Origin of the sequence: Glutamicibacter sp. (assembly GCF_035257265.1) — a bacterium.
Classification (GTDB): domain Bacteria; phylum Actinomycetota; class Actinomycetes; order Actinomycetales; family Micrococcaceae; genus Glutamicibacter.
In genome coordinates, this window is sequence record NZ_DATEXC010000048.1 from 1 (window position 1) to 57201 (window position 57201).

Consider the following 57201-nt stretch of genomic DNA (forward strand, 5'->3'; position numbering starts at 1 on the left):
TATGATACTCTATGATGATGGGACACTAGAACTTCTTAGAGGTCCACTATCAGTAATAAGAAGTGGTTCTAATGTCCTTTTAGGAGTATACAGAACTAATAATACAGTAGGCAATCAAGCAGGTATGGAGTTCTTTCTACAAGATTCAGGAAGTGCTAAACAACAATACGGTTCTCTCATGTCTGAAATTGTTGTCAACACTAACGGTTCAGAGAAAGGAAAGACAGTTATCTCAAACATGGATTCAGGAACATTGAGAGCAACACAGACATTTTGGAATGATGGATATATTGATTTATTCAGAGCAAGCAGCACCAACTTCATAGAATGGGGTCATGGGTTCAAAGCACTTGATACTGGCAGCAATGAAACATACTATGGATACAATGTAATGGAATTGATTGATTCTACCAATGGTAGTGAAGATGGACAATTCGACTGGGATGTGATTAGAGCAGGAACTTTGCAGAGGGTCATGAAACTTGAAGCAGATGGAACCCTGAGACTAGGTTTGGATACAAACAACATGAGATATGTAGGAAGTTACATATCTACAAGAGCAGATCATGTCAACGTCATAAATACCGGTGCTGAAACTACAATAATAAATTTCACAGTAAAGGGTGGTATTATGGATGTAGATTCACACGTCATTGTAAAAGCACATGGTTATCTTACTCAAAACTCTGCAACCGCTACAAACTATGCACTCAGAATCAAAGTTGGTGGAACAACAGTATATCAGGATAACTTTGGTGGAAGTCATGCACAGTCAGCAACAGTAAAACCTTGGTATATGGAACTAAGATTCTATAGAAGTAATCAATCATCAACTACAGGAAGGATGGTGGGATTCCTTGCAATGCAAGATACTTCTGCTCCTACTACTGGACAGGGTTCTATTACTGATGATGAAACTCTAGTTAATGCTAACATACGAGCACAGGGTATCTCTTGGACATTTGCTAATGATACAGCAATTCTTGTAAGCATAGACATGGATCAGACACAGGCAGCATCAGAGTTTCAATTAGATGGTTATACTGCCGAATTTGCACCATAAGGGGGTGAATTGAAATAGCATTCACAAAAAATCAAATGTTGACATTCCTTGCAGCAAAGAGAGATGAACAGGTTCATGATGTTACAACTCCTTCAAAATCATCAATAAAGTATTATACTATAGGATGCATGCATCTTCTATTGGAAAATGACATTATCACAGTTGCACAGGTTGCAGCAGAATTTCCAGAGTTGGGTTAATTAAATGGCAACAGAAGAACCACCAAAGGTAGAGAAAACAGAGCAGGAAAAACTAATTGATGAACTGCAAGCAAAGATAACATTACAGGATAAAGAGATTCATCATTTTAGAATGTTATTGGTAAATATTATTGAATTCCTTGACGGAGAAGAAAACAAATTCAGCAATCTCAGAAACAATTCAAAACAACTGATTGCAGACTCTCCTATGAACAAACAAGCAAGAGGACCAATAGTGCAGCAGAATACTTAGTTGGTTATCTTTTCCTTAGAGTTTGACTTGCTTATGTGCAACAATTAGTAGAACCCCAGATTTTAGACGGTTCATACACACAAGGAAACGATATCTATGTTCCATGTCTGATAGCAGACGGAGATTACTTTAACGAAAATGGTATTGGTTTTCCATCATCATTATTAGAGCAATGGCATGAAACAGATGCATGGGTTGGTAGAGTCCACAATGCTCATCCATCAGGGAATCATCCATTAGCATATGAGGACCCACCTGCTGATGACCTTGCAGAGTCAGCACAGATTGATTACTATCTGAAGAAGAGTGCAGATTGGGCATTTGGAACTTATGTTAAAACACAACTCAAAACTCTAGCAAATGGTTCAAAGAGACTAATCGGGATAATGAGGATTGCAGATGAGGGAGCAAAACGTGCATGGAAGGAAGGCAAGTTTCCACAATTTGTATCATCATCTGTTTTCGTATTACAGAGAGACAAGAAGGGATTCATAACAGATGCATATCCCCTTGGTGTATCGTCTGTCAAGACTCCGGCATACCCACCACATATTGCAGGTGTTTCAAAACAATGCACAGGTGGAACAGAATGCATATCACAATTAGTCGAATCATCCAAAAAGCGTGATCACAATTGTGAATATTGTAGATACACTGTTCTGTCAAATTTCTCTCATAAGTATAGTTCTCATAGTTTCGGAAAAGTTCAAGAATCTTCAATGGTAGACGATAAACCTAATTCTCCACCTGAAGGTGAAGTTAAGGATGCTGTTACGGGACAGGTAGAAACTCTGTCTGCTGATGGCAAAACCAAACTCCCAAAAGGAGAAGAACAGGAAATAGACTGGAAAACGAAGTTTGAATCCTTAAACAAGGAACATTCTGAATTAAAATCAAAACATAAAATCACTGAGGAAACCAACAGCGACAACAATAAGAAAATAGAGAAACTGATGAGAAGAAATGTAGAAACAGCAGTTCGTGCAAAGGTTGACAAAGTTCCTATGTTTGTTTTTGATAACAAGGAAGAGAACAAAGAGGAAGCAATAAAGAAATTTGTGTCAAGATTTGGCAAACTGACTGAAGAAGAAATTCTACAAGACATTGACGACACATATCATCTTGCTCCAAAGATGATGGAAATATCACAAAAGGGAAAACGAGTTGGTGAATCAGGACTTATAACAAATGATGGTAAATTGACTTTAAATAAAGACGAACCAACAAACGAGTTCAGCATCTTTGATGCAACGGGGGTGTTCGGTGAATAATGCCGGCATCACAACACGTTCCCGGAGATCCTGAACTTATAGATGGTGTCTTACCTGTCTCAACACAGGAAGATGCAACAACCGCAGCAATTGCAGGTGGAGACGTTTGCAATATGGCAGAAGCATCAGATGCATGGTTAACTTGCTCAACATCAGGAGTAGGACCATTCCGAGTTGCTACCCCATATGGTAAAGCAGTCAACCTAGTAAAAGTAGAACTCTGGTTGAATCCGGTCTATGTTTATGTAAAGGCAGGAGCAACGATACCACCAAACAATGATGTAATCAGGTCAGCAGCAACAGCAGGACGAGTTGATGCCTTTGTGGATGGAACTTCAGCAGTCAATCTGCGTGTAGGTGCATACAAAGCAAAAGGCAACGTTACTCCAATCCAAGGTGACGGAGTTACCGCAACAACGTCTGCTAGTGCAGGAGATTTGATTCTCATTAGGACATATTCGAGATAGGAGTGATATAGCATGAGTCAAAGATTAGTCCCGTTACCTCCGAAATACACAGGAATGGAATCCTTATCAGAAACATACAAAGAAGATCCAAATTCAGTAGTATACATAAATCCAGTGTCAAAATTAATCACAAGAGGAGAAGAAAGAATGTCCGTTGGATACAAACCAACGTATGATGAACCAATTGTAAATTTCGAGACATATGGCAAACAACACGCATTAGTAGAATCAGGAAAACAAGGTGATTTCAAAGGTCTGGGTGGATTCACAAAAGAATGGTATCCAAAAGCAATGGAAGTAATTTCTGCATGGAAATCAGGTGGAAAACAAGGACTTTCAAAACTTGCAGAATCAGGTATGCTAACAGGTGCAGACTTTGCAACTGTAAAATCAGCATTGCTTGCTCTGAAAACGACTGAGACACCAATACGCAATCACATCATACTAGAACTTGTAACAAGAATGCAATCAGATAGACTTGACTTGAGAATAGATGACTTTGCAGGATTCGATGCAATCAACGAAGATATGGGAGTATGGACCATTCCACTGTCAGGAAAGGGTGGATTTACGAGTCAAACTTTCAGTCAAAAGAAATACGGATGGCATCTGCAATGGTCTGAAGATTTCACCATGCAATACTATGACGTAGATGTAATGGGATATCATGTCAGAGCATTGAGAGGTCAAATGGAAAAAGTAATGAATCAAAAATGTGCTGCTCTCTTTAACGCACTATCTGCAACTGCTCAAGGTTCATGGTCTGCATTTTCAGGTGGTCTGTCCACAAGAAATGCAAAGATTGATGTCAAGAACATTGCAACAGTAGTTGACAACACGCTAAGAGGAACTCCACAAGCAATACTTTCAAACAGAGCAGTATATGATGTCTATCAATCAAACACAACTGTCCAACCCGGTGGACTTGGTGCATTTGCCAATGTAAGATATACATTCGGTAATGGTATCATCACTGGAACTGGTGGATTTGAGTCTATCAGATGGGGAGTAGATGACCTGATAACGACTGACCGCTACACTGTGTTTGACCCAATAGGAATCGTATTCGTAGAAGGTCCACAAAGAACTGCACAATATGAGGACAGCAGAACCGGAATCAGAGGAACAATCTTCAAGAGATGGTTCACTGCAAAAATCATAGACACAGCAGTTTTCAACACTGGAAGCACAATTCTCTAAAAAGGTTTTTTAACACCTTTACTTTCTTTTATTTTTAATGGCGTATCGCTACGTTCCAGAGAAGGACGAACCTGAATATTCTGAAAGAATCAAAGACATTATCAAAGCACATGAAGATGTATCAATGGAATGGATACCAAATGAAAAAGATACAGAGACTCTAAAAGAAATAGCATATCTGAAATTCTCAAAGAAAAGTCCACAGACTGCAAAGCAAGAACTCTTATCAGTATACAGAGAGAAAGATGAATTTTCTAATGATGAATGGATGTTATGGAAGGTCAAATATTCTTGTCTTGATAAAGATGATAGACCGTTTGAAGCAGAAGTGTGGTTAGGCAAACGTCCAAGACTTGATACAGAACCTATCAAAGATGCAGAAGGCAACACAATAAACAAAACAATCAGAAGATGGAATATGGTCTACACTCAACCTTGGGATCCAAAGAAACTTGCAGAAATCATGAAAGAATACAAAAGCGGTTCAACAAAGTTTTATCTATCATCAATATCTGATGACTACTGGCAAAACTTTGGTGGAACATCTGTCATGATAAAAGACAGAAATCTATTCACCAAAGAATCGTATGATGCTCTAATGTCATATGATGAGGGATTAAAGACTAAGAATATACAGAAAGAAGCAATCAAAAAGATGACTTCTTAACCTATTAGTGTTTTTTTATAACGTTTTCTAATCGAATCTGTGGTAGAATTCACAGGTGACTTAGTTGCAGAAATAGTAATAGGGACAGGACTTATCACAGTAGCACTTGTCATCTGGAATGCATCAAGACGTATAACAACAATGGAAGTTACTCTAACAGGTCTAGCAAAAGAAATGCTAGAAATGAAAAACCAGATAAAAACTGAACATGAAGTAGATATCAAAAGAGTGGAACTTGAAGTCTCTAATGCAAAATCAGAAAGGGTGAAACAAATAGGTGATGCAAAACTCGATTTAAAAGATGACTTTACAGCAATGCAGAAACAGACTGATTCTGTAAGAGCAGATGTTAAAGATGCCAATACCCGTGTGACTGTTGTTTCTACAAAGGTTGATGCACATGATAAGGAACAGCAAAAACTTCATGATAGGATTAACGAAAATCTAAGGTTTCTAACTAACTGGAATCAACGAATTGAGGATAGAGTCAAAGAAGCAGAAAATAAAGCAGTAGCATTGGTAGACTCTGCAAAGAGAGATTTGATATCCATGTTTCATGAACGTGGAAGTAAATAAAAGAAATGAAGATACCGGTTAAAGATTTAGTCCTTGTATTCATTGCCAACGTTATAGGTGCAACTGTCTGGTTTATCGTTGGTGGTTATTTCTATTCCGATTTACATGTGATTGATTTATCACTATCTATTACAGGGTGGGGAAATTTATTAACTCATTATGCATTGCCAATAGGAATCTTTGTAACATTTTTCTTCTACATTGAATTATTCCTTTATAAGCGATTAATGGCATATAGATATCAATGAATAGCATCACACCTCCAAGGGTTGATGTTAGATTTGCTCTAATTCCAGTACTGATTCTTTCGTCGCTTATGATAGGATATCTTGTTTTCTATCCACAAGAAACACCGACATCTACAAACGCAACTACGACTACGACTACAACCACAACCACTCAACAGGAACAAGAAACTCAATTAGATAATCAAGAGTTTTCTGGACATATATCAGGAGTTATAAGTGGTCCTGAAGTTGTCAACATTACAGTCGAGAATAATACTAATTCAACTAAATGATTCTTTTCTTCATATTAGGAATGAATTAGACTATACAATGAGTATTCCACATCAAAATCTTCTCATAATAGCAATAGTGCTGATTATAGTAGGAGCAGTTTTGTATTACTGGGTTGATATTCCAGTTGGACCAACGACTGTCGGAACAATAATTATTGTTCTGGGAGTAATTGCTTTGGTAGTCTGGTTTATCTTAGTGCTGATAGCAGCAATAAAAAACGCTTAGTTCACTTTGGTTTCATCTGAAGCACTTGCTTCAATGAATAATCAAAGTGTGGTTAGGTTAGTTGCGGTTTCATCCACAACGCTTTTAGTTGCTGTGATGTTTTTTCCAAATTTCGCACTAGCACAAGAAGAACAAACAGTTACCGGAACTTATATGGCATTGGCATTAGCAGTCATATCGTTAATGAGTAACGTCTTTAACTTCTACATGGCAGAGAAGGCAAAACGTATTGGTCTAAATCCAAACTCAACTGATGAGAAAATCATGAATGCATTCTTAACATTTGGTGAAAAATTCAAGAACTCAGAAGAGAAGGTTTCAAACCTAACAGAATTCGTATACAGTGCATTACCAAAAGAAGCACAAGAAATAGTAGATAAACCTGCAATCCAAATTAGAAATGTAACAAAGGATGTAGTTGAAGCAGATGCAAAAGTTCAAAAGTTCCGAGAGTTATATGATGCTGTGGCAACAAAGGTGAATAAGTAAAATGGCAAACAAAGAAAAACCAAAGACGATGGATGATGTAGCAATGTCATTTGTAGATGAACCCGGAAAACCGGCAGCAACAGAGGAAACAAAAAAGACCAAAGAACAATCAATTCTCGGTGACAATCCAGAAGTTTTAGAAGATAATGGAAAACGAGTCATGGCAAGGAACAAAGAAACAAAAGAAACAATGTTCTTTGATTCTGATGGAAACGAAGTTGGTATTGATGTCATTGACAGACTTGATACAGGATATCCATTATCACCTGAATACAATGCAAATGGTGCAAAGAAAAAGGGAGAATTAAAGGTGCGATTCACAAAAGAGCAATTCAATGAAGAAAAGCGTGTGACGGAAACTGTAGAGTGTCCATATGAAGAATGTGAACTCATATCAGAACGACAGGACTATGAAGATGGTGATGCTCACACAATATCAATACCAAAGAAACATCATTCTCTGGTCAAATTAGTGAGGGGTCAAATTGGGTAAAAAGAAAACAGCAAAACCAAAAGGTAAGAGCAAAGGTAAAAACTACTAGATTGTAGTTACCTTATACACTCTCATAAAGAACGTAACAAGAGCAGAGTGAATATCCGTCCTCTCTGGTTCGGGAACATTTCTTGAACCGACCAGATACAAATGTTTTATTTTTTGAGTTGGCATTCCTGTTCTATTATTTTGACTTACAACACGTTCAATGTATTTTCTAATCTTGTATCGTCCACGTCCTGCATGCTGACCTGTTTTGTATATCTTACCTGATTTCTCTGATATCTTGGCATCCATCAATATATCATAACAGGAATACTTGTCTATAATATCAGGATGAGTAATATCTGTAAAATTCTCTTCAAACTTTACTGTGTATTGTTTTCTTGTTGCATTATTAGGTTCATATCCAAAATCAATATCTGCTTGTGCAATACCACATGTAACATCATTCCACACTGTTTTGAAGAATGTCTCTGCTAGAACTTCAGGGTCCTCATCTAAATCTGAAAGCGGAACTGTGCTAGTGACACCATATGTTGACATTAATAATCAGTCCTTGGTGACTTGTATGGCAGTGCATCAGGATTTAGGTTTTTAGTTCTATATGTATATGCGGTTGATGTGAAAGATGCATCAGTTGGTTGATTTGGTGTGACCATCTTCATATTTTCCATAATGGCAACACACATTGACTTTGCTCTATTGAAGAATTCCTGACTCTTATTATCAGGGTCCTGCCACCAAGACTTTATCCAACTTCCACAGAAATATTCAACTGCACGGTCACACTGGTCTGCTACAGATTCACTACCGGTCCAATCATTCTTACCTGTGAATAACACAAGCATCTGATATCCGTAATCAAGTCCTGCTTGAATCTCCGTATCATCAACATCTGAATTATCTGAAACACCTGAGAGTGCTCTTGCTAAAGACACAGTTCCAAATGGCGAAGGCATACTCTAAAGAAACCCTATATTCAGAAAATAACTAACTTGATTCTCAATACCATACACGCAAGAATCTATCATATAATATGGCATATGAAGTTTCAACTACCTTAGACTGGACTCGTCAAATCCAAACAAGTGAAGAGACAACTAAAGGAACTCCGGTTCAAAATTCTACATATAAAAACATCGGAATTGCTTCAAAGTTAACAGACAACATTCCAATGAGACATGAAGAAGTTACCTTATTAGGGACTGAAGATATCTATGACGACCAAAAACTAGAAGAGCATAACATGATTACTGTATCATGGTTATTAATCGATACAAGATTTTTGAGGTATTTTACTGAAGCAGCAGGTGGTGGTGCAGGTTCTATTGATAAGACCAACACAGTTCTCAGAAGTCAGAAAATTAACAACGTTGCCAATACCAAAATTTACTATGGTGCACTTCCAGACAGATGCACAATCAACTTAGACAAACGTGTATCATGTGTTGGTGTCATGAAATGTATGTCATCAACTGACTGGTTAACTCAAGCAGCAACAGATACCGCTATTGGTGCTTCAACTGTTTATGCACCTGCTTTAACTACGACTCCTTGGACTCACTTAACTTCAGGAACATCAGATCCATTCACATACAATGCGGTTGCACGAGACATCGAGAAAGGAACAATCGAACTCTCAAGAAACGCACTTGAAGTCATGCCTTTAGGTTCAGCACTTCCAAGAACACTGAGACCCGGTGGTAGACGTATAGCATTCAATTTCGACACATGGGTAAAAGATTCTGCACTAATCGGTGATGTAAAGAACATGACTGCAAGAACAATCACAATGCAATTATTCACAACTCCTGTCATCATTACTCTGAACAACTGTAAATTCAACTCCTACACGACTGATTCTGACTCAGGAGCAATGGATATCTACAAAGAGACACTGGTTGGAGTTGCAAAGTCGATATCAGTTACAGCATTGACAGTGGCATCCTAAACAAACCCACTCTTTTTATACTACATTTTTTAATTCCCTCTTAGTTAGTGTTTTATGGCAGCAGAAATAAAAGAGAAACTTAAAGAACATAGAAAAACAATTGCAGAGACCCAATCCAAGGCAAACATAGAAGAAGAGTTAGGACCCGGTGTTGAAATAGAACCAGTAGAACCTGAAAAAGTAGACCTTGAAAGTTTTCCAACTCTAGATTTTGCTGATGCACGTTCAATCAAAACAATTGTAGAACAGATAAAGAATCTTCCAAAACTAGAAGATGTTAATGAGCAATTAAAGAAGATTGACACATACGAGCAATATGCAAAGAAAGTATGGATAATGAAAAGAGCAGAAGATGAATCGTTTGATATCCCTGTCAGAATTGTAGAAAAAGTAGAGAAGAGACAGATAGGTGATGCTGTGCAAGAGAGATTAATATGGAAACGTGACAAAGAGGGAAAGATAGTATCAAAACCAAAAACATTCCATTATGCATCACTGCCAATGCAGGACCGTGATGAATTAATGTTCTTAGAGTCTGCGATGCAGGATGCACATTTTGCTGTGATAGAAGAAGGTGTCAGAATCAACCGTATGACAAACGACCCAACCACAACAGAACAGATGTTTCAAAAATACGCACAGGACAAAGTATGGCAATCAAAGAAGGTGAGATGGGAAAAATCAATTCAGGATTATTATTCAGCAGTATTCAAGGCATACTTTGGTGCATCTGATGATGATATCCGTTCAATAGGATTTGATGATGTCATAAACTATTCAGATATAGCATTGTATAAAGGGGGAGTAAAGTCCCCAAAATAAGACGGGTCCTTAGAGATTGGATTAAAGGCAAGACTATCATCGGTGCTTCTGTAAGGACCCGTTGGTATATCAAATTAGCAAGACTCTATATGTTCTACCATAAGGTTCCTTGGGAATTGGGTTATCCATTCTATGAAGAAATAGATGCAATAATGCCAGTGATAGACAAAACTGTTGCACAGATAAGAGAAGAAGAGAATAAGAAATCAGGTCCGAATCTAAATGCAAGTGCTGATTGGGAGAATATCAGAAGAGGTAATATCAAAAGAGACTCACTTGGTAGTGGCAGTTCATATTAATATAATCCGAGAATCTTATGCAACATAATGTTCGCACTATCAATGAAGATTACAGGTATGGATGAGAACATTAAACTTTTTAATAATATTTCTTTAGGATTACAGAATCATCAAATCGGTGAAATAATAAACTGGGTATGTGCACAAGTTGCAGCAGAAGCACAGAGCAAAGCACCTGTGGTCACAGGGACACTCAGGGACTCTATTACTCACTGGATGAATAATGAGTTGTCAGGTGAAGTTGGTGCAATGGTAGATTATGCTGCTGCTGTTGAGTTTGGATACACAAATAGAGCAGGAAAGAAAGTTCCGGGACGAAAATATTTTACCCCTGCTGCAATTCATGGACAGAAAATGTTACTTGATGAACTTCTAAAATATACAGTTGCACTTACAAAAGGAGGTCAACCAAAACCACCACATGCAGAACATGGTTCAAAGGGTGGTGCAAGAGCACACAAGTTTCTGTATAAGGTCCAGACCGGTGCAGGGACCCGTTATGTTTATGGAAAGAAAACTCAGACAAAAACATCTTTCAGACAACTGCTAAGACCCAGTGGAAGAAAACAAAAATATGGATTCCCAACAAGACGACCCGGTGCAAAACGATGACTTGGTTGGTTGGTTATTAGATAATCATCGACACAAATAATTTCATAATTGTCATCACCAAGTATCACTGTTAGATACGATGCTCAGAATGCTGAATCTGTAGTTGCTGCTAATACAAAAATAGTAAAATCACTTGATGCAATGAGGACAGGAGCAGGACAACTAACATCCTCAGTAAAACAGATGGAAACAGGATTCAGAGCAGATGCACTTGGTGGATTTACAACTTCTGTCACAAATGCTGATGCAAAGATTACAGGATTTCGTGCAAAATTATCACAGATAGGTTCTACATTCTCTCAGAATGCAACTTCATTCGGTGTTGCAACCGCTTCAATTTGGGGAGTCTACAATGCTTATGACTCATTAGAGAAGGTCCAAATCAGAGCACATGCTGCTGCTCAAAGAGTATCAACTTTAGAGACAACAATTGCAACATTGACTGAAAGACGTAGACAAGCAGTAGACAAAGGAAATCTTTCAGCAGAGCAAATGGCAATACTTGATGACAGGATTACCAATGCTCATAATAAATTATCAGTTGCTCAAGAACGAAATGCAGACTTACAGCAAGATGTCAACGAAGCATGGGCAGCATTTGCATCGCAGGTTGGTCCACAGGTTGTTGCAGCAGGATCATCAGTCGTTCAACTTGTAACAAATCTCAGGGGAAGTTTTGGTAATATCATTCCATCAATCAAAGGTTTTGTAACTTCTATTGGATCCACTGTTCTTGGAATGGGACAGACAACAGGTGCTTCTCTTTTGTTAAGACCTGCACTTGGTGGAATTGGACCGGCAGCAGAAGTGGGTGCGGTTGGTATCAGAGCACTATCAGGTGCTATGAAAGGTCTCTTAATAGGAACAGGTATTGGTGCACTTGTTGTTGGTATAGGATTCATCATTGAAGCATTGATGAATCTTAATCAAGCATCAGCAGATACAGCAACAGAGACTACAGATGCTTTTGGAGAAGCAGCAAAGGGTCCACAGTTATACACAACTTCAGTTCAGTCACATCTTGATGCAGCAGATGAGATAATCAAAAAACATGCAGAGACTACTAAAACTACACTAGGAACGATGAATGCTGATTATATAAAATCAGTGAAGGACCAACTAGAATTTGATAAACAACTTGCAGAAGTAAGTGTGAGAAAAGTAAAGGGATTTGCAGATGAAGCAACTGCAAAAAGAAAGACACTGGAAGCAGATAAAGAACATTTGAACGTTGTGCAACTTGTTCTAAAATATGGACTTGATTTTGATAAACAACTTGCTGATGCAATATCAAAAGAAAAAACATATCAAGGATCACTCAATGCAACAAATCAAGGATTAGAATTAATCAAATCAAAACTTCTTGCTGTTAATCCTGCATATCAAGAAGCAGTAGCAAAACAGCAATCAGCAGCACAAGCAGCAGATTTACTACAGAACCATTTAGGAGAACTTATTCCCGCATGGACCAAAACAGCAGAAGGAGCAAAGTCATATGTAGATAGTGTAATAGAGCAAAACAAGGCAACAATACTTGCAACAGGTAGTCTTGAATCAGCAAAAGGACCACTGGAAGAACATATCAAGGCAAATTTTGGTGCATCAGGTGCATTAAATCTACGCTCAGTAGCAGAAGCAGAACTGGATAAAAAACTAAAAGAACTGTTCCCAGATGAGGAAAAGGTAACAAAAGTAGAGAAAGATAGAGTAAAAACACTTGAGGAAGAAGCACAAGCACAAGCAGAAATAATTCTGAAGAGCACAATACAAAGGGAACAGATAAGTAAGATTGCTGAAGCAACACAGAAAGAAAATGCTGCATTAACACAGGTATTTGGTGCAAGAGCGGTAAAGACTGCTGCTGACCTTCAGGGAACAGAAGCAGGAAAACAACTCATAGACATAGCAACACAAACTGTTAATGCATATCAAACGGAAGAATTACAACTTGTCACTCTAGCAGCAAAATATGGTATTCATAATGATTTACTTTTAGATGCAATAACAACAGAAGGAGACCAGACTGATGCTCTGAAAGACCTCATAATTCAACAATTGGATTGGAGTGCAGCAATCACAGATGGAACTGTTAAAATGAAAGCAATGAAAGATGGATGGGTTGCAGGAGTTCAGGAACTTGCTGATTTCACTACAAATCTTGTTAAAAATAAAGCACAGTTAGAAATCACACATCAGGGATATCTTGACCTTGCCAAAGATTTGAAGATAGAGTTACCAAAAGGAATCACTCTTACAAATGAGAATCTAAGAGCATTAATAGAAGCAGAAGGTGATGCAGGAAAAGAGGGACAAATTATGGGACAACTTATGGATGAAGCATTCGGTAATACACGAGATTCATTACAAGAATTAATTGATGCTGCTACCAAAGGTGGTAAAGACTGGAAGAGTGCATGGAAAGATGTCAAAGACTTAATTCCAAAATCAGTTAGAGATGAATTCAAAGAATTCCTTCAGGACCAAGCAGAACTTCAAAAAACAGTTGATCGCAATACAACAGTCCTAGAAGGATATAGCAGAATATGGAGTGACCTTAGTGCTAATGAAAGAAAGGATATAACAAAACAATTAGCAGAGGATATTGGAAAACTTGGAGATGAACTCGATGATGTTTCTGATGCTGATGTAGATACAACACTGATTCAACCTTTACTGAAACTGAAAGAAGGTGGTCTAACAGCAGCAGAACTTGATGTCTGGAAAGGATTCTTTGATTTATTTGCAACACTCAAAGCAGAAGGTGGTGGAATAGATGAAAATGATGTCAAGATATTGCAAGACTATGTTAATACCCATACAGGTATGGGAGAACTTGCAAATAAGACAGAGGACACAACAACTGCATTTGAAGATTTAGATCCTGCCGTGCAGAAAATTGTGTTAAACAATGTTTTGGCAAGAACAATAAATCAAGTCACAATTGACCTTAACTTGCAGGGTAGAGCAGTCAGAGGACTTACAACTGACTTTGGAAATCTTGTGGATATAATGAAACAGATGATAGCATTAAGACCCGGTGGTGGTAAAAACAACGGATTCACAAATGTCAGTGGAGATATTCCATTTGACCCAACATTCCAGAGAACACCTGAATCAGAAGGAGATGGTCAAACAAAAAATGTTCCAAAGACAGTAACAGTTGTTTTCAAAGCAGATATCAAACAATATCTAACAGCAGTAGATACAGTAGTCAAACGTGCACAGTTTGTCGATGCACTAAGACCTATTGTGGACTTTTTGGGAGATCATCGTCAGTTCATGAAAGCAGCAAGTGATGTAGGCAAAGTAGTTCAAGGAATTGATAAGATGAGACCAATTGTTGATTTTCTAGGAGACCACAGACAATTTATGAAAGCAGGTTCAGATGTTGTTAAAGTGGTCCAAGCAATTGATAAACTCAGACCAATTGTAGATTTCCTAGGGGACCACCGGCAGTTTATGCGTGCAGCATCAGATGTGGAAAAGAAAGTAAAACAGATTGATGGAATGGTTGCAACTGTAACGATAAAAGCAAAACGTGTTGGTGACTTTTCTGCTCAGCATGGTATGCATGCAACTCTATCAGAAGATGCATTCATCTATGCTCACAAAAACGAGAGAGTGGATATATCACCACCCGGAGACACACGTGGTGGAACTACAAATCAATATGCAACTCATAATACAACAGTAGCAGGTGCAAAAACAGTGCATCTTGAAATGCCAATCTATTTGTTCCCCGGTGCATCAATGCTATCCAAATTGATTAAGGAAATTCCTCTTGAAGATACCGGAATGTATGCATCAGCATGAGTTCCGAACTAATGGCAGCAGCAGAGGAATACATGGATCCTGTCAAATACAAATTAATATTAAAAACTCCTGATGAATCTGAGACCACATATGAATTTGATTCCTTTGATACTGACAATGCACCGTTTGTTCTGCAAACAATAGATGTTAATCCTAGCAGTGCAAGCACAGGAGATTTTGCTTTTACAATAGATGACTCAAAAGACAAGGTAATCCGAGACACAATTGAATGTGGTCATGTTGCTATAATTCAAGCAGCAAAGAAACAGGAAAACTACAAAAACATTATGTGGGGAATAATTGATGATATCACAGAAGATTATCCTATTGCAAACAAACTCCTGTATTCATTTCGTGGTCTGGGATATGGAGTTGTTCTAAACTACACAATACTTAATTTTTTGAAAAGTGCTAACAAAGACGACATTGTTGGTAACACCGTTCTGAATGACCCTGCTTTCCGTATAGATAATCTTGCATTAGAAGCATTCACATCAACTGATATCCTACCTCTAGGAAACTCCCCCACTTTACAGGACCGGGGGGGATATTTACTTGATAGTCTTGCCAACACGATTAGAGTGACAATGCCTACTGTTAATGCACCACTGACAACAGCAGCAACTATCTTGGAGAATTTTGCAGCATCAAGTGGAACTGTTTTCCATGTAGATGCTGATAAAAAGGTGTATCTGAGACCACCATACAAGGTCCACTCCGGCATAATAATCAGACAGTGGGAAGTCTATGAAGGAACAAATCAACCTATCACAGAGAGACTCAATGACCCTGCTGAAACCACAGCATATTATTTCGGTGGATGGTCTGGAAGAAAATTCATGAAAGTAGACCAAGGATTTTTCAATCAAGTATTTCTTACGATAAACACTGACCAGATTATATCATCAGCATCAGGAACCGATACTCCAAATTTTACAAGTCTAGCGAAAAAAGATGTTGGACAACAATTCATACCCGGATCCACAAAACTTTTCAATGTTGCTCTCCTATTATCAAAAGCAGGCATAGGTAGGTCATCAGTAGATGATGCCTACGACCTCACAGGGGTTCAGGGTCTCATATGTGAAGATACCGGTGATAATCATCCATCTTCAAAAATAATTGCAACTTTTAATATTCCATATGACCAGATTACAGAAGCACCGGTCCCGATTTACAATATTGCACTAAGTTATAGAATGCCAACAATTGACCAGAACAAAAAACACTGGATTCTATTATTCAAACGTGGAGAAAATGAGGATAACACAATAAGATGGCATCATGACTCTGATTTTACAACTGCATCGACTGATGCACTACCAAGATATTCAGGAACAAAGAAACCGTTCACAGACCAACCAACTCCATACAATGAGAATTTTGAAAAAGGATGGGGTGTAAATTCAAAAGGTCCTGTTCACAGATTCTCATTCTTTGCTACAAACAAGACAACAATCAGTGCAGCAGATCCAATGTCTATCAAGTTGTTCACTCCAAACAGACCTGTTGAAATCAGAGTCAATGCACCTTGGATACATGATATCTCAACAGGATTCAAGTATGCTAACACCTTGTTGCAATACGGTGCAAAACTAAAAAGGATATATGAGAAGAAGCAACTCTCAATTCCAAATAAATTGTTTTATCCATTGCAACTTGCCAACATAGTATATCCACCCGCAGGAATAAATCAGAATTCAAATCTTGTTGCAGAGATTAACAGTGTTCATTATTCTGCAAATTCATTTGATGCAGAGAATCCATATGGTTCATACTTTGTGGAATTGACCTGTGTTGGATACATGAATCACTTCCAGAGTAAATTCGGAGAGTCAATAATTTGTCAATCCTAGATTACTTTAGAAAGAAATTGAATAGACCAAGACGTGTAGGTAGTCTAACACTAGAAGATGTATATGTTAAAGGTGTTGAAACAGGTGTGCTATGGGATTATAGAAAAGATTCAATCCCAGTCTGGAATTATATTAAAACTCTACAACAATTACGTGATGAAATTCTTTATTCCAAAAAGAGATATCCTGAAGTTCACAGACATCTCAAACTCATAAAAAGCAGAATGATTGCAGACTATGAATCAAAGATTAACAGGATATGGAATGACCAGAGGACCGGAACATATTTTGAAAAGGGAGACAAGTTTGAACCATATCAAATCGTAAGCAATCATAATCTTCCAATGTGGGATGGATTGACAGCATTCAATGAGTTTATCGCAGGTGAATCTTCTGACTTCTTTTTCTTTATGGGAGCAGGTATTGGAACAACCAAACCAACATTTGCAGACCCCGGACTTGAGGATGAAAAAGTCAGGACCGATATGAGGACATCAGGTGATATCAATGCTGATGGAATTGTCCTCAAAAGCACAGCAGCATTTCCAACATCAGTCCCAACAGAAGCATCAGGATTCTCAGAGTTTGGAGCATTTGATTCCGACAATGAACTAAGTTCTAGAATGGAATACCGTGTAACAATAACTCCTGCACTAGCACATGTTCAAAATGTCACATTCATGCAAGCATCTCATACTATAGTATTACAAGCGGTGTTAAATGTAGAATGAGTTACACATGGTTGACTGTCAGAGGTGGAAGTGCTAATCCTTCCAGTCTGAAATTCCAAGCACTGATGAACAAACAGAACATTGCAGAAAACGAATTATTCAAACCAGACCAGTTCACTCCAAAATCAATTTCTGCTAATACTGAAGATACGGTCCTAGTTCAAGACCCATTCTTCTTTACAAAACTAAAACCAAAGACGATACACTACAAAGCACCATTTGAACCAGACGGTAAATATCTAAGACTATGGATGAGATTCAATCATCTTGGAAAAACACTGAAAGACGAAGCATTCATGTTTGGTGGAAGCGGTGAAGTAGTAAATAATATCTACATATATGGCAGTCCAAAACTTTGTGAAGGTCCTGATGATGGTGTCAAAGGTGGTAGAGTAGTCACACAACTAAATTCTGACCCCGATGTTTTAGATTATTATTCATGCTCGAATCCTGATGAGCAGAATGTTGGAATAATGGACATCAGTGATTTTGGATTAAAAGGATATTCAATGTATGTTGATTTTATGTTAGAAGGAGCACCTGTTGCAGATAATGGACAGGATCCTACAATATGGTTTCATGTTGATGATGTAAATGGAGATTTTGGAACATGTCTTAGAATTGGGACCACAAGAGAACTGATTGTTGATACTAAAGTTAGTGGAACACATCATTGCAAAGCAGCAACAACTACCCCAATTCAATCAAACGTTTGGTATCGGGCATGTGTAAATTATCTTCTCAGTGGTGCTGTGACATCAATGAGAATAAATAATATTCCTCAAACACTTGTGAATTCTACCAATCAATCATTTCCAGATTCACATGAAAATTCTGTATTTGTAGGAGTAGGACAGGACCTCACAGGGAGATTTGTTGGTAGAATTGCTGATATCAGATGGTATCGTGACCTAGTTTTCTGGACTCAACACATGGATAACATATGGAATAATCACCGCAGCATATGTGCTACTCCCATAACCAGTTTCACTGTAGATGGTAATTGGATTGATTGCGGTAATGATTCTAGTTTATGGTCACAATCACTAACGAAATTCTCATGGTCTATGTGGATATTTCCTACATTTACAATAGGTGATATGTCTAGAGATATTCTCCGTCATGGTGGTGGCGGTGGTGCTAGATTCAGATGTGATTGCGAAATAACAACCGGTGATGTAAGATTCTACATCAGAAACAATGCTGATACTACTGATGCTACTGCAAGAGTAGCAGGATTGGTGCAAAATAAATGGCAACATCTTATTGGCAGTTATGATAACAGTTTAGGTTCAGCAAATGTAAGAGTATATCTTGATGGTAATATTGGTGCAACAACAGCAAATGATACAGAGTCAAAAAATCTTAGTGCTATACTAACATTAGGTGGATCTGCATCATCAAATGATTTTCTGGGTTATATGAAAGATTTCAGATGGTGGACCACAAGAGCAAAGAATACAACAGAAGCATTGAATGTCTATTATAATACAGGTGCATACACATTTGCACCTGATTACTGGTTAAAGATGATGGAAGGAAGCGGTAATCCCGTAGATACTATTACAAGAACGAAAGTTGGAACACTGACCGGTGGTGCAGATTGGACAATGGGTCCAAGTCCCAGACCAACTCAATTTGGTTCTCTTGCTGTAGCAGGATATTCAAGATTCAATGATACAATTGATACAGGTGGATATGATAGCACTGGATATGATAGCACAGGATTTGATACAGTATGAGTTTTAATCTAGGAACACAGTTTGAAGATGACGAAGATTATAGTCCTGCTCGTTGTAATGCAAAAGGCATTCTCAGAGATACAGGATCCAACATAATAGCAATAGCAAGTTCAAGACAGATAGGGTTAGCAATACCCACTGATACAAGTGGTGGACTGATAAAAAATGTCACATACTATGTAGACTATGATTCAAACTTTAACAGAATAAATTTTGAACCAATATTTCACACACATACTCATGATGGTAGTGGTGATAATGAGGGTGGTGGAAGATTCCTTGACATATTACTTGAAAACGCTAACGAAGCAGGACAGATTGAATCATTCAATCCATATAATCTAAGTATGTGGTGGGATGCTAAATCACTTGGTGCAAGTGGAGTTCTTGATATAGACCAATCATTTGTCACTACTAGATTTAAGACGGGAACCACAACAGGAAGTCATGCACATGGAACAATAGGGGGAATTGTTTTTGAATGGGGAGACCTGCTGAATTTTCAGTGGGGTGGATTCTGTAATCTTAATGCTAACATATTGACAAGAGTAGGAATCAATGTTGATACAGTAACTCAGACCCCTGATACAACAATTAGAAAGATGGGTATGGAAGGTTGTGATGGTCATGGAACAAACTGGGTTGTGATTAATGGTAACGGAACCAGTGGAAGTGAATTTGTTACAGCAACAACAGCACCCCTTACCGGTGATGGGACCGATGTGGAACAATACGCATTATTACACGAACCTGCAACAGCAGTCTACTTCATGGCAAACAGAATATTGAATGCTACATCAACTACAAATGTTGCATCTGATGGAACAACAGCACACTCACGAACAATACGTGCAGGTATAAAACTTCCCACGGGAACAACTGAAAAAATATTGCATGTAAAATACTTCAAACTTATCGGAAATACATCAGGTGACTTTATGGGTGCATGGGACTTTTGACCTATGACAGCGAAAATATATCATAAATCAGTCAGATACAGACTTCACAGAATAGAGATTAATAATTACAGACCTAGCACACCGGGAATAAATTTGACAACTGACAACTATGACCCTGAGAATAATGAGATAACGATGCACTATTCGTGCACAGATGATCCAACACTTCCACCAAATCAACGCAGAACAATAGACGATATTGAAGAGGAGATATCAAGAATGTCATCACGTATAGTAACAGAAAGTAAAATCAAATATCCAAATCCTTTCTATCTGGAAGTTCGTTCTATCTTGGATTTACCCGCATATGATGGTCAGTATGATAAACTGAGAAGTAAGGCAAAAGATGTTACGAGCAGGACAATAGAAAAATCTGCTTTCAAAGACATCAACCGCTATTATGAAAAGATGGGAATGAAGGGTCTGAGAAATCTGAATGTAGAAATGGGATTAGTGACGTATTAAATGGCATTAGGATCCACCGATATTAAACTACATCTAACCGGTGGGTCATCAAATAGTAATCCCGCTTTATCATTAGGGGGTAACGTATCAAGTGTAGTTATAACATCAGGTGTGATGAACAACCTCTTCCGTAGAATAACGGAATCAGAAGCATCAAGCGGGGTCACAATTTTCAGATGTGTTGCAGTCAAGAACCATAATGCAACTGACATCATGCGTAATGTCGTGTTTTACATGGTGCAAGATACAAAATCTAATGATGACTTGGCACTTTATTCAAAAGCACAAGCAGGAAAGAATACTGTTGAAACTGCTATTGTTGATGAATTCACAGCACCGACAGGTTCTAATATTAATTTTATAGGTTCGCTGTCAAGAAGTGGTGGAATTGCACTTGGCAATCTATCACCAAATGATTACATCAATCTATGGTTGCGTTATAGTGTTAATCCCGGTGCAGTGCAATTTCCAGATGACCAACTTAAAGTAAGATTTGAAGTCAATCCACCTGAGACATCAGAGATACCGGTTCCGACACCATCACCAGACCCAGATTCAACAGGGACTAACTTTCAGATGGTAGTATTGGGTGACTGTTCATGTGGTTCTAGTTTTGATACTAACTGGTCCAAGATAAAGGCAAGGAGTCCTGAATGGATTGTTTTCAATGGGGACCTTGCTTACAAGAGTGGTAGCACTTGTTTTATAGATAAAATTGGTTCAACATGGCGTGCTAAATCATCAATTTCATTTGGCAATCATGATGTAGATGAGGATGAAAGTCAACCATCAACTAAGAATGCATTGCTAACAGCATGGGGATATTCAAAGACATACAACAAAAAGATTTTCAATAATGTTGGAATGATAATGATGGAATCAGGAGAGAATCAATCAGTATCGGATTCTGTAGGTTCAGCACAATATAATTTCGTAAGAGATACACTAAAAGATTGGGACCAGAATCATCCTGAAATAGAATGGATTTTTGTCTTTAATCATTATCCTTTCTATGGACCGTCATCAAACCATAGCAATAATGGTGGTGGACGTGATAGATATGATCCACTGTTTGATACATATGGCGTAGATGCAGTATTCACGTCCCATAATCATAATCTCTGGACCACAAAATTATTGAAGTATAACTCAGGGTCTCCCAGTAATCCAACCACTGCTGGAACAGATCCCAATTATTCTTACTCAAAGAGTGCATCAAATCATGGAAAACTTTACTTTGGGTCAGGAGCAGGTGGTAAATCACACTATGGTATAGATTCCACTCCTTCTTATGTAGTATATAGCAACGATAGCGATTACGGATACGTATTCTTGGATTTCACAAATAGTGGAAAGAAGATAACTTTCAGAGTTTATACAAGTTCAGATGCATTGAAAAAGACGTTAACACTTACCCATACTGCGTGATAGTAAATGGCAAATCAACTCGATAAATTCGGAATAAAAATGATATACTCTACTAAGGTAGGTGCTAGAGAATGGTATATTCGAGATACAGTTGCAGATGTAATGAATGATTCTCGCACAGATGGGGACCTTCATGATGACCTTGCTGATGGTGGAAGTAATACAGATGGATTTACTGTAAAAGATAATGGTCAGGTCCGTTTGAAGGTAGTCCCAGAATCTACCATGAGAGACTACAGCAAACCGGGTCTGGACCAATCAACAGCAAAGGGTCAGGGATTCATGTCATCATCAAAAGAATGGGATATGAAAGGACTTGAGATGACTGCAAGAATCAAATGCACAGATTTTGATACTGACGATTCTCGGTTCATTATGAAAGGTCCAACTGGATCACACAAATCAAACACAGATGATTGTTCAGGTTCATCATATGGTGTTAGATTCTTTTTAGCACCATCAGGAAGTGATTCTGGAACTACAGAATGGTTCAAAGAACAATGGCATGTTCATTATCAAACAAGAGATAACAGTCAAAAGTCCACTGGTCTTGGCAGTATTCATAACAAATGGGTTGGATGCAAATACATCATATATCTTGTAAAAGATTCCAGTGGAGCATTCAATCATGTAAAAATGGAAGCATGGATGAATTCAAATAATGATGGTATAACTTGGAAAAAAGTTAATGAGACCACAGATACGGGTGGATGGAATGACGGTAACGGTGCTTTAGATTGTGGTGCAGATAGAGCAGATGAAATAATGACATGGGATGCACCGTCTATGATATGGAGATGGGATGGACCAACTATACTATTCAAAGACTTATCAATGAGAGAAATTGACCCATCAAAACTTGCATCTGATGTTGATTCAGGTGAGAATCAGGAAACACCATCAACAGGAACTATAAGCAGAGATTATGTGTTCAGATGGAATCTCATATCATTTCCTATAGACGAATGTTCTCTTGGACAGGATGTAACAACATTCACAAAAGTATATGATGTTACTGATGATGGAACTGAATCTAATCTACATAAAGAAAGGTATAGAGTAGGTGTTCTAGTTAATAGTAATAGTTCTAAGTTAGTAGGAAAGAAACCAAGAAGAATCACATTAAGACTATCTGCTGGGGGAAGTCCACCCGCAGGTGATATTACCTGTGTCATACGTGATGGAAATACTGATGAGGTTGTATCAACATTTACTTGGACCGGTGGAACACTCAATGCAACTGCACTAACAGGAACAAAGACAAATTATGTATTCCAAAATCTGACATCTAATTATGTGCTCAAAACAGGAGATAGAATCAATGTGGAATATAGCGGTAATACTGTGGATGTAATAAATGAAGTCAATGTATTTCGGAGCACAGATGACCCCTTTGACGGTGCTAATACATGTGCAGTCAAATTTGATGCAGGGGGAATTCCACCAACTACATACTCATCTCCTGATATATTCAGAGATTATGCATGGATAATAGAAGAAGCAGCAGGTGCAGGAACCTAAACTTTTGGTTTAACACGGTGTATCCTGCATAACCATCTATAGCATTCAGAACACACTCTCTTTGGTTTCACTGTTTTATACTCAAACGTTACCAATTTTTTAAAATTACGTTCACAACTCCAACATTGACCCACGTTAAGATATTCAATGTTCACATTATATATGTTTAGCATATCTAAATAAAACGGAGTTATGGTTTAGATTATCAATCCAAACTTTTATTTATGATGTGTTTGGTTACTGGGTCTTGTGTGGGCGTATAAATCTGTTGGAGGATTTACCTTGCTTGCTGCACTATTTTTATTCCTAGTCAGTGGTATTGGTAACACGAATGTGAATGTAACGTATGCAGACAAGAAAATGGAATGTGGAGATATGAACTGGAACGATAAAGGTCATGATGACAATAGTCCATCATCAAGCAAATTCAAAGATGCAGCATATGAAAAATCCTTGTGTGAATTGGCAAAGGGAATAGACCATGAAAAATATTCAAATCATGATGCAGTGAATTGGCATAAGTTCAAAGTGAGTCCGGCATATCTTAATGCAACCGACGAACAACAAGATTGTCTGAAAAAATCTCAAAAAGAAGGTAATGGGATGGACGGTCTTGGTGGATATGAAATCCTCTACTGTGCTGTGGATGAGGATTAATCCACTTTATTTTTTTATATTTTTTCCAATAGCACGTTTCTCAATGCAATTGAGTTTTCTTTTGGTTCAAACATAAAGTCTAGTGTCAGTTTTGAATTGTAGTTCTTTGCCATTATGTATATTCTACCATGTGCTGAATTGTTGAGTCTTATCCAGAAGTAAGAATTCTTTTCCAATAGTGCTTTGTCAAAGAAGTATTTCTCTGCATTGCTGTCAACTACATCTGCTTGTTTCTTTCCGTTAATGCTCATTGTCAGTCTTATCTTATTTGACCCCTCATCCTGACATGTGAATTCTGCTTTATTCCATTCATAGTCCTTGATTCCTTTGTCAAGACTTCCATTGCCTATTGAATCATGAATGTTATGACAGGTTTCTCGTTTGATATCCCATCCACTATGGTCAATTCCAACTCCTTCTCCACCTGCTCTATTTTCACAAGCAGAACCTTCCTGATGTCTGCTTCTTAACTTGAGTGAAATATTTGCAACTCCACCGCTACCTGCAACTAAGTGTGCAACTCCGTCACCATCAATATGAAGTTCTGGACTACCTGATGCTGCTGTATACAATCCCTTTCCATCAGGACCGACATTACCTTCTGATGATTTGACTATTCTTTTCTTACCATTATTCCAACCCCCATTGACGTTTGAATCGTAAAGAACGCCAGTTGGAGTGGGAGTTGGAGGTGGTAACTGACCATCCTTAGTGACCGTGATAAGGCATGAATCAGTGGAAATATTAGACTTGTCATCTTCTACAATTAATCTGAATATGTATCCTCTTGCTTTTTCACCTGCTGCTAGATTTGGAGTGTGGAAATGTAGCATCAATGGGTCTGCGGGATCCTTTGTTATGTGAGATTCTACTTCAGGGTCATACTGCCATTCCACATCAACTATCTTTCCATCATCTTTTGCACTTCCATCAATCTCAACCATCACACCTTCTCCTACAGTTGCATCCTCTCCTGCATCAATGACCGGTGCTTTGTCTGGTCCCGGTCCCGGTGGTGTTGAATCACCTTGAACTGTATACTTGCCTACCATTGATTTCATTTCGTCTGGTTGCTGTATCAGAATATCAACTGTGTGTCCCGGAATTTTTTTGAATAATTTTGTTAGAGTCTTTGACTTGAAGTCTGCTAATTGTTTTCCAGTTTCTTCAACATATACTTGAACTTTCTTACTTGCCATTTACTAATTCACCCATTTGTCCTTGACTTGATCCGAGTTGCTAATAAACCATGCAGAAACTTGTCTCTGTGCAGGGTCATCAATCTTCAAATCCATGATTGTAATTCCATTGGTTCCTGTGATACATTTGATACAGGTATTTCCATTCCATTTATCACCACTGAAAGTATACATTGAAGAACCTGTATCATGAGTTCCTGTTCCATAGACTCCATAAACTATGGGTCCTATCATGAATCTTTGATAATTGTGGTTATGTCCTTGCAATACATTCTCAACTCCATTTGCTAGGAACAATGGATTGTAGCATGCATATTGACCATTACCTGAATGCTTTGAAGGTGCAGTTACAAATGGTTGGTGCACTATTGGAATGTTATACCATGCATCACTAGAATCTAATTGGTCCTTTGTCTTTGCAAATTGTGCTGATGAGCAATCAAATGGTGCATCATTGTCTGCATCTATCAGATAGAATGATACTTTATCTTTGTAATTGAATTGCCCAAAGGTATCTGACATTCCCATGAATTGTTTTGTCTGAGTCCCAGAATCATGATTTCCTACTACAACTACAACGCAATCAAAGTCTGCTGCCTTTATCTCATCCAAAACATTGCTTCCAGAACTATATGCATAATCTCCTGCAACTACAAAGCAGTTAGCATTGTATTTCTCTGCAAGAGCAATCTGGTCTGTCAGTCCTGAATTGTCATCAATATCAGCAACTACAGCAAGTCTTACAATTTCAGAATTGTTCACATTCTTATCCGGTTGGTCTGGTTGCTCTGGGGGTTTAATCGGACATCCCTCATCAACAAGTCCATCACCATCATTGTCTATTCCATCACCACAAATCTCAATTGGTTTAGGTGGTGGATTAGATGTCCCATTGACAACTGTTCCATTGATAACAATTGGAACCCAACTGCTGTCATTAAATAATGATATCGAAAATTCGTCTAATTCACTTGTGTTTGCTTTAGCAGAAACAGAAAACTTGTCTATTGTTGTCCAATTATTACTTGTCACATTGTCAACCTTTTGTTCTGCTCCGTCCCAATCACCTGTGACATTCAACGCTGTGATTGATTTGCTAATCTTTTCTTTTGCTTCCTGACTTGTTATGCCAAATGAAAGAACAGGCATTGTCAAAATCAGGAGCACTAAGGGGATTAAAATTAAAACTTGTTTACCCACGGATGGACTTAAATACTAACGTATAAAAATATATTGCATGCCTAGTGCAAAACTCAGGAAAATGGGAGTCACTAAAAAGGAATATGATGATTGCATCCGTAGAGTTGGGGGAGATAAAGCATATCCTATATGCAATGAAAATCTGAAACGCAAACACTCAAAGAAAAAATAGGGTTAATACCGTATTACAGTTTCCAGAAAACTAGCACGGTTTATTCTTGGTTTATGTCTTAACCATTCACCGCAATCAGGACAAAATTTTAACTCGATTGGTTTCCATCCATTACCCCCACTTCCACACTTTTCACAATAAGAAAATCTATCATACATTCTATAGGTCATCATGTAATCAGACTTACTGCTAGTCATATTTATCTGAACCAATCATTTGTCAGAGACTTGTCCTTTGCCTAGAACCTGATGCGTTCCGGGTCTCGGAATATCCCTTGGATCCTCTACGTCTGGGACCTCTTTTGAATTATCAACTGCATCTTTTCTTCTTTCCATTAACTGAACAGCAGTTGTTGCCATTGCAACAATATCCTTCATTTCATAATTGTATTCATGATAATGATTTATCAAACAGTCAAGGGAATCAATGAACATCCCAATCATCTTATCATCAATATTGACTATGACCAATATAATGACTTTAACTCCTTTTGTGTTTCTTTGATGAGTATCTTGTTATGTAATATCTTTTCTTTATACATTGCAATCTCGTATTTGTATTTTTCAATCCTATCAAGCATATGCTGCTTTGATTCAAATGGCATACAAAAAGATAATGGAAGTTTTGGTGGACCGTTAATCTTAACCTTCATTATTGTGATTCACTTTTATTGTTTTGATATGATGAGTTGGTATGTATAATTCGTCAACCATTTTGTGATTTTTCTCAAAACAAAACCATATCTCACTGCAATTTTTTAGAATTCTTATTGTGTCATAATTGGTCCTGTCCATTCCTGCATGTGCATCTATTACTGACCCATCATCTAAATGAATAAAAATATTTTCAATCTTTTTTAATGTATCATTATCAGGACCAAAGTAAATTACTTTGTCCTTAATGTCTTTATTCTGGGAGGGTGTCGTCTCTGATTGACTCAAGTTCATCTCTCAAATATAAAAAATAGTCATACTGTTTCTGGTCATCCGTGTCAAGTGGACCGCTTATCATCATATTCTCAAACACAGCAATTCTGCAATTAACACCTTGCAAAAAATATGACATGGCATGACTGTCAACATCAACATGTGCACGTCCAACGTTAGGACCTTTACCCCTTGCTGACTTGACTTTTTCAATATATCCTAGTTCACCTTTCTTTGGTTTTTTTCTCTCTATATTTTCAGTAGGTGGACCGGGGGGATTTGCCGGTGCATCTACATCTGCATTAGGGTTTGGTTGCGGTTCTATGTCTGTATCTACCGGTGGATTATCGCTAGTTGGACTCATTGTTGTGCATCAATACTCCCATAAGTTATCCTTAGTTGATGCACTTTAAAATCACCATCCTTCATATCTGTCTCAAAATTTACTATCTTACAATCACGAAAAACTGTTTGTTTGGCATCATTGTCAAAGCAAGTAATTTTGTCAAATGGTTGCAGTGTTGTCAACTGATGTATCTTGATATTGTCGTCATTTTCTTTGACGTATAGCATTGCTTCACTGTTTGGAAGCAAACTATACATTGTAACTTTAACTGTTAACTCGTTCACTTTCTTGCTCTCCTTCTCCTTCTCCTAAAATTTTAACCACTCTGTTTAATGGGTCTACCTGAACATAATAAAGATTTCCGTCATGTTGCACATAATCCGTCCACATTTCAAGAAGGGTTCTAAGTTTTCCATTATCGAATTTCAGACGTTCTTTTTCTGCATCCATGTCTGCTGCAATAACGAATGGTCCTGCGGGCATTTCCTCTTTTAGTTTTTGAACCTCACTGACTGACTTTTCACCAAGATAAACTTCACTTGTATGAAAACCTATTTGATTAACCTGCAATTGATTCTTGCCTAAAATTTTATCCATTGTTTCCTGACTGACTTCAATGCTGACAATACCGTCTTTGGTTTTGTGAATATGGGGGGTGTTTTCATCCCCATCCCCCTTATTCTGTGTGCTCTTCCTGCTCACTGTTCTCTTCTTTTGCACTACCGTCACCCTTTGTGGTATCAACTGCTGTTGCTGATGGTGGAGTATATGGTTTCTTATTACACATTAAGAAATGATCTCCTTCTGCATCTGTATGTGTGTAGACTATTTCCCAGTTGTCTCCTTCTTCCTGATTGTTGATTGTTTCTGATACATCATTTATTTTTCCTGCTTTTACCATTACTGTTCTGAATAATGTGAACGGTCTCTTACCTGCTGTATATCCACCTGCACCACCTTTCTTTTGTTTGCTTAATTTTCTGCTTCCATCATTGAACTGAATAATCTTGTATTCAAAATCGTCTATCAGTAATCTGTATCCTTCAGTGAATTTCTTTAGAACCTCAATGTTCTTTGCATCTTTCTTTAAGAATTCTTCCAGTCCTACTGATATCTTTTTTGCTGTTTCTGGTTCTTCCTTCTCAAACCTGTTAATATCTGTGCAATTCCATATAGTCTTGAAAATTACTCCTTCTTTGTTCTGTGCGTTAACCCAGAGTTCCTGTGCTGATTGTGCTCCTGCTAAACTCAAATTATATTTCACCTCCTAATTTTTCTTTTTTCAAAATACTTTCGATTTCTTTTTTGTTCTTTGATAATGCCAAGATGATTCCTGCATTAATAATCATCTTCAGTGACATGTCCTCATCATTTGCTTTCCTTCTAGTTTTCTGCATTAAAGATTTCCATGTCCTAAATGTGCAGTCAGTATCTTGGTCTCTCAATACAAATTTCTGTTCTGACATCAATAAAAGAAAAAAAGAAATCTTATTTAAAGATTGCTCGTCTACTCTTCATTATGGATTCCTTTTGTTGTAGTAATCATTTTTGTTAACCCATACTCTTGTCCCTGCAATTCTTGCTGCATCCTGCTTTCTGTAATTATCCATCCATTCTCGGTCCAACTCTGCAACTCCATATGGACCTTTGACACTGCACATCCTGTGCTCACTCCCATCCATATTGAGAATGCAAATACGAGATGTTGTCTTATCCATGTAGACTTTATCACCATGAGAGAACTTTGTCTCCCGTCCACAGGTATTGCAGTGGACCTTGCATCCTGTTACAAAGCATGTAGGACATATCTTATTCTTATAGAAATTGTCTAGTCTGTCCTGTAATTTTAAAGTGTTCTCATAGTGCTCTGCTGTCTTTTTAACTGATGCTGATAGTTTTCGTTTCTCAAGTTCTAACTCACGTCTTAACTCAGTGTATGTCTCAGGTTCAAAATCAGGGGAATCAGACCCCGCATGTGAAAGACTCATTTCTCTTTAAACAAACTCTTGATAAACTCTTTTCTACATTGAGGACAGTATGGTAATCTCAATGAGTATTTTGCACCACATTTTTTGCATCTTGTCAATCCTTCAATATATCTAACGTTAGGGTCTATTGGATGGTCCTTATCCCTTCTTTCTTTGAGTGCTGCAATCAACTTTTCCTTCTGTGGACAATCATGAATCTTGCCATTGTGGGTCTCACGCCATGTCTTGTTAACTGGGTCATAATCATCCAGTGTTGTTTTGCAACCTTCACACTCTATCATCCCACTTCAGTAATCCTTGGTGCAAACCCACACTCTTTGCATACAACTGTTATCTTGTATTCCACATGCTCACGGTTCTCATCAAGATACTTGTATCCTATTTTGATTTTCTCAGGTTCTAAACTTTCACCACATGAAGGACAACTAAAAATAATATCTGTCACTTCACACTCAACTCTGCATATGCAGCATCCAACTGGTCCAATGCTTTTGATAACTCTCGTATCTCTGCTATATCTTTTGACTTTCTCATTGCTTGAAGTATTAGATTCTTAGATTCAAGCAGGTGTTCTTTTATCTGATTGACATTCATTTCATTCAATCACCTAGTTTCTGTATCATAACCTCATCATCTATCTTGAACTGATAATTGCTTCCACCTGTAAAATTAAATTCAAAGTGATGAATCTTTCCATCTATCCTATAATCGAATTCTAGTTTCAATCTATTGAATACATCTCCTGTTCAATGCCTTCAACGTCTTGCCATTCCTTCTGCTCATCAGGTTGTCCATCTTCCACAGGATTATCATCACAGCAATCATCCTGCAAGTCTCCTCTTATCTTCTCCTCTTCTAAGTCCTTTACCATATGTGGTAAGAATGAAACAGGACTGCCGGGAAGATTTGGAAATAGTTGCAGACATAATGTATCACGGTATGAATCATCTTTCATTGCTGTAAGGACCATTTCTTTCTGCAATCGTATTGACATGTAGTGTCCTTTCTCTGGATGTTTCTTGTAGTATTCTGCTAATGCTAGGTCTGCATTCTCATCTTTGTTCCTCTGTCGTTTAGGTCCATGCCATTCACCATCAATATCTACATAATATTTGAACTTAATTTTCTCTCTTGTATCAGGATTGATAAACCATGTAAAACCGCAAACATCCCATTCATGATAAACTCCCTGTGGTCTACGCAACCATTCATTTTCTGAGTTTGAATCCTGATGATGCACTGCATAATCTCTTACAACTGGATTAAATTTCATTTCAAGCAGGAGACGTTTTACAAAGTCTCCCATCTTTTTATGTGTCATGCCTTCTCCTTTCCCCCTCATCCACACTTTGTTCACCATTCTCAAAGAGTTCAAAAAGTCTTGTTATTAAAGGTCTAGGGTCAGATAATGGAATGCTTTTGGGTTCAAAATAGTAATCATCAAGTATATCAAACAATTTTGAAAACATCTCTTGATTATTCACTTTTCACACCAATAGTATGTAGGATTTAAATCACAGTTACCGTATTTTGGGTCAACTGTCTTTGCTGTTTGCAGTTTTGCATACTGCTGTTCTGCAAATTCATAGATAACAATTCCAGTGATCACAAGTAATGCGGTTATTGCTACTCCTATGAGAATCTTATTCATATGCTAATCTTCCCCATTGCCTTTGCACGTTTTACTATCTTATGCCATGCCCACTGATAGTTACATATTTCATTAGGACATGTGACGTATACCCACTGCTTCTCTAGATGACCCTTGACTGCGATTCCACCTTCATGATCATACATGCTTATATCTTCTTCCCGTAGCAGTGTGCTGCAAAATCCACACTTCATATCAAGATTCAACACTTCAATGAACTCTTCATACTTGTCATAGTTTTCAGGTATCATTAGTATCCCTCTCCCTTGTCGTATGAACACCATTCACGATATCCTGAACCATTGTTCTTGCCTTCAAAGTGTGTGTATCTGTCTATGACTTTATCATACTCTGTAGTAACGAATGACATGGGATCATTATCTATTTTATTGTCATCCATGAACGCTTGCAAATGTTTTCTAAGTTCTCTTACAAGTGGAAATAAATCCATGCCAGTTTGTATGTGAATTTGCACTATGTAATCGGTATATTTCCCATGTGGTTTTCTATGTTTTAATAATTCCGGATTCTCTTTTCGTATCATTTCATACAAACCTTTTGCAACGGTTTCTGGTTTGTCACCCTGTTCTACGTCTATTACGTGGACCTTCATTATTCTATATCACCATCTGCTCTTGCATCATCTACGTGACCCTGAATATGCCAATTGATTTCCAAGTCTGGAATACCTTTCTTACATATAGGACACAATTCCATTAACCTTCCATCCCCTTGATATATTTCTTGAAGTAGTCAGAGTTACACGAATCAAGACTTGCCCATTTACAGAACTCCTGATAGAACATTACTGCATTATTGCAGATGTCACCGCTTGTCGTTGTTGTCCCGTTTGCTTTATCCGGGTCAAGATACAAATCATAATAACAACTTGAAACTGTCTGATCCATTAAATCAGACATTATACTAGCACTTCTCTCATCAAGTGTCGTGGTTACGGTATCAGCAGAAATCTTGTCTTTATTAAGTTGATTTGTAAAATTAAGATTACTGAAATACATACCGGTTGCAAATGAACTAACAACAATAAGTGATATGATGACGTTTGTCTCCCAATTCTTTTTTAATTCCTTTGTGTTGAAAATCTTGTTATCGTTTTTATTTTTGGTTCTCATTCTGATTCTGGAATCCCCCAATGATCTTTTGCAAACTTTTCTAGAAACGGTCTCATCTCTTTTGCAGGATTCATGTTTGACATGTTGTCATCAACCTCTCTCATCATCACATCAAACTTATCTCTGTCAACTGTCAATGTCCTCAATGCTTCATAGTATGCTAACTTTAATTTCGATACAACACTGTAACATGCAAGCATACCAAGCGGTCCCATTGCAAAATGCCTTGCAAGTATTGGTTCAAGTTCCTGAGTCAACAGAGTTTCAATAGCAATGTATTTAGTCTTATTGACATTTTTTATAATGTCATCAATACCTGTCATTTTTTAACTCCGTCTTGATGGACCGTGTTATAATGGTCTATGAATAACTCTATAGGTTCCATTACTCCCTTCCTATATACCGTATAGACTTTTGCTATCTCGTTACTCAAACGATAACAGGAATCACATCTTGGCATAAAATCAATTTCCATTTTCTTCTTCTGCTCTTCACCTATGTTTCTATGTCCAAATGCTTCACCTGTTATACAAAATTGGAAGGAGTGGATCTCCTGCAACCATTGTCTTAACTCCACATCACTTGCCGGTCCTTCCAACACTCTCTTACTCCACACAGGACACAATTCAGTAAATGTCTGATATGTCATTTTGTGTCTCTCACCACTAGAATGAATTCACCATTTGGTGCAAGTTCATGTTCAAACCATTTAAGATTGTGTTTTGCTGCTAACCTCTGAAAGTATTCCAGATGTATATTCCAGTTTGCTTCAGTCTTGTTATCTTGCCATGCTCCGTATAGTTGAACTGATAGTTTTACCTCATCAGGTGTTACAAAAATTCCTGTTGGAACTCGTCTGACTATATTTCCTAAATTTTTTTCTGACTTACTCATCGGAATCATTCTCCATGAAGTGTTTTCTTTCTCTCTCATGCTCAACCATCACTGCATCTGATTCTGCATCTGTGTTGTGAATCCTCTGTGGTTTCGTTTCTTCCCATTCAATATCCCAACTCATTTTCTTTTCCCATTCCATTTTGATACAAGTCTTTCAAGTCCCTGTTTGCTAAGTCTCCAAGAAGGAATGATTTCAAGTTGTTTTGCTTCGTCTTTGCCTATGTCACATGCGATATTTCTTCCACCATCTTCATTCTCTGTGAAATGTCCATGCACTACTTTCATGATAACAGATCCGATTTTGCTTGTATTTATGTGTGGCATGATATGTCCCATATGCTTGCAAACAGGACACTTCACCCTGAGTTTTTCACATGTGGAAACTCTACATCTTGGCAACCAAACAACAACTGTCTTATCTGTTGACTGTTTCATACTAGACTATCTGCTCCACTATCTGCTGTTGGTTGTGTTTCTGGTTGTTCATTCACAACTCCACTTGGTGTTATTGATTCGATTACCTTTTCTGCTTTTGATAGGAATTTATCAAAGTCATCTGGTTCTGCAACATATTGGACCAGTGCTATTTTATCTTCACTCAGATGAACCAATACTACCATTCCCACCATCTCAAGACCATTGCTAAAAAATAAATTTCCTTCAGTCTCAAATTTGGTAATAGCATATGGTGCAGTATGATTATTCACAATGTATTTGTCTGCTCCTGATTCATAGGTGTCACCATTATTGAACAGGTCTGCTGATAATGATTCAAGTGTGGTTGTATCCATTTCATCATTACCAAAGAATAAAAAGTCTGTTGGATCTCCTACTTGAAAATTCATTTGAACTGTGTTACCTGCATATGTGAGTCTTGCATTGAGGTCTGAGAACCTATTCATTTTTTCTGATTTCCAATTGTTTGGATATTGTGCTGTAAAATCGTCGGTTGTCAATGTCTTGGCATATACAGGTCCTATTACAACAGTAGCAACCAATACTGCTAATATAATAAATAAAATCTGTTTCATTGATTTCCTCTACCCTCAACTGTTTCGTATGGTTTTTCAATAACTTCCACTTTTGCCTTTGAATTCGTATCTACTTTGAACTTCTCAAGTATTGATAACAAATGATAAATCTTGGCATTCATAGTGATTTGCTTTCCTTCTATCACTTTCCTTCTGTCAAGTTTGTTTATCAACCTGATAGTTTCTGGTCTCAGTTTATAGTTTTTGCTATAACTCCGATAAACCTTCTTACCTTTCGGTATCTTAGATGATTTTATCATCCCAATAAGTTACCAAACGGTAACTTAAAAGGTTTTCAGTTACCGATTTTTTTCAGATGTGTCCTTGCAACGTCCTTCATAACTTGTGAATTTCTCATGAGTCGTCTCAGGGTTGCAGGTTCTTCTATATGAGAGACATATTTTGTGATCTCAAAGACATCCTTTGTGTCGAGTGCAGGTTTATATGATACGCTTTCGATAGATTCGTTTGACCTTTCGCACGGGTCTACTTCTTTTTTTTGTTGATTCTCCTTAATGCATTGCATTACATATTGTGAGAAGGAAATTCCCATTGTTGATGCGATTTCCCTTGCTCTTTTGACGATTTCCCTCTCATCCAGTGAGTATGAGAAGGAATCTGTTACACTTGTCATTCCTTTATAAAGAAGTTATTTATTTAATAACATTTCTAAAATATACTATGACATAAGAAGTAAATATTGTTAATAAATAAATAAATAAATAAATAACGTTATTTTAGGTCTTATGCAATCGTAGAAGTTCCAGTGGAAACAGAGGGGGGTTTAAGAAGAGGGAGGGGGTCAAATAGGCATGCGGTCCTGAACTCCACATCGAGTGCTCACTGAAGCACAGGATGCTGCTCATCAACAAAGATGACATGTCCACACTGAAAACATGCACCTTGGTCAAAGAGCAAAGGTTCACCGCATCGTTTGCAATGATAATCAATGCACTCAGCACACACAAAAGAGACTAGAAGATACTTCTATAAAAATACAATGGGGGAGATTCTTGAAAATTTTATGAGATTTCTCAATACACTACAGCACACGGTAGTCCCACGCTCCCCCTTGAGTGACACTCATTTCTGGACACCATGCATGATAAGAAGATGAACAATGAATCGTAGTTGTCATGTCACACCTGTGGTTAGACATATTCTATTTTATCTTTTTCTCTTGTCCCACATCTCAATATGAGATTGCAGTGAGGACACCACATTTCACCTGTCTTGATAATATTGTAAATCTCTTTTTCATTTATTGAAGTCATCTTATTTTTACAGTCGGGACAATCAAAAGAAAACGCAACTATCTTCTTACCTCTTAACCCAGAACTCATTTTATCTCAATCTATTCTCTCTATATTTACCGCAGTAATGGCATGCTTCCTCTTCATGATTACATGTATATCCTTCTGGTTGAACAAAATCACATGTGTTAAAAAATTTACACTTTTTCATTATGTTCTTTCCTTGCTTTGATTCTTTCTTCAACTTCTTTTAAACTCTCTAGGTTTTTCTTGAGTTTTTCTTGAAATTCAGCATCCTGTGATGCTGATATTTTCCTTTGTTCTGTAAGATGTTCAACACAGAATCCCTGATAATTGTCAGGGTCAGGACACATTTCTCTATAACAATTTCTTTTAGAACAATACATCTTATTCACCTGCATATCTCCCTCTGGTCCTTGGTCTGCGATAACGCTTCTTTCCTACTGCTGTCATTTCACTTTACTTCCTTGAGGTGGATGGACACAACATACCGAACACAAATCACATTTGCAGTTTTTATGAATTGGGACCGGTCCTATTTTCATACAGCAATTACAAAAGAATTTCATAGTTCCGGGTCCGGGTTATCTATGTCCGTATGATAATTGTTATCGAAATCTTCTGCATCTTCATAAATATATTCTAGCAATTCGTTTATTGTATGACTCTTTAGATGGTCCAATAGTTGTTGTCTGTCCATTGAATATACATGCACAGACTCAAAATTAGAATCACCAATCATTGCCATGCCAACACAAACAGGACATTTGAATCTGAGATTCATTTGATTAATCCTTGTTCCTTTGCTCTTTTCCTTCTTGCTTCACGCAATTGTCTGAGTAAATTATCAATCATATCAAGTTCACGTTCTAATTTTGCTTTGCGTTCTTCCAACCATTCATCAGGTTCCATTTCATATTCAATCATTTCCCTGATTCATCCTCTGGAATCTGTGACCTGTTTAACTCAGGACATGGAAATACTATGGTGATATCGGTATCATTGATATGTTTGATTTTTTCTCTAAAGAAATCATTGATATCACTGAAGCATTCTGTTTGCTGTCCATATGCTGAATGATTGAGATTCCATTCTCTTGCTCTTTGTAATAACTGATCCATTGTTCTCTCAATATCTATCTTATCACAATATCGTTGGAAATGTCTGAGACATAATCCCAAATCACTTTCGTTATCATCCCCATAAACAATCAACGGTATTACAACAAGTCCAATTATTATAATTGCTATAATAGAATAGAGTTTCCACATATTCATATTTTTTCCAAATCCTCTTGCATTAATTTTATAATAATTCCTGCAATGTCACCCAAGGCATCTTCTAATTCTTTAATTTCATGCAGGTTGCATTGTCTCAAATATTCTTCCCATTTAGCAGGGTCATCGAATATGTTTGGTGGTCTCATTTCCTTTTCCCACACTTCCTGCATTGTTCATAGTCCCAAGTTATTCTGTAAGTAAATTCATTTTTCCTGAATACAGGACTTTTCATTGCATAGGTTCTCAATCCCATTATGATCCAAACATGATGTCTATGAAATGGGTTAATCATTTACAATGGACCTCTCTTAGTTTTACACCTAGATGTTCATCACAAACCCATTCACTATACCACACAGTAGCATCTTTATCACAACGATTACATTTCATTTCTTTAGACTCTCCAAGTAATCCTGTTTTTTCTTGATTGCATCATTGAGACGTTGAGTCTCTTGGTCCAAATACTTTTCTGCTCTCTCTACAAACTGCTTACGCACTTCAATAGTATTATCAAACATTGTAATCATTTCTAAATTTCCTGCTCCTGTATCTTCTTGTTCAACTTTCTTTTTCCTTCTCACGTTATAATCTTACACTCAATCTTAACATCACACGGTTCACATATCATGAATGCACCTGATGACCACATCTTATGTCCACGTCCACACTTTACCCTTTTAAGGAACCTGTTATCAGAATATGCATTGTTCTGTGAATCAATGTAATAGAATCTCTCTGCTTGCTTATCCATCAAAACTCTAGTAGGTTTAATCATTTGTTGCTTAACACACTCCAATTGACCTGATCATCCAATTTTTCCATCCTGAGTGTCAGATTCAACATCTTTGAGAGTTTTCTTCTTTTGATATATATTGAATGAGCATTTCCATCAGGAGTAATGATTGCTATTTCAAAATCAGTTTTGAGTTTTCTGGTAGTCATTATATCACTCCACATGAGATTGCTTCCTCGTTTTGTATCAAATTCAACCCTGAATTGTCTTTCAATCATATGGCATACCTCTAATCATTCCCTCTAACCATTCAATATCTTCAAATGTTTCATGAGTATAGTGATCGTATGAATTTGGATTCTTTATCATAAATCTACAGAGTTGACCAATTGCTTCAAGACATTCATCAGTCAGTGACTCCTTTAGTTGTGCACTCAACTTTTCTTGTTCTTTAATCAATCTATTTCTTCAACCTCAACTCCAAACCTCTGAACAATATGCATCTTGTCATTGTCCTTAATCAATTCCTCAAGATACATCTTTGTATCAGGTTCATCAGGACCGTTTGCATATCCTTCTATCTTGAATTTGATGTTCATTTCAATTCTTCCCTGCTGACAATTACAACCTTTACCTCATCATCTCTGAGTCCTGAAAAGAAGTGCATCTTCCAATAAAGTGTGTCTCCCCCTTTCAAATCCAGATAATCCATGATTCCCTGTGGAATAGTGACTCTGTGACTCATGTTACTTGTCTTTCCTATCTTACTTCTTAACGCCATTAAAAGTAACTTTAAATGCCAGTGATATATAAAACATGCTGTGAATACATGGAAAACTACCAATATTGCAAATTCAGGGACATGTGATAAAGAGACGTGTTTAGACTGTGGACATGAACGTAAATGGCATTGGGAAGCAATGGACCATTCCTTTATCTGTGTTACAAAGACACTTTCAAACGAAATATGTAAATGCAGGAACTTTCGTTAATAGTCAGGGATAGCATGCCCTGCGGTCTACGCAGTTGCTACTCTTGTGCAACCGGGGGTCTTGATTCAAGGTGCTCTCGGAATGCATACTTGTTTGAAAACATCCATTCCCCGTAGAAATACGGGGGTGTTTAAAATTAGTCCCCCCATTAGTAAAACGTGCTTAACTATTTCCAAAATCTGATAAAGCGGGGTAAAAGGTTGACGAGAAGATTTTATTACTTTGTTACTGTATAAGAAATCGTTCACTCGTAAAAGACATAATAACCATAAAAACTAATTTACACTTACAATGAAAAACAAACTAGCAAAACAAAAGGTCCTTACAAGGGACCTAATCAAATACTCAGAGCAAATGAGCATAGACCCAATCCCACGAATCACATTCAACCCAAAGGAATGGGACTTGCTTGTGAAGAATAAACGCAAGACAAAGAGAAATAGATGGTTAGGTTGCTCATCACGCAAAGACAATGTGATTCTAGTGAACCTAGAATTCAATGGACCGGTCCATAGCAAAGTCTACAAGGGAACTAAGAATAATCGCTATTATGAAATAATCAAAGTCCCTTGGGGATTAGGACAAGCAAGACAAACACTGGTCCATGAACTTGTGCATATCAAATGGAAGATGAGTCATGGGTATGCATTTGCCAAGAGGATTGATGAAATACTTAGAGGAAAACGCTTCTAAGTAAAAAACTACCGGGTGTTTTAAATGCACGGGGGGTAAAAAAACCCCGGTGTTTTAATTGCACGGGGGGGTCTACGAGCATGCCTTTCCCAAATTCGGAATTTTTTGCCGGCAAACCGACAACTTTTTAGGTAACTTTTACGTAACTACTGGGGTCAAGGATGGGAGCAATTGGTTGTTTCTTGTCGAATATTTACCAATCGTGATGGTGGGTGTTCCCACTCTTGGCAAACTCTGTTACCAGAAAGAGTTTAGCACAAACCCACCATCACAAACCATTCAATTTATCAAGACTTTCTGACTATATTCACTACATAGCAAAGATTTATTTACTTTATTATATCATCAATAATCGAAATCCTAAATGTCAATGAAGATTGGCAGGACCCTAGGACTGATGTGTGGTCACTCGACTCCAAAGGAATATTTTGACGTTGAACCAAGCAAATCCCATCTCGATTCTATGAATCTCAATGTTGGTTGCATAGAAATGTTAGATTCTCTAGAACTCTATTGTAAGCAGTGCAACGATTGCTTCAAGGCAAAGCGAGTCAACATATTCGTTGTAGAGAGAGAACCACGGTTAATCCCATAGGTCTAAACTAATACAGTTCAGTAGTCCGTAAATATTATGTTGACGTATTTTGATCACTTCTCAACGCCTAACACACACAGGTAGAGGTGCATGCTGGCATGTGCACGCCCACACACACGCAAGCACACAAACGCATGCACACTCATCTGCACTACTGAAGGAGCGTGCAAGTCCGTGCCCGCTGGCGTGAGACAACCTCTGCTGAGGATCAGTGTGCTGAATTCTTTGCTGAGGCATTCTCTGCTGATGCCTCTCTGCTGAGCAGTCTGAGAAAAACCAAAAAAACGTTACCAACTTGGGTATTGTTACCAATTAGGGACCAAACTATATAATGTTACTAATTTGAGTATACTTATATTTGGTAACATTATTTTTAATTTACCTTAATTAGTAACACTATTATTCTAATATTTAGATTTTCTAATTTCTAGAATTTTACTTAGACAAAAAACAGTAAAAAACAAAGAAATAAAGATTCTTTTATATACTGTGCTCCCGTAATTCTTTTGAATTAAAATGTAATTTTAAAAATCTGTTATCTGCTTGATTAGGTTGGTTATGTCCAATCAAGAGCGGTTAAAAATCATAATCCGCTTAACTGTAAGCGTAAAAACTGAAAAATAGAAATTCGATTCTGTTTATCTGAAAAGCATTTAATGCGAGTCGATGCGAGACATTGACCACTTAAGCAGAATTCATAAAAGTAGATTTTTCAGGTGATAAAAAGATAATGACAAGATTTTAAAATTAATTAGTCGTAAGCATTAACTGAAGAGATTTTAATTAAATCGAAACTTGAATAATTTTTTTGTTCAAGTCTTAATGTTCGACAAGAACAATATAGCGATGTTAGATCAAACATCATTAAAAAATGATCCATTAAATAAACTGGAATATTTAGAATACAGTTTTTTAATCGGAAAAACGACAAAGAGACAATTTTTAAACAATGTCTCAAGAACGATAAGGAGATTGGTATAACTTGAATAAATTTATACCATTGAACAAACAAGAACGGGAATTTAGTTTTATTATAAATTCCATAATGAAACAAGGAGATAATGAATAATGCAACAAGAACAATTAAGACAAATTGAAGATCGGATCGTGAATACTCTAAGTTATTCTGTTTTTTATGATAACTTAGAAAAAACTGAATACTTTGTTAATTCAGAAAATAAAGAATCATTGATATTGACTTTTAGTTTTGTGACTACATCAATGATTAACGACATAAATACAGAATTAGGATCGGATATTCATGCATTCTTTCCCTTGGATAATGCAATTAAGGTTTATGTCCATCTTGAAAAGGTGCAACTAGATTGAATCAAGAAATCGAAAAAACCAAAGATGTATCACTTTGGATAAATGGATCCGTAGAAATAGAAATCGAAAAAATAGATATTGATTGGTATCAATGTCAATTATTCGATCATGTAGCAAATCGGTGTTTTGTGTGGCATAAACAACAGATTGAATCTATGATATTGTCAGGATTTAATCAGGTGATTGATTAATGAATAATTTTTATTTGTTAATCTTTCTTACTGCATTCTTTGCATCAATGACAATACTTACAACAATCCAAATCGTAAAGGGTCAAAATCTAGAATCGTTAGATTTAGAATGTAGAACAAATTATCATGCATACTGCTTTGGTGATAAATGGCAAAAAATAGTCGAAGAGTCCCAAGAAGAGACCGGACAACAATTAACGGATCCACATATGCAAAAAGAAAAATCAGATATCTATGAGGATCAAAGTTTTATGTGTAAGCATAAAAATCATATTGGAAATAGCACCGATCACGAAATTGTTTGTATAATTATTGATGATGATGATTATATGAATAAACAAAACTTAGACAATATCATGAATCAATTCAAAAACGATTTAGATACATTTAGCATTGATGATATTATGGGAGAGATGAAATAATGACAAGTAATAAAATTGATGAATGCATAAAATACGCTAGAGAATTTGAAATAATTCCCAAGGATTTTATTATTTCAAATAATGCATATAGCATATTAGTAAAAAGATTTCCTAATTTGGATATCGAAGAGACCGGAGATATAATAAAAGAAGTTTTTGGATTTCTTGCAGGTTATAGAATGGGGTTGAGTGAAAAATGACAAAGAACAATAACGACATAAAAAGCGTTTATGATCCAAAACTACAATATAATAAAAGGTTAGAGTCAGCAAAAAAAATGTTTGATAAAATGGACAAAGATACCGTTTTTGCAGATAAGAAATCGACATTTTTTGCAGTTAAAGCATCAAAAGATAATGGATATTATAGCATAAAACAAAATAATGATAATTGGTTATGCAATTGTTTTGATTATGTCCATTATATCGAGTTAAACCCTAAACATGAATGTAAACACATAATTTTTATCAAGTTGTTAGTTGACAAAAAACAAAAAATTCCATTAAAGGATTTAACCCCTTTACTAGATAAGGAGATAAACGAAAAATGACAGATAAATATTATGTGTCAATGACCGATAAATTTATGAGCGGTTGGGGAATGGCAAAAGACAAAGTAAACAAGTTAGTTATAGAATGCTCAAATTATGATGAAGCGTTAATCGTTGAGCAGAATGCAAGAAATAGATCAGAGATGAAAAACGTTAACATATGCATGAATAAACCATATTATAATCAAAATCAATATTATGTAAGTTGGCATAATAAACAAGATTATTCTAGTTGGTTTGAAAAGGGATATTTCAAAAGGGATGATCGATAATGCAAGAACAAATTATTAAGGCAATACCTAGGGCGGTCACGGTTAAGAATGCAAGATTATTCTTTGATAATAAACGTCAAGCATTTAGATTAATTCACTATAATGATGAAATCTTAACCGTTAAAGTAATTGAACCCATAACCGGATCCGGTCAAACAGATTTAGAAATAATAAACGTTTTTCCGGTAAGTGAATCTAGCAAATCAGCAATTTATCAAGCATTAAGTTATTTAGGAATTAAAGAATACTTAAGTGATATATGCGATAAATTGGACATTGATGATCGTAAATTATCATATGACTTTTGGGGTTTTGATGCATTCCATAAATCAATGCATTATGATCCTAATCGTAGATCAACTTTTGAACGGGGACCATATGAAAAAAGAAATAAAAGCGATTGGTTAAGCATTCAAGAAGATTTAATAAATCAAGATTTTCCTGAACCTAGGGCAAATATGAAATATTACTTAATTGATGGATGGAACGGGAATGATACCGAATTTAGGAAAGTGATAAAATCATCAACTTATGAAGCGGTAGATCATGAAGTAATAAAAATAATGCATTCATACGGATTTAGGAAATTTGAACCCTTGGGATCGGATCCTGATGGATATATTCGATATAATAAATACGGTGATACTCAATTATCAATAACAATCGAAGAATTAGAATTTAAAAATGATGATGATAAACAAGATACCTTAAAACATTACAATACAATTTGGAACGGGACTTATAGCGTAGAATTTAAAGAAAAATATCTTGAAAATATGCAACCTCATCATAATGAAGTTGTCAATATGGGAGATAAGCAATTTAATGCAACCGTATATTTAATGAAACAATCAGATATTTCTAAATGTCCTCAATATATCTTAACACCAGAACATTATCGAAATAATGGATCCTGCAAGTGTGATGATCCAAATGATCCAAATATGAAGGAATGGGGTTATACTTGGGATCCTAAATCAAAAAGATGGATCGGATCGGAGGATGAATAAATAAAATTGGTATATTGTGACTTAAAGAAAATATACAAAAAACCCTATATTCACGCTATAAAATTAGTTCACGAAATAGATCAATATCCTGATATCTCATATTTACAACAAAGTTATGATGATGTTAAGGATCCAATTGAGAGACAAAAATATTTGGATCAGGATAAGCAAAGATTGAATGATGCAAATAACGGTTATTGGTGGATGATTGGCGTTTATGCTCAAACAGAAATTTTAGTTCCTATTGATGGGACTAATTCCTGCCAATTGATACCGTTAAAATCTGGTGGATTGTGGGGTATTGAGTCAGATAGCGGATCCGATTATATCCAAGATATAGAAAAGCAGGAAATAGATCAATTAAAAGACTTATGCAAAAAACTACATGTTAGAATACCAAAAGACATAATGATTATAGGAGCAGATTAAATAAAAATGGAATTAGAAAAATTAAAACTAGAATTCTATGAGGATAAGGAAAAAATGACAAGGGATCAATTATATGATTTAATAAATCAGTTATGGACGTCAGAAGATAAATTATATAATTTATTGGATGAATTAAGAGACCAACATGATCGGGAAATAGATAAACGGAATTATAGGGATGATTTAGATTGATAAATGAACAATACTTAGAAAAATTCTGTATTGATAAAATAAACAAAATAGGAAAAAAATTAAGGGTTAATCCTCAAGATGCATTATTAAATGGTCAATTTGATATATTAAATCAAGTTTTATCAATAATAGCAAAAGAACAATCTTGGGAAAATAAACAGGAAATTTGTGATAATGGACATAAGGCAATAAATAAAGATGAAAATAGATCGTTTAAGGTTCTTGAGTATGATCCAAGGTTTGATAATGGGAGTTAAAGAAATTGATTAAAATAAAATTAAACAAAAATGATATTAATGCAATATCTAATTTTTTCGGGGAATGGATCATCGATAATGAAAGTTATGATTTCGATGAAGATATAGAACTAAAAAAAGCATTAATCAAATTAGGGGTTTTAGATTCAGATGATTAATTATTTATTACCAATAGATCAACCCTTGGAAGAGAGAAAAAATAAACCTTATCCAATTTATAAAAAAACAAAAAATACAGAACAACAAACAGAAATAATTAACGACAATAATAATAAGGATCCTAAAAAAATAAAAATTGATTGGAATAAAATTATCGGTTATGAAAAAATTAAAAAAACAATCACCAAGGCATTAATGAATAAAAACGATAAAAAAATTCATGTTTTAGTTGTCGGTGCAGCAGGAACATCTAAAACAATATTTTTAAAAGTTATCGAAGAGAATTTAAAAAATCAAGGTTATAATGTTCATTATCTTGATGCAACTACTTTGACCTCAAGCGGTGTAATTGAATATATGTTTAATCATGATATTGATTATTTGCTGCTTGATGAATTAGATAAGTTGTTAAAAGAACATCAGGCAACTTTTTTAAATCTCTTAGAATCTGGAATATTACAAGAAACAAAATTTAAAAGAATTAGAAAAAAAGACATGTCTAGCACTATAGCAATATGTACAGGCAACTATATTGATAAAATTATGGAACCGTTAAAAACTAGATTTTTAGTGTTGAATATTCCGAAATATACAAAACAAGAATTTTATGAGATATCCCAAAAACTCTTAATGTCTCAATATGGAAAAAATAAAGAAATTGCCTATTATATCACGGATCAAATATGGAAAATATTCACAGAAAAAAGACAAGAGGATCCAAATATGCGTCAAGCGGTGCAAGTTGCATGTTTATCAGAAAATAATAAAGAATCTGTGGATCCAATATTACAGACACTAGAACAATATTCATTAAAATTCGAGTGATAATAAAATGGATGAAAATAATTTTCCTGATGAATCTTATGTTTATTTTAATTGTAAAGAATGCAATGCTTTATTTTCTACGACTCATTATTTCGCAGATATTGAAAATTTTATTTGTGATGATTGTTTAGATAAGGAATAAATTAAAAATGGTTAAATTCGATATTGATTTGAATTTATGGATCCAAGTGATTAACAGAAAAAATAAAACTTATTCTATAGATCAAATAGAGAAATTTATAGCAATTGCATTAAATAACGAATTAGCAAAAAAACATAATTTAGATTATAATTATACACTTAGATATAGAATAAACTAATTAATCTTAAAGTAAATCTTGTCATTATCTTTTATCACAATTATTATTTATTTCTAATTAATCCTTTTATTCATGTTTGATTATTGCATAATTATACATATTGAAAAGTAAAGGATCCAATAATATCAATATACAGAAGAGAAGATTAAAGTTAATATCATTATTAGGATCAGGTTTATCCTTATATGAAATAGCAAATAAATTAAATTGTTCTATTGATACAATATACAAAGATAAGGAATATATCAGTAAAGAAGGATTAAACCAGTTAAGGGATTTAGGCAATACAGAATTATGTTTCTACTTCTCGACTATAATAAATGACTTGAATAATGTTAAATTATTTTTATGGAGTATTTTAAAAACGGATAAGGGTAAGAACGGGACACAAAGTGATATAACAACAAAAGATAAGATTTATGCATCAAAAACAATAATCGATTTAGACAATTCATTAAGGGAAACTTACAAGGATTCAATTGCATCAATCTTAATTGATGATTATAAGAAGAGATTAGAACACTTAGAATCTATATTATCACTAGAGAATACTAACGATATAACAGAAGATAATAAACCTATTAATTATATGACTTTAAACTTACCAAAACTAAAAGAACAAAACAACAAAGTAGAACCTTAATAGTAATATCGATAATGGAATGTAATACGATTAAGGTATAATGTAGTATTGTAAGTATTGATTAATAATATTATTAATGCATTGATTGATTAGTTAACATCATAAAGGTTAATTGATGTTTATATGTGGTATAAGGGTATTGATAGATAAGATTGTTTGAGCAGCAACTTTTTACTTTTTGAATTCCAAATATTTTTTTTGTTTCCAATTTTAATATCAAAAAAAATATTATTTCTTTCTTTTGTTACTAATCAAAGAACTAATCTTTAAATAAATTCTCCGGTGTTTTTGTTACCAATACCAAGTAATGGTAAAATGCAGCACCACTCTGTATATGGACAGGTATTTTTACTGAGGTTTCTTTGTGTTACTACTTAGAGAGATATGTATGTATAAGAGTTAGTAGCCCATCTTCCCTACTTGGTGAGTCTGGATGTAGGATTTGTTTCAAAGACATTGGAAGATGGTGGTATTTTAGGAAGAGGTAGTATTTAGGTATTAAGATAGTATGGTATCAGGGGTAGTATGGTGATAGAGTCCCTTACTACCCCTAGCACTAAAGGTATCCTATCTTAACCTAAACTCTCTATAATACTACCACAGAAGGGACATTTGTTTTTACTGTAATCAAGGTTAAACCTTTTACATGATTTACAAAAGTAGTATCTTGTTTTCAATTCATTTAGCACACTCCAAGTGATACACACCTATCTTCTTCTCTTTACCATTCTTATCATAAATGAATCTAACAGTATATGCTTGCATTGATTTGATTTCTTTTTTACACTTCTTGCATCTACTCATCTATGATTCTATACGCTCCTTTGAAATCACAATTAAAACATTTGAGTAAATCGAATTTGCTTCCTTGAATAATTACCTGTAGTGTATCACATTCACAATTAGGACATTTCATTTCTTAATCTGATATCCTGCATGGTCCCATGCCCATAAATGATCTTTCATGTTCTTCTCCCATACACATGTCCATCCACATTGCACACAGGTTAACTTCCTTCTATTCAATTCTTTATCCATTTTCTTTTCTTAGCACTTATAAACAATAGGGATAACTGAGAATAGAATATGGTTAGAGTAAGACCAAAGAAAGGTAAGAAGTTGAGAAAGGGTTTTGGATGGTTGCCTGATGTTCCAGATGCAAGAGACTATACATTCAAACCAAAGTTCGTTAAACCTGTCAGTAGCGTAGACCTGAGAGATAAATGTCCACCTGTAGAAGATCAGGGTAATCTCGGATCCTGCACTGCAAACGCTTTGATATCTGCTTTAGAATTCTTAGAACTAAAACACGGAGAACCCTTAGTAGACTATTCAAGATTATTTCTGTATTATAATGAAAGAGTATATATCAATACTGTCAACGAAGATAGTGGAGCAATCATCAGAGACGGAATCAAGTCCCTTAACAGAAAGGGAGTATGTCCTGAGTCTATGTGGCAATATCAAATTGGGAAATTTGCTGACAAACCGACCAAAGAATGCTACAACGAAGCAAGGTTGCACAAGACAATTTCATATCAAAGAATAAACACATTTGCTCAGATGAGAGCATGTCTTGCTGAAGGTCATCCGTTCACGTTTGGATTTGCTGTCTATGAATCATTCTGGGATGCAAATGAATCTGGTGTAGTTCCTATGCCTAACTTTGACACTGAAAGTGTCATAGGGGGACATGCAGTTCTCTGCGTTGGTTACGACAATGCAACTCAAAGATTTCTGTGTATGAATTCTTGGGGGACTAACTGGGGAAATCAAGGATTCTTTACAATGCCATACGAATACATGAAGAATAAAAACCTAGCAGACGACTTCTGGGTTATAAGATTCTGACCGGAGTATCCTTGTGACTTTTGACATAACACACAAAGCATATAGCAACAATATTTGGTCTGTGACCGCATAACCATAGAGACTGCCATTCCCTTTTACAATCACCGCATATCCCTTTGTATATAGACTTGGGAAATGAATCTGCTTTAGTCTTAACACTGAACTGTTTCATTCACTCACTGGACCTCACAATCTTCTTTGGTTCTACTTTCTCATATCCTAATGCTCTGAGAACATATGTGATTTGTTCAATTGTTCTTTCAAATGGTGGATCGCAATTGAACTGTGTTATCCTCAGACCATCTTCATATACCATGACAAACCTGTCATAAACAGCATATTCTTTTTTCATTTCTTTTCATCCTCTTTCCAATAATGTTTCTTGCAGTAAGAGCATTCACATATCAGCATTCCCATGAAAATCATTTACTTATCTCCAATCCTCTTGAAACTTTCTCGTATATGCTTTCTCCAATTTCTTATATCTCCACTGTTCCTTTATGGTCATAAAGAATGCCCAAGGCATTATCACAACAAGAAGTATCAAAGCAATAATCGAAATACCAATTTCACCTAGAATGCTTTTTACAGTCATTTCTTTGCTTCCGATTCCTTATCTATAGTCTCAAACTGATATGTCTTACCCATATGTATAACCAAGTCCTTGAATTGAACATCTGTCAGGTATATACGATATGATAGCAGAGTCTCTCTTTCTGTTATCTGAATATAATACATCTTCTCATTCTGATTATAACCTGTCCTTATCTTCATTCGTTTAAGGTCTCCTTCAGCAGCAATATCGTATTTTATTTCCATCCGAGTTGAATCACCTCTAGTGATTGCTTCTTCTGCTGGAAGATACTTCTTCTCCTTTCTCCATAACATCTTTAGTTGTATTAAAAATCTGGATTAACTTAAACTTGTATGCCGATAGCAGCAACGGATATTAAATATAGATATTCAGGTGGGTCCAGTAATTCAGACCCAAATGCATGTTTAGGTGGGGTCATGTCTACAACTACAGAAATAACCACAAATACGAGTCATAACGCCTTTGATATAGTGAGCGGTGCAGAATCGCTTGCGGGTGACACAGAATATCGTGGATTTTACTGCCTCAATAATCATGGATCACTTACTGCTGAGAATACTCATCTCTACATTTCCAGTAATACATCATCATCAAGCACATCACTTGAGATTGCACTTGCCGGTGAAGGATTAAATGCAACCATAGAAACGATTGCTAATGAAAATACTGCACCTTCGGGAGAAACATTCAGTTCACCATCAACCTACGCAGCAGGTCTCGATATGGGTAATATACCCAACGGACAGAGATTTGGATTCTGGTTGAAGAGAATTGTAACAGCAGGAGCAGGAGCAATGACAGATGATACTTGCACAATTAACATTGACTGTGACACAGCAGCGTGATATGAAGTGTGGAATTTTTTCTCACTCAGGACCCTTCCCTCATAATCATATATGAGAAAGACAATATCGTAATCTATTTCAATACGTGGTCCGATGAGTCATGGTTAATCTACGGTGAATGTAATTTCTGCGGTGCTTGTATACAGGGAGCAGTCAGTCCAGACTTACGCAAACGTTATGAAAGATTAGACATCCCAGTGAGACCGGAGATATCAACAAAGACTAAAGAATGTGTTCTTAGGGGTGAATATCTTTAGCAACCAAACTCTATTTCAGAAGAGGAACTCATTATGCCTATGGTGGGACTCTACCTTCTGATGAACAATCCAGTCTTACCAAAGATGCCAATGACTACGGAGATGCCGGAACTGTCAACAGAACATTAAGCACATTCATAAGCAAAGTAGCACAAACATCACTGGCAAACACAACTACAAACGATACCAACCCTCATAATTACTACTGTTCAAAGTTTGTTTCTAATCAGTTAAACCAGACATCAGTTGCAGCAAATACATGGACCTATGAATTTGGTGCAAGTGAGTCTAATGCTAATTCTAATTTTCCAGTTTCAGGAACAAGTCAACCTGTCCGTATCTGCTGTTATGTCTGGAAACCTAGCAATGGGACAAAGTATGGCAATATCCTAGACGGAAATTCTGCATCAGATTTTGAGGAAGCAGGAACGAGTCAAGGTATTATTAACGGAACCTTTTCTGGTTCAGCAGTATCATCACTCACCGCAGGAGATGCGGTAATCGTCTTTGAGGTTTGGTTTGTCCAGACTCAAGCAATGGCAACAGCATATACAAATACATTTTTCTACGATGGGACAACGGAAGGAAGTTCATCAAACGTTGCATCATTCATCTCAACCCCAGAAAACCTTTCATTTCTTTCTGATATCACATCAAACAGAATTCTCAAATGGGATATTAAAGGAAGAATAGAATCAAGTCGAATCCTCAAATGGAACATCAAAGAAAGGATTCAATCTAATCGAATTCTAAAGTGGAATATTAATGAGCGTATTGCATCAAACAGGATATTAAAGTGGGATATAGCAGCATCCCTTACAAGAATAGAAACATCCCGTATATTGAAATGGAATATCGTAGAGAGAATACAGTCTAATCGTATCTTAAAATGGAATATTCAAGAACGCATACAGTCATCCCGCATCCTGAAGTGGAATATACAAGAGAGAATCCAATCTTCTCGTATCTTAAAGTGGGATATTAAAGAAAGAATACAATCATCAAGAATTCTCAAGTGGAACATCAATGAAAGAATAGCATCATCACGTATACTCAAATGGGATATCAAAGAGAGAATCCAGTCCAATCGTATCCTAAAGTGGGATATTCAATCATCATTAGAACGAATAACCACATCTCGTATTCTAAAGTGGAATATTACAGGTAGAGTTCAATCAAACCGTATACTGAAATGGAATATTCAAGAAAGGATTGCATCATCTAGGATACTCAAATGGAATATTCAAGAGAGAATCCAGTCATCACGTATTTTAAAATGGAATATAATTGAACGGATTCAATCAAATAGAATTCTAAAATGGAATATTATTGAAAGAATCCAATCTAATAGAATTCTGAAATGGAACATCAAGGAAAGGATTCAGTCTAATCGCATATTAAAATGGAACATCAATGAAAGAATCCAGTCATCACGCATTCTCAAATGGAACATTAAAGAAAGAATCCAGTCATCAAGAATACTCAAATGGGATATTCAAGCATCACTTACAAGAATAGAAACATCTAGAATTCTAAAATGGAACATCACAGGAAGAGTCCAGTCATCACGTATACTCAAATGGAATATCCTAAGTGAAGCAGTCCCAAAGGCAATCATAAAAGACGTAAGAGAAAAGTTTGCAACAAGATTCAGAAAGATTCCACCATTCGGATTCATGAGAGATTTGTATAATAGGAACTGGGGTGATAATTTAGAGTAATGTCATTCACTGCAAAACCAAGAGATTTTGCAAAACAGGTTGAAGATAAAGTATCTGAGATAGTAGATGTTCATCCATCAAAGGAAGTTCCTGATGCTGTCTATAAACGCATTAGTAGAGCGTAATAATCGTTAAATACTTTTATCGGTTAAAAATATCAAATGTCAGAGCATAAAAAAGAAGTAGCAAAACAAAATAAAATTGAAGAAGATATAGAAACTAAAGAAAAAGAAGAGGAGAAGAAAGAAGCAGAAGCAAAGAAAGCAGAAAAAGAAAAAGTAGCAGAAGAAATAAAGAAACTTGAAGAAGAAAAGAAATCAAAGGTAGCAAAAATAGAACAAGATAAACAAAAAGTCATTGCAGAGATAGACGAAAAAGAAGCAAAGATAACAGAGAAGCAAAGAGAGAAAGAAGGAAAAGAAACAAAACTATCATTAAATAAAGAATCAGAAGGATTCGGTAGCGAGGAACATATTGCTGATGTCAAGAAAAGACAAGAAGATCATGGAGAAGTCTCATTCGATGAGGAACAATTACTGAAACAAGCACCAACAGTATAGGTTTAATACCCCAACTTTTTTATCCTATGTTTTCTTTATCTAATTAATGCAGACAATGAGTCTTATCTTAATAGGATTGATGTTGACGTTGATGCTAGGTATTGTAGCAACATCTGTTCCAACGATGCTATATGCAGACAGTCCATTCAAAGACAACCCATCAGATGATGATAATGGGTCAGGAAATGATCCTAATGGACATGCACCGGGACAAACAAACAATCCAAATCCAAGTAAGTAGGTAATCTTCCCTCTTTTTTGTTTCTTATTTACTCAATTAAATCAGTTTAATCAATGCAGAAATTAGTATCAGCATCAATAATCGCAGTTATCGCAGCATCAATGATGCTCGCAGTATCATTGACTCCGATGACAGTAGAAGCAAAGAAACCAGTAGAGAAATGTAACAATGTAAAGATTCGTGTAAATGTTACAGGTGTAGAAGCAGGTCAGAAAGTAACAGCATCAGCAACTCTTGGAAATAAGACTGTGACTAAAACTCAAACAGTAGACGAGAACGAAACGAGTATCACTGTTCCCCTGAACTTCAAGAAACTGAATCCATGTCCAAAAGTAGGAGATGAATTTAGCGGTGATGTCAACGGAACTACATTCAATGGTGAAATAAAGTCACTGAAGAAACCAAACAAAGTTAACGTTTCTCTATCCTAATTTTTTTTCAATGATTATTTTATTAGTTGGTTATCACTCGTAGTTATTGATGACTGACAAAAAGAATCCTTGGGAAGATGATTCTGCGTTTAAGAACCTTTCTCGAAAAGAGGGACTGATGCTCAGTAAATTATCATGGCATTGTGCTAGCATGGAATGTGAAGCGTGTGATGGTAGAATCAGATATCATGTAAGGAGATTCAAGTATACAGAATGGGATGCTAGAACGGGTAAGACTGAGGACAAGTTTGAAGAGTTTGAATGGGATACCTCATTTCAATCTGTCCAACTGGAAGGTGGTGTTATCCAGAGCAGGGAAAACACACCTGAAGGGTCCAGATGCGAGTGTTTCTGTCACAGGACCAAGAAGATTTCAGGGGACCATCCAGTTGAGAGAAGGTCAATCGGAAAAATGGTAATAGAACCATATGTCCAGAGAGAAGGCAAAAAAGTTTCAGAGATGCTATCAGCAGAAGAAAAAGAGAAATTGAAGTGAGGACTGATCTACCAAAGTGTGTTTGTGGAAAACCTACAGAAATCTTGTATACAAAGGATGGGTATCGTTGTATGTGTAAGTGTCATGAGAAGGAAGGTTGCTGATAATTGGTAGGCAGGACATCAGAGAAACGTGAACTTAAATCTCTAGGGAAAGACTTCAAGCGGGTAGACGAACTTCTTCTCAAAAGACACCGCAAAGTTTTAGACAGAAAGTTAAACATGTTCACTGATACTATTGGTAATGTTGTCTACACTGACCCTCATCTATTCTATCAAAGTTTTGGATATCTGACTCATCCATTTACAAAACAAAAGGTTGAACACCTTGCACCTTACCAATACGAGTCATGGCGTGACATTATAGACTACAAATACAACATTTTCATCAAATCTAACAAGATTGGTCTGTCCACATTAGCATTAATGGCATTGTTTCAGAACTGTATGCTCAAAGACGGTGCAGGAAATGAGAAACTGGTCATAGCACAGACCTCTAAAATGGCAAAAGAGCATCTGTATACACTCCGTCAACTAATTTTGAGTTCTGAAACGTTCAAGAATACCATGATTATGAGACCCGGAAGGTATCTGCTAAGGGACGAAGCAACAAAAGTCACTGAATTGTTCATCCATAACCCATACAGACCTGAGAAACCTACAAGAGTTATCGCTTTAGGTGCTAGTGCTGCATCATCTGTATCATGGAAGAATGTTGATTTCATCCTAGTATCTGATATTACCAAGGCAAACATTGACTATACTGAGGTCATTGACGGTGCTTTCACACGTCTTGCAATGACTAGGGGTAAGTTTGTGATAGAGACCATCCCCCGTGGTCCTAGGGGGAAGGTCTACTCCCTATGGCAAGACTGTCTAGCAGGTAAAAACGACTTTAAACCACACAAATACCCAGTTGAAATGGCAATTCAAGCAGGTTTAATCTCTCAGGAGTTCATAGATGAGGAAAAAAGGAGACTTGGACCGTATTTCAACGAATATTATGGTGCAGAATTCATTTCAGTCGGTGGAAATGTCTTTTCAGAACAACAAATTGCTGATGCATTGGAAGCAGCAAGTGTTTTGAACCAGAAACCGCTCAATCAATCAGCAATATGGTCATTTCCAAAGTCAATGGGCATTGACCCTGCATTCGGAAGCGATTCAATGTTTGCTATTGTGGTCACTCAGATGAGAAATGGTATTATTGAAGTCATCTATGCAGAGGAATTCACTGGAATGGACCATGAAAAGATGTGCAATCTCTGTATTAACATCATGCACCGTTACAATATCACGAAATGCTATGTAGATATGCAGATGCAGTCTGTTTCTGATAAACTGAAACTGATGCAAAACGACTCTACTGATGAAAAAAACACAAAAAATGTTCCTTTTGACCAATTAAGACTCTCAGAATACAAAATAAATCCAATTTCATTCGGAAAATATGGAATGCAGATGATTCAACACGCTCAACGCATATTTTCAGAGAAATATATCGCAATTGATGAAAATCGGTTTGCAAATCTGGTTGCACAACTCAAAACTGCAACTCTGGTCAACCCCAGTGGTGAGAGACCGGAGTTAGACAAAGACACATACGGAACAATGGACCTCTTTGATGCATTCAGGTTGTCATTAGTCAATTATGGATTCAAAGCAGTGGAAGAATCATGAAAATCAATGTAATATCACCTACAAACAATCACAAAACACTCTGTCCACTGTGTATCATAAGACAGGAAGAATATTTTATGCATAAAGATGAACATGGCAACCTATACTGCAAAAACTGTGGATATATCGTTCCTCTACATCTAGATCCAATCACCGATTCAATATTAGAAGCAGGAAATCAGGTTGATACATCAATTCCATATGGAAAGACAGTCAAGTTCACAAAAAAGAGAACAGTGACTACTACAAATGATACATTTTCAAATCCTCTTGATGCATGGCAATCATAAATGTGATCACGGAACGCTTAATAACAAACTTTATTAATATCAAATCCTGTGGGCATAGAGACCGTCAAAAAGGCAGTTGACATTAACGAAAGCGAAACACAGGAACAGTTTTTATCAAGAGTTTCTGAAATTAATGGTCACATAGTCAGGATTTACAATGAATTAGAACACAGTGATAAATCATTACAGGAAATCGAAACGAGTCTGAAGGACCAGATAAACAGACTCGCTGAATATTATGAAGAATTGTATAGGAGAGGTTCATTTGTTGATGAAAAGACTCAGAGAAAGAAGAGTCTGAATGAAGTTTGCAGGACAATCTTAGGAGAGATGAGCAAGAGGGATTTTTCAACATGGACCAAAGACAGGGTTTGGCATTCATTAGATAACAAGTATAAACGTGCTTGGAGAAAACCAATCGTTGACGAGGATGGTAAACTGGTGTCCACCAGTTTACTAGAGATAGACAACGAAGTAGAGACACTTTTTGATGAACAGATGAATCATATCCGGTCATTTAACGGATTTGACTATAACGAATTACCAAAATCTTTAAGATTGATGGTTGCAGAGCACTTTTACAAAGCATACAGACGACATGAACGAGAATGGCAAAAACATGGCATAACTGTAGTCAAACATGAAGATGGACTCAATATTCCAGACCCATTTGAGGGAATTATCAGGATTGAAGAAGGTGAACCGTATGAAGGTGAACTCTATGATTCGATAGTATCTCATAAAAAGACAGTAAGTGCATTTGCCAAGAAGATTAAGACTGGAATCAAGGACAAAGACGGAAATCGTATAATAACCTTGGAGCAGGAACATGAATACGCAATGGGAGTGAGGTCATTAGATGGATATTTCTTACCAAGTAAAAATTACAAGTGGAAGAGGGACCTTGTAAGATGGGCAGGTCTCCTATTGAAGAAATTTGAACTAAAATCCAAATCGGGTGCAGAAAAATTCTCAAGAGAACCTGTGAGCAGGAATTTCTATGATTTCAAGACAATGTTCAAAGAAGATCCAGAACGGGGAATCACAAGAGAAGAGATTGCAAAAATGCAAAGACGTGTATGCATATTCTTCTTACAATTCATCAAACATCATCCCGGTCTGTTGGCATTAGCAGATATTTTTGTTAATGTTTCAGAAGAAAAACGAGCAGCACATTCAATAAAGATGAATGCAAAATTAAGTGATAGAGCATAGATGAGCACTCATTACGGACTTGATGAT

At 36.4% G+C, this 57201-nt stretch carries 77 protein-coding genes (1 of these 77 only partly in view); 44 read left to right on the top strand and 33 right to left on the bottom strand.

Annotated elements, in window-relative coordinates:
• From VJ369_RS12610 to VJ369_RS12655, 10 genes are all read left to right on the top strand, one after another.
• Window positions 1-1063: hypothetical protein (locus tag VJ369_RS12610; RefSeq protein WP_324092418.1), on the top strand; the 1063-nt coding region annotated here is incomplete at its 5' end.
• Between the two features lie 204 nt (window positions 1064-1267).
• The gene (locus tag VJ369_RS12615) at window positions 1268-1516 is read left to right on the top strand and encodes a hypothetical protein (RefSeq protein WP_324092419.1); all 249 of its coding nucleotides are present in this window, start codon (window positions 1268-1270) and stop codon (window positions 1514-1516) included.
• A gap of 35 nt (window positions 1517-1551) precedes the next feature.
• Window positions 1552-2787 (top strand): hypothetical protein, encoded by a 1236-nt coding sequence (locus VJ369_RS12620; protein ID WP_324092420.1) that lies wholly within the window; start codon window positions 1552-1554, stop codon window positions 2785-2787.
• Window positions 2787-3254, top strand: a complete 468-nt coding sequence (locus tag VJ369_RS12625; protein ID WP_324092421.1) for a hypothetical protein — start codon at window positions 2787-2789, stop codon at window positions 3252-3254. Before VJ369_RS12620 ends, VJ369_RS12625 begins: the two co-directional genes overlap by 1 nt.
• A 12-nt stretch (window positions 3255-3266) precedes the next feature.
• Complete coding sequence (locus VJ369_RS12630) at window positions 3267-4454, top strand: hypothetical protein (RefSeq protein ID WP_324092422.1); 1188 nt, start codon at window positions 3267-3269, stop codon at window positions 4452-4454.
• A gap of 37 nt (window positions 4455-4491) precedes the next feature.
• Window positions 4492-5121, top strand: a complete 630-nt coding sequence (locus VJ369_RS12635) for a hypothetical protein (protein WP_324092423.1) — start codon at window positions 4492-4494, stop codon at window positions 5119-5121.
• A gap of 39 nt (window positions 5122-5160) precedes the next feature.
• A complete protein-coding gene (locus VJ369_RS12640) occupies window positions 5161-5697 on the top strand; it encodes a hypothetical protein (RefSeq protein ID WP_324092424.1) in 537 nt (178 codons plus the stop codon).
• A gap of 557 nt (window positions 5698-6254) precedes the next feature.
• Window positions 6255-6443: a hypothetical protein gene (locus VJ369_RS12645; protein ID WP_324092425.1), complete on the top strand. Its 189-nt coding sequence runs from the start codon at window positions 6255-6257 to the stop codon at window positions 6441-6443.
• A gap of 33 nt (window positions 6444-6476) precedes the next feature.
• On the top strand, window positions 6477-6932 hold the full coding sequence (locus VJ369_RS12650; RefSeq protein ID WP_324092426.1) for a hypothetical protein: 456 nt from the start codon (window positions 6477-6479) through the stop codon (window positions 6930-6932).
• 1 nt (window position 6933) lies between these two features.
• The gene (locus tag VJ369_RS12655; protein ID WP_324092427.1) at window positions 6934-7425 is read left to right on the top strand and encodes a hypothetical protein; all 492 of its coding nucleotides are present in this window, start codon (window positions 6934-6936) and stop codon (window positions 7423-7425) included.
• Window positions 7426-7470: 45 nt separating this feature from the next.
• Here the strand turns inward: VJ369_RS12655 and VJ369_RS12660 are convergent, their stop codons facing one another.
• Complete coding sequence (locus tag VJ369_RS12660) at window positions 7471-7971, bottom strand: hypothetical protein (protein WP_324092428.1); 501 nt, start codon at window positions 7969-7971, stop codon at window positions 7471-7473.
• Window positions 7971-8387, bottom strand: a complete 417-nt coding sequence (locus VJ369_RS12665) for a hypothetical protein (protein WP_324092429.1) — start codon at window positions 8385-8387, stop codon at window positions 7971-7973. The genes VJ369_RS12660 and VJ369_RS12665 overlap by 1 nt, the downstream gene beginning before the upstream one ends.
• Window positions 8388-8464: 77 nt before the next feature.
• Between VJ369_RS12665 and VJ369_RS12670 the strand changes: the two genes are divergently transcribed.
• The 13 genes from VJ369_RS12670 to VJ369_RS12730 all read left to right on the top strand — a co-directional run bounded on the left by VJ369_RS12670 (window position 8465) and on the right by VJ369_RS12730 (window position 24284).
• Window positions 8465-9379 carry a hypothetical protein gene (locus tag VJ369_RS12670; protein ID WP_324092430.1) on the top strand — a complete coding sequence of 305 codons (915 nt, stop codon included), beginning with the start codon at window positions 8465-8467 and terminating at the stop codon, window positions 9377-9379.
• A gap of 54 nt (window positions 9380-9433) precedes the next feature.
• Entirely contained in the window at window positions 9434-10201 is a 768-nt protein-coding gene (locus VJ369_RS12675) for a hypothetical protein (RefSeq protein WP_324092431.1), read from the top strand.
• An 89-nt stretch (window positions 10202-10290) separates the two neighbouring features.
• Complete coding sequence (locus VJ369_RS12680; protein WP_324092432.1) at window positions 10291-10500, top strand: hypothetical protein; 210 nt, start codon at window positions 10291-10293, stop codon at window positions 10498-10500.
• A gap of 57 nt (window positions 10501-10557) precedes the next feature.
• Window positions 10558-11112, top strand: coding sequence for an HK97 gp10 family phage protein (locus tag VJ369_RS12685; protein WP_324092433.1), 555 nt, complete (start codon window positions 10558-10560; stop codon window positions 11110-11112).
• A 48-nt stretch (window positions 11113-11160) separates the two neighbouring features.
• Window positions 11161-14925: a hypothetical protein gene (locus VJ369_RS12690; protein ID WP_324092434.1), complete on the top strand. Its 3765-nt coding sequence runs from the start codon at window positions 11161-11163 to the stop codon at window positions 14923-14925.
• Window positions 14922-16781, top strand: a complete 1860-nt coding sequence (locus VJ369_RS12695) for a hypothetical protein (RefSeq protein WP_324092435.1) — start codon at window positions 14922-14924, stop codon at window positions 16779-16781. Before VJ369_RS12690 ends, VJ369_RS12695 begins: the two co-directional genes overlap by 4 nt.
• Window positions 16769-17512 carry a hypothetical protein gene (locus VJ369_RS12700; protein ID WP_324092436.1) on the top strand — a complete coding sequence of 248 codons (744 nt, stop codon included), beginning with the start codon at window positions 16769-16771 and terminating at the stop codon, window positions 17510-17512. Before VJ369_RS12695 ends, VJ369_RS12700 begins: the two co-directional genes overlap by 13 nt.
• A gap of 65 nt (window positions 17513-17577) precedes the next feature.
• Window positions 17578-19254, top strand: coding sequence for a LamG-like jellyroll fold domain-containing protein (locus tag VJ369_RS12705; protein ID WP_324092437.1), 1677 nt, complete (start codon window positions 17578-17580; stop codon window positions 19252-19254).
• Entirely contained in the window at window positions 19251-20213 is a 963-nt protein-coding gene (locus VJ369_RS12710; protein WP_324092438.1) for a hypothetical protein, read from the top strand. The genes VJ369_RS12705 and VJ369_RS12710 overlap by 4 nt, the downstream gene beginning before the upstream one ends.
• Window positions 20214-20306: 93 nt before the next feature.
• Window positions 20307-20678: a hypothetical protein gene (locus VJ369_RS12715; protein ID WP_324092439.1), complete on the top strand. Its 372-nt coding sequence runs from the start codon at window positions 20307-20309 to the stop codon at window positions 20676-20678.
• A complete protein-coding gene (locus VJ369_RS12720) occupies window positions 20679-22106 on the top strand; it encodes a metallophosphoesterase family protein (RefSeq protein ID WP_324092440.1) in 1428 nt (475 codons plus the stop codon).
• Between the two features lie 6 nt (window positions 22107-22112).
• Window positions 22113-23627, top strand: a complete 1515-nt coding sequence (locus VJ369_RS12725; protein WP_324092441.1) for a hypothetical protein — start codon at window positions 22113-22115, stop codon at window positions 23625-23627.
• A gap of 282 nt (window positions 23628-23909) precedes the next feature.
• Window positions 23910-24284 carry a hypothetical protein gene (locus VJ369_RS12730; RefSeq protein WP_324092442.1) on the top strand — a complete coding sequence of 125 codons (375 nt, stop codon included), beginning with the start codon at window positions 23910-23912 and terminating at the stop codon, window positions 24282-24284.
• Window positions 24285-24298: 14 nt separating this feature from the next.
• Here the strand turns inward: VJ369_RS12730 and VJ369_RS12735 are convergent, their stop codons facing one another.
• The 30 genes from VJ369_RS12735 to VJ369_RS12880 form a co-directional block, all read right to left on the bottom strand.
• A complete protein-coding gene (locus tag VJ369_RS12735; RefSeq protein WP_324092443.1) occupies window positions 24299-25483 on the bottom strand; it encodes a PKD domain-containing protein in 1185 nt (394 codons plus the stop codon).
• Between the two features lie 3 nt (window positions 25484-25486).
• Window positions 25487-26683 carry a metallophosphoesterase gene (locus tag VJ369_RS12740; RefSeq protein WP_324092444.1) on the bottom strand — a complete coding sequence of 399 codons (1197 nt, stop codon included), beginning with the start codon at window positions 26681-26683 and terminating at the stop codon, window positions 25487-25489.
• A gap of 384 nt (window positions 26684-27067) precedes the next feature.
• Complete coding sequence (locus VJ369_RS12745; protein ID WP_324092445.1) at window positions 27068-27289, bottom strand: hypothetical protein; 222 nt, start codon at window positions 27287-27289, stop codon at window positions 27068-27070.
• Window positions 27290-27761: 472 nt separating this feature from the next.
• Window positions 27762-28145, bottom strand: coding sequence for a hypothetical protein (locus VJ369_RS12750; RefSeq protein WP_324092446.1), 384 nt, complete (start codon window positions 28143-28145; stop codon window positions 27762-27764).
• The gene (locus tag VJ369_RS12755) at window positions 28142-28411 is read right to left on the bottom strand and encodes a hypothetical protein (protein ID WP_324092447.1); all 270 of its coding nucleotides are present in this window, start codon (window positions 28409-28411) and stop codon (window positions 28142-28144) included. The genes VJ369_RS12750 and VJ369_RS12755 overlap by 4 nt, the downstream gene beginning before the upstream one ends.
• Window positions 28392-28829 (bottom strand): hypothetical protein, encoded by a 438-nt coding sequence (locus tag VJ369_RS12760; RefSeq protein WP_324092448.1) that lies wholly within the window; start codon window positions 28827-28829, stop codon window positions 28392-28394. Before VJ369_RS12760 ends, VJ369_RS12755 begins: the two co-directional genes overlap by 20 nt.
• A complete protein-coding gene (locus tag VJ369_RS12765; RefSeq protein WP_324092449.1) occupies window positions 28804-29391 on the bottom strand; it encodes a hypothetical protein in 588 nt (195 codons plus the stop codon). The genes VJ369_RS12760 and VJ369_RS12765 overlap by 26 nt, the downstream gene beginning before the upstream one ends.
• On the bottom strand, window positions 29381-29524 hold the full coding sequence (locus tag VJ369_RS12770; protein WP_324092450.1) for a hypothetical protein: 144 nt from the start codon (window positions 29522-29524) through the stop codon (window positions 29381-29383). Before VJ369_RS12770 ends, VJ369_RS12765 begins: the two co-directional genes overlap by 11 nt.
• A gap of 120 nt (window positions 29525-29644) precedes the next feature.
• Entirely contained in the window at window positions 29645-30115 is a 471-nt protein-coding gene (locus tag VJ369_RS12775) for a hypothetical protein (RefSeq protein WP_324092451.1), read from the bottom strand.
• A gap of 441 nt (window positions 30116-30556) precedes the next feature.
• A complete protein-coding gene (locus VJ369_RS12780) occupies window positions 30557-30709 on the bottom strand; it encodes a hypothetical protein (RefSeq protein WP_324092452.1) in 153 nt (50 codons plus the stop codon).
• A 127-nt stretch (window positions 30710-30836) separates the two neighbouring features.
• Window positions 30837-31436 carry a hypothetical protein gene (locus VJ369_RS12785; protein WP_324092453.1) on the bottom strand — a complete coding sequence of 200 codons (600 nt, stop codon included), beginning with the start codon at window positions 31434-31436 and terminating at the stop codon, window positions 30837-30839.
• On the bottom strand, window positions 31426-31599 hold the full coding sequence (locus VJ369_RS12790) for a hypothetical protein (RefSeq protein ID WP_324092454.1): 174 nt from the start codon (window positions 31597-31599) through the stop codon (window positions 31426-31428). Before VJ369_RS12790 ends, VJ369_RS12785 begins: the two co-directional genes overlap by 11 nt.
• Window positions 31596-31766: a hypothetical protein gene (locus tag VJ369_RS12795; RefSeq protein ID WP_324092455.1), complete on the bottom strand. Its 171-nt coding sequence runs from the start codon at window positions 31764-31766 to the stop codon at window positions 31596-31598. Before VJ369_RS12795 ends, VJ369_RS12790 begins: the two co-directional genes overlap by 4 nt.
• A 250-nt stretch (window positions 31767-32016) precedes the next feature.
• On the bottom strand, window positions 32017-32379 hold the full coding sequence (locus VJ369_RS12800; protein WP_324092456.1) for a hypothetical protein: 363 nt from the start codon (window positions 32377-32379) through the stop codon (window positions 32017-32019).
• Window positions 32380-32482: 103 nt separating this feature from the next.
• Window positions 32483-32899: a hypothetical protein gene (locus VJ369_RS12805; RefSeq protein ID WP_324092457.1), complete on the bottom strand. Its 417-nt coding sequence runs from the start codon at window positions 32897-32899 to the stop codon at window positions 32483-32485.
• Window positions 32896-33222, bottom strand: coding sequence for a hypothetical protein (locus VJ369_RS12810; RefSeq protein ID WP_324092458.1), 327 nt, complete (start codon window positions 33220-33222; stop codon window positions 32896-32898). Before VJ369_RS12810 ends, VJ369_RS12805 begins: the two co-directional genes overlap by 4 nt.
• Window positions 33219-33548 carry a hypothetical protein gene (locus tag VJ369_RS12815; protein ID WP_324092459.1) on the bottom strand — a complete coding sequence of 110 codons (330 nt, stop codon included), beginning with the start codon at window positions 33546-33548 and terminating at the stop codon, window positions 33219-33221. The genes VJ369_RS12810 and VJ369_RS12815 overlap by 4 nt, the downstream gene beginning before the upstream one ends.
• Entirely contained in the window at window positions 33545-33793 is a 249-nt protein-coding gene (locus VJ369_RS12820; protein WP_324092460.1) for a hypothetical protein, read from the bottom strand. The genes VJ369_RS12815 and VJ369_RS12820 overlap by 4 nt, the downstream gene beginning before the upstream one ends.
• A complete protein-coding gene (locus tag VJ369_RS12825) occupies window positions 33786-33917 on the bottom strand; it encodes a hypothetical protein (RefSeq protein ID WP_324092461.1) in 132 nt (43 codons plus the stop codon). Before VJ369_RS12825 ends, VJ369_RS12820 begins: the two co-directional genes overlap by 8 nt.
• Complete coding sequence (locus tag VJ369_RS12830) at window positions 33914-34231, bottom strand: hypothetical protein (RefSeq protein WP_324092462.1); 318 nt, start codon at window positions 34229-34231, stop codon at window positions 33914-33916. Before VJ369_RS12830 ends, VJ369_RS12825 begins: the two co-directional genes overlap by 4 nt.
• On the bottom strand, window positions 34228-34827 hold the full coding sequence (locus VJ369_RS12835) for a hypothetical protein (protein WP_324092463.1): 600 nt from the start codon (window positions 34825-34827) through the stop codon (window positions 34228-34230). Before VJ369_RS12835 ends, VJ369_RS12830 begins: the two co-directional genes overlap by 4 nt.
• On the bottom strand, window positions 34824-34949 hold the full coding sequence (locus VJ369_RS12840; protein WP_324092464.1) for a hypothetical protein: 126 nt from the start codon (window positions 34947-34949) through the stop codon (window positions 34824-34826). The genes VJ369_RS12835 and VJ369_RS12840 overlap by 4 nt, the downstream gene beginning before the upstream one ends.
• A 173-nt stretch (window positions 34950-35122) precedes the next feature.
• Entirely contained in the window at window positions 35123-35461 is a 339-nt protein-coding gene (locus VJ369_RS12845) for a hypothetical protein (protein WP_324092465.1), read from the bottom strand.
• Between the two features lie 816 nt (window positions 35462-36277).
• A complete protein-coding gene (locus VJ369_RS12850) occupies window positions 36278-36496 on the bottom strand; it encodes a hypothetical protein (protein WP_324092466.1) in 219 nt (72 codons plus the stop codon).
• A gap of 385 nt (window positions 36497-36881) precedes the next feature.
• Window positions 36882-37028: a hypothetical protein gene (locus VJ369_RS12855; RefSeq protein WP_324092467.1), complete on the bottom strand. Its 147-nt coding sequence runs from the start codon at window positions 37026-37028 to the stop codon at window positions 36882-36884.
• The gene (locus VJ369_RS12860; RefSeq protein WP_324092468.1) at window positions 37025-37378 is read right to left on the bottom strand and encodes a hypothetical protein; all 354 of its coding nucleotides are present in this window, start codon (window positions 37376-37378) and stop codon (window positions 37025-37027) included. The genes VJ369_RS12855 and VJ369_RS12860 overlap by 4 nt, the downstream gene beginning before the upstream one ends.
• The gene (locus VJ369_RS12865; protein WP_324092469.1) at window positions 37375-37527 is read right to left on the bottom strand and encodes a hypothetical protein; all 153 of its coding nucleotides are present in this window, start codon (window positions 37525-37527) and stop codon (window positions 37375-37377) included. Before VJ369_RS12865 ends, VJ369_RS12860 begins: the two co-directional genes overlap by 4 nt.
• A gap of 240 nt (window positions 37528-37767) precedes the next feature.
• On the bottom strand, window positions 37768-37962 hold the full coding sequence (locus VJ369_RS12870) for a hypothetical protein (protein WP_324092470.1): 195 nt from the start codon (window positions 37960-37962) through the stop codon (window positions 37768-37770).
• Window positions 37963-38384: 422 nt separating this feature from the next.
• Window positions 38385-38573: a hypothetical protein gene (locus tag VJ369_RS12875; protein WP_324092471.1), complete on the bottom strand. Its 189-nt coding sequence runs from the start codon at window positions 38571-38573 to the stop codon at window positions 38385-38387.
• Window positions 38570-38713 carry a hypothetical protein gene (locus tag VJ369_RS12880; RefSeq protein WP_324092472.1) on the bottom strand — a complete coding sequence of 48 codons (144 nt, stop codon included), beginning with the start codon at window positions 38711-38713 and terminating at the stop codon, window positions 38570-38572. Before VJ369_RS12880 ends, VJ369_RS12875 begins: the two co-directional genes overlap by 4 nt.
• 2749 nt (window positions 38714-41462) lie before the next feature.
• Here VJ369_RS12880 and VJ369_RS12885 point away from each other — a divergent pair.
• The 13 genes from VJ369_RS12885 (at window position 41463) to VJ369_RS12945 (ending at window position 48844) form a co-directional block, all read left to right on the top strand.
• Window positions 41463-41723, top strand: coding sequence for a hypothetical protein (locus VJ369_RS12885; protein ID WP_324092473.1), 261 nt, complete (start codon window positions 41463-41465; stop codon window positions 41721-41723).
• Window positions 41720-41914, top strand: coding sequence for a hypothetical protein (locus VJ369_RS12890; RefSeq protein ID WP_324092474.1), 195 nt, complete (start codon window positions 41720-41722; stop codon window positions 41912-41914). The genes VJ369_RS12885 and VJ369_RS12890 overlap by 4 nt, the downstream gene beginning before the upstream one ends.
• Window positions 41914-42336, top strand: a complete 423-nt coding sequence (locus tag VJ369_RS12895) for a hypothetical protein (protein ID WP_324092475.1) — start codon at window positions 41914-41916, stop codon at window positions 42334-42336. The genes VJ369_RS12890 and VJ369_RS12895 overlap by 1 nt, the downstream gene beginning before the upstream one ends.
• Window positions 42336-42536, top strand: coding sequence for a hypothetical protein (locus VJ369_RS12900; protein ID WP_324092476.1), 201 nt, complete (start codon window positions 42336-42338; stop codon window positions 42534-42536). The genes VJ369_RS12895 and VJ369_RS12900 overlap by 1 nt, the downstream gene beginning before the upstream one ends.
• Window positions 42533-42886: a hypothetical protein gene (locus tag VJ369_RS12905; protein WP_324092477.1), complete on the top strand. Its 354-nt coding sequence runs from the start codon at window positions 42533-42535 to the stop codon at window positions 42884-42886. Before VJ369_RS12900 ends, VJ369_RS12905 begins: the two co-directional genes overlap by 4 nt.
• Window positions 42883-43158: a hypothetical protein gene (locus tag VJ369_RS12910; RefSeq protein ID WP_324092478.1), complete on the top strand. Its 276-nt coding sequence runs from the start codon at window positions 42883-42885 to the stop codon at window positions 43156-43158. Before VJ369_RS12905 ends, VJ369_RS12910 begins: the two co-directional genes overlap by 4 nt.
• Entirely contained in the window at window positions 43158-44168 is a 1011-nt protein-coding gene (locus VJ369_RS12915) for a hypothetical protein (RefSeq protein WP_324092479.1), read from the top strand. Before VJ369_RS12910 ends, VJ369_RS12915 begins: the two co-directional genes overlap by 1 nt.
• A gap of 6 nt (window positions 44169-44174) precedes the next feature.
• The gene (locus VJ369_RS12920) at window positions 44175-44597 is read left to right on the top strand and encodes a hypothetical protein (RefSeq protein ID WP_324092480.1); all 423 of its coding nucleotides are present in this window, start codon (window positions 44175-44177) and stop codon (window positions 44595-44597) included.
• Between the two features lie 6 nt (window positions 44598-44603).
• Window positions 44604-44789 carry a hypothetical protein gene (locus VJ369_RS12925; protein WP_324092481.1) on the top strand — a complete coding sequence of 62 codons (186 nt, stop codon included), beginning with the start codon at window positions 44604-44606 and terminating at the stop codon, window positions 44787-44789.
• Complete coding sequence (locus tag VJ369_RS12930) at window positions 44786-45046, top strand: hypothetical protein (RefSeq protein ID WP_324092482.1); 261 nt, start codon at window positions 44786-44788, stop codon at window positions 45044-45046. The genes VJ369_RS12925 and VJ369_RS12930 overlap by 4 nt, the downstream gene beginning before the upstream one ends.
• Window positions 45047-45196: 150 nt before the next feature.
• Entirely contained in the window at window positions 45197-46030 is an 834-nt protein-coding gene (locus VJ369_RS12935; protein WP_324092483.1) for an AAA family ATPase, read from the top strand.
• Window positions 46031-46450: 420 nt separating this feature from the next.
• The gene (locus tag VJ369_RS12940; protein WP_324092484.1) at window positions 46451-46993 is read left to right on the top strand and encodes a hypothetical protein; all 543 of its coding nucleotides are present in this window, start codon (window positions 46451-46453) and stop codon (window positions 46991-46993) included.
• 1086 nt (window positions 46994-48079) lie between these two features.
• The gene (locus tag VJ369_RS12945; RefSeq protein WP_324092485.1) at window positions 48080-48844 is read left to right on the top strand and encodes a C1 family peptidase; all 765 of its coding nucleotides are present in this window, start codon (window positions 48080-48082) and stop codon (window positions 48842-48844) included.
• Window positions 48845-49016: 172 nt separating this feature from the next.
• Here the strand turns inward: VJ369_RS12945 and VJ369_RS12950 are convergent, their stop codons facing one another.
• Window positions 49017-49196, bottom strand: a complete 180-nt coding sequence (locus VJ369_RS12950; protein WP_324092486.1) for a hypothetical protein — start codon at window positions 49194-49196, stop codon at window positions 49017-49019.
• 659 nt (window positions 49197-49855) lie between these two features.
• Between VJ369_RS12950 and VJ369_RS12955 the strand changes: the two genes are divergently transcribed.
• From VJ369_RS12955 to VJ369_RS12990, 8 genes are all read left to right on the top strand, one after another.
• Window positions 49856-50284, top strand: coding sequence for a hypothetical protein (locus tag VJ369_RS12955; RefSeq protein WP_324092487.1), 429 nt, complete (start codon window positions 49856-49858; stop codon window positions 50282-50284).
• 793 nt (window positions 50285-51077) lie between these two features.
• On the top strand, window positions 51078-52262 hold the full coding sequence (locus VJ369_RS12960) for a hypothetical protein (RefSeq protein ID WP_324092488.1): 1185 nt from the start codon (window positions 51078-51080) through the stop codon (window positions 52260-52262).
• Between the two features lie 161 nt (window positions 52263-52423).
• A complete protein-coding gene (locus VJ369_RS12965; RefSeq protein WP_324092489.1) occupies window positions 52424-52822 on the top strand; it encodes a hypothetical protein in 399 nt (132 codons plus the stop codon).
• Window positions 52823-53116: 294 nt separating this feature from the next.
• Window positions 53117-53494 (top strand): hypothetical protein, encoded by a 378-nt coding sequence (locus VJ369_RS12970; RefSeq protein WP_324092490.1) that lies wholly within the window; start codon window positions 53117-53119, stop codon window positions 53492-53494.
• A gap of 49 nt (window positions 53495-53543) precedes the next feature.
• On the top strand, window positions 53544-53990 hold the full coding sequence (locus VJ369_RS12975; protein WP_324092491.1) for a hypothetical protein: 447 nt from the start codon (window positions 53544-53546) through the stop codon (window positions 53988-53990).
• A gap of 221 nt (window positions 53991-54211) precedes the next feature.
• On the top strand, window positions 54212-55669 hold the full coding sequence (locus VJ369_RS12980) for a hypothetical protein (protein WP_324092492.1): 1458 nt from the start codon (window positions 54212-54214) through the stop codon (window positions 55667-55669).
• Window positions 55670-56007: 338 nt separating this feature from the next.
• On the top strand, window positions 56008-57174 hold the full coding sequence (locus VJ369_RS12985) for a hypothetical protein (RefSeq protein ID WP_324092493.1): 1167 nt from the start codon (window positions 56008-56010) through the stop codon (window positions 57172-57174).
• A protein-coding gene (locus VJ369_RS12990; protein WP_324092494.1) for a hypothetical protein crosses the window boundary here: on the top strand, window positions 57175-57201 show its 5' end (the start). Its footprint extends 225 nt past the window's final position; only the first 27 of its 252 coding nucleotides appear in the window; the start codon lies at window positions 57175-57177; its stop codon lies beyond the right edge, outside the window.

Bases quoted from the DNA above. Each gene is read 5' to 3' on its own strand.
- VJ369_RS12615 (WP_324092419.1), top strand. From the start codon at position 1,268: ATGGCAACAGAAGAACCACCAAAGGTAGAGAAAACAGAGCAGGAAAAA.
- VJ369_RS12625 (WP_324092421.1), top strand. From the start codon at position 2,787: ATGCCGGCATCACAACACGTTCCCGGAGATCCTGAACTTATAGATGGT.
- VJ369_RS12630 (WP_324092422.1), top strand. From the start codon at position 3,267: ATGAGTCAAAGATTAGTCCCGTTACCTCCGAAATACACAGGAATGGAA.
- VJ369_RS12635 (WP_324092423.1), top strand. From the start codon at position 4,492: ATGGCGTATCGCTACGTTCCAGAGAAGGACGAACCTGAATATTCTGAA.
- VJ369_RS12645 (WP_324092425.1), top strand. From the start codon at position 6,255: ATGAGTATTCCACATCAAAATCTTCTCATAATAGCAATAGTGCTGATT.
- VJ369_RS12650 (WP_324092426.1), top strand. From the start codon at position 6,477: ATGAATAATCAAAGTGTGGTTAGGTTAGTTGCGGTTTCATCCACAACG.
- VJ369_RS12655 (WP_324092427.1), top strand. From the start codon at position 6,934: ATGGCAAACAAAGAAAAACCAAAGACGATGGATGATGTAGCAATGTCA.
- VJ369_RS12660 (WP_324092428.1), bottom strand. From the start codon at position 7,971: ATGTCAACATATGGTGTCACTAGCACAGTTCCGCTTTCAGATTTAGAT.
- VJ369_RS12665 (WP_324092429.1), bottom strand. From the start codon at position 8,387: ATGCCTTCGCCATTTGGAACTGTGTCTTTAGCAAGAGCACTCTCAGGT.
- VJ369_RS12670 (WP_324092430.1), top strand. From the start codon at position 8,465: ATGGCATATGAAGTTTCAACTACCTTAGACTGGACTCGTCAAATCCAA.
- VJ369_RS12675 (WP_324092431.1), top strand. From the start codon at position 9,434: ATGGCAGCAGAAATAAAAGAGAAACTTAAAGAACATAGAAAAACAATT.
- VJ369_RS12680 (WP_324092432.1), top strand. From the start codon at position 10,291: ATGTTCTACCATAAGGTTCCTTGGGAATTGGGTTATCCATTCTATGAA.
- VJ369_RS12685 (WP_324092433.1), top strand. From the start codon at position 10,558: ATGGATGAGAACATTAAACTTTTTAATAATATTTCTTTAGGATTACAG.
- VJ369_RS12695 (WP_324092435.1), top strand. From the start codon at position 14,922: ATGAGTTCCGAACTAATGGCAGCAGCAGAGGAATACATGGATCCTGTC.
- VJ369_RS12705 (WP_324092437.1), top strand. From the start codon at position 17,578: ATGAACAAACAGAACATTGCAGAAAACGAATTATTCAAACCAGACCAG.
- VJ369_RS12710 (WP_324092438.1), top strand. From the start codon at position 19,251: ATGAGTTTTAATCTAGGAACACAGTTTGAAGATGACGAAGATTATAGT.
- VJ369_RS12720 (WP_324092440.1), top strand. From the start codon at position 20,679: ATGGCATTAGGATCCACCGATATTAAACTACATCTAACCGGTGGGTCA.
- VJ369_RS12725 (WP_324092441.1), top strand. From the start codon at position 22,113: ATGGCAAATCAACTCGATAAATTCGGAATAAAAATGATATACTCTACT.
- VJ369_RS12735 (WP_324092443.1), bottom strand. From the start codon at position 25,483: ATGGCAAGTAAGAAAGTTCAAGTATATGTTGAAGAAACTGGAAAACAA.
- VJ369_RS12745 (WP_324092445.1), bottom strand. From the start codon at position 27,289: ATGTTCATTGATTCCCTTGACTGTTTGATAAATCATTATCATGAATAC.
- VJ369_RS12750 (WP_324092446.1), bottom strand. From the start codon at position 28,145: ATGAGTCCAACTAGCGATAATCCACCGGTAGATACAGACATAGAACCG.
- VJ369_RS12770 (WP_324092450.1), bottom strand. From the start codon at position 29,524: ATGCAGAAAACTAGAAGGAAAGCAAATGATGAGGACATGTCACTGAAG.
- VJ369_RS12775 (WP_324092451.1), bottom strand. From the start codon at position 30,115: ATGAGTCTTTCACATGCGGGGTCTGATTCCCCTGATTTTGAACCTGAG.
- VJ369_RS12780 (WP_324092452.1), bottom strand. From the start codon at position 30,709: ATGAATGTCAATCAGATAAAAGAACACCTGCTTGAATCTAAGAATCTA.
- VJ369_RS12785 (WP_324092453.1), bottom strand. From the start codon at position 31,436: ATGACACATAAAAAGATGGGAGACTTTGTAAAACGTCTCCTGCTTGAA.
- VJ369_RS12795 (WP_324092455.1), bottom strand. From the start codon at position 31,766: ATGAATAAGATTCTCATAGGAGTAGCAATAACCGCATTACTTGTGATC.
- VJ369_RS12800 (WP_324092456.1), bottom strand. From the start codon at position 32,379: ATGAAGGTCCACGTAATAGACGTAGAACAGGGTGACAAACCAGAAACC.
- VJ369_RS12805 (WP_324092457.1), bottom strand. From the start codon at position 32,899: ATGAGAACCAAAAATAAAAACGATAACAAGATTTTCAACACAAAGGAA.
- VJ369_RS12810 (WP_324092458.1), bottom strand. From the start codon at position 33,222: ATGACAGGTATTGATGACATTATAAAAAATGTCAATAAGACTAAATAC.
- VJ369_RS12815 (WP_324092459.1), bottom strand. From the start codon at position 33,548: ATGACATATCAGACATTTACTGAATTGTGTCCTGTGTGGAGTAAGAGA.
- VJ369_RS12820 (WP_324092460.1), bottom strand. From the start codon at position 33,793: ATGAGTAAGTCAGAAAAAAATTTAGGAAATATAGTCAGACGAGTTCCA.
- VJ369_RS12825 (WP_324092461.1), bottom strand. From the start codon at position 33,917: ATGAGTTGGGATATTGAATGGGAAGAAACGAAACCACAGAGGATTCAC.
- VJ369_RS12830 (WP_324092462.1), bottom strand. From the start codon at position 34,231: ATGAAACAGTCAACAGATAAGACAGTTGTTGTTTGGTTGCCAAGATGT.
- VJ369_RS12835 (WP_324092463.1), bottom strand. From the start codon at position 34,827: ATGAAACAGATTTTATTTATTATATTAGCAGTATTGGTTGCTACTGTT.
- VJ369_RS12840 (WP_324092464.1), bottom strand. From the start codon at position 34,949: ATGAATGCCAAGATTTATCATTTGTTATCAATACTTGAGAAGTTCAAA.
- VJ369_RS12845 (WP_324092465.1), bottom strand. From the start codon at position 35,461: ATGACAAGTGTAACAGATTCCTTCTCATACTCACTGGATGAGAGGGAA.
- VJ369_RS12855 (WP_324092467.1), bottom strand. From the start codon at position 37,028: ATGATTGAATATGAAATGGAACCTGATGAATGGTTGGAAGAACGCAAA.
- VJ369_RS12860 (WP_324092468.1), bottom strand. From the start codon at position 37,378: ATGAATATGTGGAAACTCTATTCTATTATAGCAATTATAATAATTGGA.
- VJ369_RS12865 (WP_324092469.1), bottom strand. From the start codon at position 37,527: ATGAGACCACCAAACATATTCGATGACCCTGCTAAATGGGAAGAATAT.
- VJ369_RS12880 (WP_324092472.1), bottom strand. From the start codon at position 38,713: ATGAACATCAAATTCAAGATAGAAGGATATGCAAACGGTCCTGATGAA.
- VJ369_RS12885 (WP_324092473.1), top strand. From the start codon at position 41,463: ATGCAACAAGAACAATTAAGACAAATTGAAGATCGGATCGTGAATACT.
- VJ369_RS12895 (WP_324092475.1), top strand. From the start codon at position 41,914: ATGAATAATTTTTATTTGTTAATCTTTCTTACTGCATTCTTTGCATCA.
- VJ369_RS12900 (WP_324092476.1), top strand. From the start codon at position 42,336: ATGACAAGTAATAAAATTGATGAATGCATAAAATACGCTAGAGAATTT.
- VJ369_RS12905 (WP_324092477.1), top strand. From the start codon at position 42,533: ATGACAAAGAACAATAACGACATAAAAAGCGTTTATGATCCAAAACTA.
- VJ369_RS12910 (WP_324092478.1), top strand. From the start codon at position 42,883: ATGACAGATAAATATTATGTGTCAATGACCGATAAATTTATGAGCGGT.
- VJ369_RS12915 (WP_324092479.1), top strand. From the start codon at position 43,158: ATGCAAGAACAAATTATTAAGGCAATACCTAGGGCGGTCACGGTTAAG.
- VJ369_RS12925 (WP_324092481.1), top strand. From the start codon at position 44,604: ATGGAATTAGAAAAATTAAAACTAGAATTCTATGAGGATAAGGAAAAA.
- VJ369_RS12935 (WP_324092483.1), top strand. From the start codon at position 45,197: ATGATTAATTATTTATTACCAATAGATCAACCCTTGGAAGAGAGAAAA.
- VJ369_RS12945 (WP_324092485.1), top strand. From the start codon at position 48,080: ATGGTTAGAGTAAGACCAAAGAAAGGTAAGAAGTTGAGAAAGGGTTTT.
- VJ369_RS12950 (WP_324092486.1), bottom strand. From the start codon at position 49,196: ATGAAAAAAGAATATGCTGTTTATGACAGGTTTGTCATGGTATATGAA.
- VJ369_RS12955 (WP_324092487.1), top strand. From the start codon at position 49,856: ATGTCTACAACTACAGAAATAACCACAAATACGAGTCATAACGCCTTT.
- VJ369_RS12960 (WP_324092488.1), top strand. From the start codon at position 51,078: ATGGCAACAGCATATACAAATACATTTTTCTACGATGGGACAACGGAA.
- VJ369_RS12965 (WP_324092489.1), top strand. From the start codon at position 52,424: ATGTCAGAGCATAAAAAAGAAGTAGCAAAACAAAATAAAATTGAAGAA.
- VJ369_RS12970 (WP_324092490.1), top strand. From the start codon at position 53,117: ATGCAGAAATTAGTATCAGCATCAATAATCGCAGTTATCGCAGCATCA.
- VJ369_RS12975 (WP_324092491.1), top strand. From the start codon at position 53,544: ATGACTGACAAAAAGAATCCTTGGGAAGATGATTCTGCGTTTAAGAAC.
- VJ369_RS12980 (WP_324092492.1), top strand. From the start codon at position 54,212: ATGTTCACTGATACTATTGGTAATGTTGTCTACACTGACCCTCATCTA.